The 55,272-nt window shown below is 69.0% G+C and carries 60 protein-coding genes (2 of these 60 running past the window's edge); 29 read left to right on the plus strand and 31 right to left on the minus strand.

Annotation, left to right across the window (positions count from 1 at the left end; translation table 11 throughout):
- Positions 1-263, plus strand: partial view of a helix-turn-helix domain-containing protein gene (locus tag VV02_RS25345; protein ID WP_083450625.1) — the 3' portion only. 67 nt of this gene lie to the left of the window's left edge; 263 of the gene's 330 nt are visible here — the last part of the coding sequence; the start codon falls outside the window, past its left edge; its stop codon occupies positions 261-263.
- Here VV02_RS25345 and VV02_RS25350 read toward each other — a convergent pair.
- From VV02_RS25350 to VV02_RS25360, 3 genes are all read right to left on the minus strand, one after another.
- Positions 239-853, minus strand: coding sequence for a copper resistance CopC family protein (locus VV02_RS25350; protein WP_052596209.1), 615 nt, complete (start codon positions 851-853; stop codon positions 239-241). The two genes, VV02_RS25345 and VV02_RS25350, sit on opposite strands and share 25 nt — an antisense overlap.
- Positions 850-1,554, minus strand: coding sequence for a YcnI family copper-binding membrane protein (locus VV02_RS25355; RefSeq protein ID WP_052596211.1), 705 nt, complete (start codon positions 1,552-1,554; stop codon positions 850-852). Before VV02_RS25355 ends, VV02_RS25350 begins: the two co-directional genes overlap by 4 nt.
- A gap of 83 nt (positions 1,555-1,637) precedes the next feature.
- On the minus strand, positions 1,638-2,219 hold the full coding sequence (locus VV02_RS25360; protein WP_052596213.1) for a hypothetical protein: 582 nt from the start codon (positions 2,217-2,219) through the stop codon (positions 1,638-1,640).
- A gap of 56 nt (positions 2,220-2,275) precedes the next feature.
- On the opposite strand from VV02_RS25360, the gene VV02_RS25365 reads away from it, so the two are divergent.
- The 6 genes from VV02_RS25365 (at position 2,276) to galK (ending at position 8,970) form a co-directional block, all read left to right on the plus strand.
- The gene (locus VV02_RS25365; RefSeq protein WP_052596215.1) at positions 2,276-3,148 is read left to right on the plus strand and encodes a M56 family metallopeptidase; all 873 of its coding nucleotides are present in this window, start codon (positions 2,276-2,278) and stop codon (positions 3,146-3,148) included.
- Positions 3,149-3,327: 179 nt separating this feature from the next.
- A complete protein-coding gene (locus VV02_RS25370) occupies positions 3,328-3,903 on the plus strand; it encodes a DUF4282 domain-containing protein (protein ID WP_052596217.1) in 576 nt (191 codons plus the stop codon).
- A 99-nt stretch (positions 3,904-4,002) separates the two neighbouring features.
- Positions 4,003-5,616, plus strand: coding sequence for an outer membrane protein assembly factor BamB family protein (locus VV02_RS25375; RefSeq protein ID WP_052596219.1), 1,614 nt, complete (start codon positions 4,003-4,005; stop codon positions 5,614-5,616).
- 204 nt (positions 5,617-5,820) lie between these two features.
- The gene (locus VV02_RS25380) at positions 5,821-6,633 is read left to right on the plus strand and encodes a GTP pyrophosphokinase (protein WP_083450428.1); all 813 of its coding nucleotides are present in this window, start codon (positions 5,821-5,823) and stop codon (positions 6,631-6,633) included.
- Between the two features lie 91 nt (positions 6,634-6,724).
- Positions 6,725-7,804 (plus strand): galactose-1-phosphate uridylyltransferase, encoded by a 1,080-nt coding sequence (gene galT / locus VV02_RS25385; RefSeq protein WP_169787774.1) that lies wholly within the window; start codon positions 6,725-6,727, stop codon positions 7,802-7,804.
- Complete coding sequence (gene galK / locus VV02_RS25390; RefSeq protein WP_052596221.1) at positions 7,801-8,970, plus strand: galactokinase; 1,170 nt, start codon at positions 7,801-7,803, stop codon at positions 8,968-8,970. The genes galT and galK overlap by 4 nt, the downstream gene beginning before the upstream one ends.
- Positions 8,971-9,083: 113 nt before the next feature.
- On the opposite strand, the gene pseI is transcribed toward galK, so the two are convergent.
- A complete protein-coding gene (gene pseI, locus VV02_RS25395) occupies positions 9,084-10,130 on the minus strand; it encodes a pseudaminic acid synthase (RefSeq protein ID WP_052596223.1) in 1,047 nt (348 codons plus the stop codon).
- A 137-nt stretch (positions 10,131-10,267) separates the two neighbouring features.
- Here pseI and VV02_RS25400 point away from each other — a divergent pair, with 137 nt between their 5' ends.
- The 6 genes from VV02_RS25400 (at position 10,268) to VV02_RS25425 (ending at position 14,717) form a co-directional block, all read left to right on the plus strand.
- Complete coding sequence (locus tag VV02_RS25400; RefSeq protein ID WP_052596225.1) at positions 10,268-11,140, plus strand: LysR family transcriptional regulator; 873 nt, start codon at positions 10,268-10,270, stop codon at positions 11,138-11,140.
- An 88-nt stretch (positions 11,141-11,228) separates the two neighbouring features.
- A complete protein-coding gene (locus VV02_RS25405) occupies positions 11,229-11,462 on the plus strand; it encodes a hypothetical protein (protein WP_052596227.1) in 234 nt (77 codons plus the stop codon).
- A gap of 121 nt (positions 11,463-11,583) precedes the next feature.
- A complete protein-coding gene (locus VV02_RS25410; RefSeq protein WP_052596229.1) occupies positions 11,584-12,078 on the plus strand; it encodes a low molecular weight protein-tyrosine-phosphatase in 495 nt (164 codons plus the stop codon).
- Between the two features lie 4 nt (positions 12,079-12,082).
- A complete protein-coding gene (locus VV02_RS25415) occupies positions 12,083-12,574 on the plus strand; it encodes an arsenate reductase/protein-tyrosine-phosphatase family protein (protein ID WP_052596231.1) in 492 nt (163 codons plus the stop codon).
- Positions 12,575-12,592: 18 nt separating this feature from the next.
- Positions 12,593-13,690, plus strand: coding sequence for a hypothetical protein (locus VV02_RS25420; RefSeq protein WP_052596233.1), 1,098 nt, complete (start codon positions 12,593-12,595; stop codon positions 13,688-13,690).
- A gap of 352 nt (positions 13,691-14,042) precedes the next feature.
- On the plus strand, positions 14,043-14,717 hold the full coding sequence (locus VV02_RS25425; protein WP_052596235.1) for an SPFH domain-containing protein: 675 nt from the start codon (positions 14,043-14,045) through the stop codon (positions 14,715-14,717).
- An 80-nt stretch (positions 14,718-14,797) separates the two neighbouring features.
- Here the strand turns inward: VV02_RS25425 and VV02_RS25430 are convergent, their stop codons facing one another.
- The 3 genes from VV02_RS25430 to VV02_RS25440 form a co-directional block, all read right to left on the minus strand.
- The gene (locus tag VV02_RS25430; RefSeq protein WP_052596237.1) at positions 14,798-15,439 is read right to left on the minus strand and encodes a response regulator; all 642 of its coding nucleotides are present in this window, start codon (positions 15,437-15,439) and stop codon (positions 14,798-14,800) included.
- Positions 15,436-16,608 carry a sensor histidine kinase gene (locus VV02_RS25435; protein ID WP_157063565.1) on the minus strand — a complete coding sequence of 391 codons (1,173 nt, stop codon included), beginning with the start codon at positions 16,606-16,608 and terminating at the stop codon, positions 15,436-15,438. The genes VV02_RS25430 and VV02_RS25435 overlap by 4 nt, the downstream gene beginning before the upstream one ends.
- Positions 16,609-16,690: 82 nt before the next feature.
- Positions 16,691-17,116: a hypothetical protein gene (locus tag VV02_RS25440; protein ID WP_052596240.1), complete on the minus strand. Its 426-nt coding sequence runs from the start codon at positions 17,114-17,116 to the stop codon at positions 16,691-16,693.
- 167 nt (positions 17,117-17,283) lie between these two features.
- On the opposite strand from VV02_RS25440, the gene VV02_RS25445 reads away from it, so the two are divergent.
- Both VV02_RS25445 and purB read left to right on the plus strand, forming a co-directional pair.
- Positions 17,284-18,054: a VOC family protein gene (locus VV02_RS25445; RefSeq protein ID WP_052596243.1), complete on the plus strand. Its 771-nt coding sequence runs from the start codon at positions 17,284-17,286 to the stop codon at positions 18,052-18,054.
- A gap of 52 nt (positions 18,055-18,106) precedes the next feature.
- Entirely contained in the window at positions 18,107-19,522 is a 1,416-nt protein-coding gene (gene purB, locus VV02_RS25450; RefSeq protein ID WP_052596245.1) for an adenylosuccinate lyase, read from the plus strand.
- Here purB and VV02_RS25455 read toward each other — a convergent pair.
- Positions 19,504-19,989, minus strand: coding sequence for a hypothetical protein (locus tag VV02_RS25455; RefSeq protein WP_052596247.1), 486 nt, complete (start codon positions 19,987-19,989; stop codon positions 19,504-19,506). The genes purB and VV02_RS25455 overlap by 19 nt on opposite strands.
- Positions 19,990-20,118: 129 nt before the next feature.
- Between VV02_RS25455 and VV02_RS25460 the strand changes: the two genes are divergently transcribed.
- Entirely contained in the window at positions 20,119-20,508 is a 390-nt protein-coding gene (locus VV02_RS25460; protein ID WP_052596249.1) for a guanyl-specific ribonuclease, read from the plus strand.
- 98 nt (positions 20,509-20,606) lie between these two features.
- Here the strand turns inward: VV02_RS25460 and VV02_RS25465 are convergent, their stop codons facing one another.
- The gene (locus tag VV02_RS25465; RefSeq protein ID WP_052596251.1) at positions 20,607-21,791 is read right to left on the minus strand and encodes a hypothetical protein; all 1,185 of its coding nucleotides are present in this window, start codon (positions 21,789-21,791) and stop codon (positions 20,607-20,609) included.
- Positions 21,788-22,333, minus strand: coding sequence for a SigE family RNA polymerase sigma factor (locus VV02_RS25470; RefSeq protein ID WP_245633237.1), 546 nt, complete (start codon positions 22,331-22,333; stop codon positions 21,788-21,790). Before VV02_RS25470 ends, VV02_RS25465 begins: the two co-directional genes overlap by 4 nt.
- Before the next feature lie 193 nt (positions 22,334-22,526).
- Here VV02_RS25470 and VV02_RS25475 point away from each other — a divergent pair, with 193 nt between their 5' ends.
- On the plus strand, positions 22,527-23,168 hold the full coding sequence (locus tag VV02_RS25475) for a class I SAM-dependent methyltransferase (protein ID WP_052596255.1): 642 nt from the start codon (positions 22,527-22,529) through the stop codon (positions 23,166-23,168).
- A gap of 137 nt (positions 23,169-23,305) precedes the next feature.
- On the opposite strand, the gene VV02_RS25480 is transcribed toward VV02_RS25475, so the two are convergent.
- Positions 23,306-23,959, minus strand: a complete 654-nt coding sequence (locus tag VV02_RS25480) for a VOC family protein (protein ID WP_052596257.1) — start codon at positions 23,957-23,959, stop codon at positions 23,306-23,308.
- A gap of 92 nt (positions 23,960-24,051) precedes the next feature.
- On the minus strand, positions 24,052-24,861 hold the full coding sequence (locus VV02_RS25485) for a TrmH family RNA methyltransferase (RefSeq protein ID WP_052596258.1): 810 nt from the start codon (positions 24,859-24,861) through the stop codon (positions 24,052-24,054).
- A 45-nt stretch (positions 24,862-24,906) separates the two neighbouring features.
- On the opposite strand from VV02_RS25485, the gene VV02_RS25490 reads away from it, so the two are divergent.
- Entirely contained in the window at positions 24,907-25,251 is a 345-nt protein-coding gene (locus VV02_RS25490) for a hypothetical protein (protein ID WP_052596260.1), read from the plus strand.
- A 7-nt stretch (positions 25,252-25,258) separates the two neighbouring features.
- Here VV02_RS25490 and VV02_RS25495 read toward each other — a convergent pair whose 3' ends face one another.
- From VV02_RS25495 to VV02_RS25525, 7 genes are all read right to left on the minus strand, one after another.
- Positions 25,259-26,041: an HAD family hydrolase gene (locus VV02_RS25495; RefSeq protein WP_052596262.1), complete on the minus strand. Its 783-nt coding sequence runs from the start codon at positions 26,039-26,041 to the stop codon at positions 25,259-25,261.
- Positions 26,042-26,190: 149 nt separating this feature from the next.
- Positions 26,191-27,108: a hypothetical protein gene (locus tag VV02_RS26860; RefSeq protein ID WP_052596264.1), complete on the minus strand. Its 918-nt coding sequence runs from the start codon at positions 27,106-27,108 to the stop codon at positions 26,191-26,193.
- Positions 27,109-27,200: 92 nt separating this feature from the next.
- Positions 27,201-28,430: an ABC transporter permease gene (locus tag VV02_RS25505; RefSeq protein WP_052596266.1), complete on the minus strand. Its 1,230-nt coding sequence runs from the start codon at positions 28,428-28,430 to the stop codon at positions 27,201-27,203.
- A 58-nt stretch (positions 28,431-28,488) separates the two neighbouring features.
- Entirely contained in the window at positions 28,489-29,367 is an 879-nt protein-coding gene (locus VV02_RS25510; protein ID WP_052596268.1) for an ABC transporter ATP-binding protein, read from the minus strand.
- A 90-nt stretch (positions 29,368-29,457) separates the two neighbouring features.
- Positions 29,458-30,147: a response regulator gene (locus VV02_RS25515; protein WP_052596269.1), complete on the minus strand. Its 690-nt coding sequence runs from the start codon at positions 30,145-30,147 to the stop codon at positions 29,458-29,460.
- Positions 30,144-31,442 carry a sensor histidine kinase gene (locus tag VV02_RS25520; RefSeq protein WP_083450429.1) on the minus strand — a complete coding sequence of 433 codons (1,299 nt, stop codon included), beginning with the start codon at positions 31,440-31,442 and terminating at the stop codon, positions 30,144-30,146. The genes VV02_RS25515 and VV02_RS25520 overlap by 4 nt, the downstream gene beginning before the upstream one ends.
- A gap of 132 nt (positions 31,443-31,574) precedes the next feature.
- Positions 31,575-34,016 (minus strand): tetratricopeptide repeat protein, encoded by a 2,442-nt coding sequence (locus tag VV02_RS25525; protein WP_169787756.1) that lies wholly within the window; start codon positions 34,014-34,016, stop codon positions 31,575-31,577.
- Positions 34,017-34,257: 241 nt separating this feature from the next.
- Between VV02_RS25525 and VV02_RS25530 the strand changes: the two genes are divergently transcribed.
- Positions 34,258-34,743 (plus strand): SAM-dependent methyltransferase, encoded by a 486-nt coding sequence (locus VV02_RS25530; protein ID WP_052596272.1) that lies wholly within the window; start codon positions 34,258-34,260, stop codon positions 34,741-34,743.
- Positions 34,744-34,866: 123 nt separating this feature from the next.
- On the opposite strand, the gene serS is transcribed toward VV02_RS25530, so the two are convergent.
- Entirely contained in the window at positions 34,867-36,171 is a 1,305-nt protein-coding gene (gene serS / locus VV02_RS25535; protein ID WP_052596274.1) for a serine--tRNA ligase, read from the minus strand.
- A gap of 89 nt (positions 36,172-36,260) precedes the next feature.
- Between serS and VV02_RS26610 the strand changes: the two genes are divergently transcribed.
- The 3 genes from VV02_RS26610 (at position 36,261) to VV02_RS26760 (ending at position 37,862) form a co-directional block, all read left to right on the plus strand.
- Positions 36,261-36,416 (plus strand): hypothetical protein, encoded by a 156-nt coding sequence (locus VV02_RS26610; RefSeq protein ID WP_157063567.1) that lies wholly within the window; start codon positions 36,261-36,263, stop codon positions 36,414-36,416.
- A 79-nt stretch (positions 36,417-36,495) separates the two neighbouring features.
- Complete coding sequence (locus VV02_RS25540) at positions 36,496-37,410, plus strand: diacylglycerol/lipid kinase family protein (protein WP_052596276.1); 915 nt, start codon at positions 36,496-36,498, stop codon at positions 37,408-37,410.
- Positions 37,407-37,862 carry an SRPBCC family protein gene (locus VV02_RS26760; RefSeq protein ID WP_052596278.1) on the plus strand — a complete coding sequence of 152 codons (456 nt, stop codon included), beginning with the start codon at positions 37,407-37,409 and terminating at the stop codon, positions 37,860-37,862. Before VV02_RS25540 ends, VV02_RS26760 begins: the two co-directional genes overlap by 4 nt.
- Before the next feature lie 71 nt (positions 37,863-37,933).
- On the opposite strand, the gene VV02_RS25550 is transcribed toward VV02_RS26760, so the two are convergent.
- From VV02_RS25550 to VV02_RS25575, 6 genes are all read right to left on the minus strand, one after another.
- Positions 37,934-38,539 carry an ATP-binding cassette domain-containing protein gene (locus tag VV02_RS25550; protein WP_052596279.1) on the minus strand — a complete coding sequence of 202 codons (606 nt, stop codon included), beginning with the start codon at positions 38,537-38,539 and terminating at the stop codon, positions 37,934-37,936.
- Positions 38,536-39,399 carry an ABC transporter ATP-binding protein gene (locus VV02_RS25555; RefSeq protein WP_052596281.1) on the minus strand — a complete coding sequence of 288 codons (864 nt, stop codon included), beginning with the start codon at positions 39,397-39,399 and terminating at the stop codon, positions 38,536-38,538. Before VV02_RS25555 ends, VV02_RS25550 begins: the two co-directional genes overlap by 4 nt.
- A complete protein-coding gene (locus tag VV02_RS25560) occupies positions 39,396-41,951 on the minus strand; it encodes an ABC transporter permease family protein (protein WP_157063569.1) in 2,556 nt (851 codons plus the stop codon). The genes VV02_RS25555 and VV02_RS25560 overlap by 4 nt, the downstream gene beginning before the upstream one ends.
- Before the next feature lie 365 nt (positions 41,952-42,316).
- A complete protein-coding gene (locus tag VV02_RS25565; protein WP_052596284.1) occupies positions 42,317-43,162 on the minus strand; it encodes a uracil-DNA glycosylase in 846 nt (281 codons plus the stop codon).
- A gap of 2 nt (positions 43,163-43,164) precedes the next feature.
- Entirely contained in the window at positions 43,165-45,063 is a 1,899-nt protein-coding gene (locus tag VV02_RS25570; RefSeq protein WP_052596286.1) for a S9 family peptidase, read from the minus strand.
- 41 nt (positions 45,064-45,104) lie between these two features.
- Positions 45,105-45,704: a class I SAM-dependent methyltransferase gene (locus VV02_RS25575; protein WP_052596288.1), complete on the minus strand. Its 600-nt coding sequence runs from the start codon at positions 45,702-45,704 to the stop codon at positions 45,105-45,107.
- Between the two features lie 64 nt (positions 45,705-45,768).
- On the opposite strand from VV02_RS25575, the gene VV02_RS25580 reads away from it, so the two are divergent.
- Positions 45,769-46,569 (plus strand): PIG-L family deacetylase, encoded by an 801-nt coding sequence (locus VV02_RS25580; RefSeq protein ID WP_179945373.1) that lies wholly within the window; start codon positions 45,769-45,771, stop codon positions 46,567-46,569.
- Positions 46,570-46,696: 127 nt separating this feature from the next.
- Here VV02_RS25580 and pucL read toward each other — a convergent pair whose 3' ends face one another.
- Genes pucL through VV02_RS25600 form a run of 4 tightly spaced genes read right to left on the minus strand, consistent with a single transcriptional unit; the run spans position 46,697 to position 49,002 of the window.
- Positions 46,697-47,581, minus strand: coding sequence for a factor-independent urate hydroxylase (pucL, locus tag VV02_RS25585; protein ID WP_052596292.1), 885 nt, complete (start codon positions 47,579-47,581; stop codon positions 46,697-46,699).
- 1 nt (position 47,582) lies between these two features.
- Entirely contained in the window at positions 47,583-47,912 is a 330-nt protein-coding gene (gene uraH / locus VV02_RS25590; RefSeq protein ID WP_052596294.1) for a hydroxyisourate hydrolase, read from the minus strand.
- Positions 47,909-48,415, minus strand: coding sequence for a 2-oxo-4-hydroxy-4-carboxy-5-ureidoimidazoline decarboxylase (gene uraD / locus VV02_RS25595; RefSeq protein WP_052596296.1), 507 nt, complete (start codon positions 48,413-48,415; stop codon positions 47,909-47,911). Before uraD ends, uraH begins: the two co-directional genes overlap by 4 nt.
- 26 nt (positions 48,416-48,441) lie before the next feature.
- On the minus strand, positions 48,442-49,002 hold the full coding sequence (locus tag VV02_RS25600; RefSeq protein WP_052596298.1) for a TetR/AcrR family transcriptional regulator: 561 nt from the start codon (positions 49,000-49,002) through the stop codon (positions 48,442-48,444).
- Between the two features lie 93 nt (positions 49,003-49,095).
- On the opposite strand from VV02_RS25600, the gene VV02_RS25605 reads away from it, so the two are divergent.
- Together VV02_RS25605 and VV02_RS25610 are read left to right on the plus strand one after the other, a co-directional pair.
- Positions 49,096-49,698 (plus strand): DUF2867 domain-containing protein, encoded by a 603-nt coding sequence (locus tag VV02_RS25605; protein WP_052596299.1) that lies wholly within the window; start codon positions 49,096-49,098, stop codon positions 49,696-49,698.
- Positions 49,699-49,752: 54 nt separating this feature from the next.
- Positions 49,753-51,003: a DUF6986 family protein gene (locus VV02_RS25610; RefSeq protein ID WP_052596301.1), complete on the plus strand. Its 1,251-nt coding sequence runs from the start codon at positions 49,753-49,755 to the stop codon at positions 51,001-51,003.
- A 244-nt stretch (positions 51,004-51,247) separates the two neighbouring features.
- Here VV02_RS25610 and VV02_RS25615 read toward each other — a convergent pair whose 3' ends face one another.
- Positions 51,248-51,931: a CatA-like O-acetyltransferase gene (locus VV02_RS25615; protein WP_052597561.1), complete on the minus strand. Its 684-nt coding sequence runs from the start codon at positions 51,929-51,931 to the stop codon at positions 51,248-51,250.
- Positions 51,932-51,995: 64 nt separating this feature from the next.
- On the opposite strand from VV02_RS25615, the gene VV02_RS25620 reads away from it, so the two are divergent.
- From VV02_RS25620 to allB, 4 genes are all read left to right on the plus strand, one after another.
- On the plus strand, positions 51,996-52,958 hold the full coding sequence (locus tag VV02_RS25620; protein ID WP_052597563.1) for an RNA polymerase subunit sigma-70: 963 nt from the start codon (positions 51,996-51,998) through the stop codon (positions 52,956-52,958).
- Positions 52,959-53,032: 74 nt separating this feature from the next.
- On the plus strand, positions 53,033-53,641 hold the full coding sequence (locus tag VV02_RS25625; protein ID WP_052596304.1) for a maleylpyruvate isomerase family mycothiol-dependent enzyme: 609 nt from the start codon (positions 53,033-53,035) through the stop codon (positions 53,639-53,641).
- Positions 53,642-53,739: 98 nt separating this feature from the next.
- Positions 53,740-54,282, plus strand: a complete 543-nt coding sequence (locus VV02_RS25630) for a dihydrofolate reductase family protein (protein WP_052596305.1) — start codon at positions 53,740-53,742, stop codon at positions 54,280-54,282.
- Positions 54,283-54,324: 42 nt separating this feature from the next.
- Positions 54,325-55,272, plus strand: partial view of an allantoinase AllB gene (gene allB / locus VV02_RS26620; RefSeq protein WP_218917474.1) — the 5' portion only. Its footprint extends 375 nt past the window's final position; only the first 948 of its 1,323 coding nucleotides appear in the window; the start codon lies at positions 54,325-54,327; its stop codon lies off the right edge, out of view.

A 55,272-nucleotide genomic window follows, 5' to 3' on the forward strand; every position in this document is an offset into this window, starting at 1 on the left:
TGCTGGCGCAGGATCAGACCGACGAAGCGATCGCGACGCGGCTCAAGCTGACGAGCAGGACCGTCCGGGCCGAGGTCGCACGGCTCTACGACACGTTCGAGGTCCGTAGCCGCTTCGGCCTGGGCATGGCCTACCTCAGGTGGCAAGGGCATCGCCGAGGGACAGCCCCGAATCTGGTGGTCGTACCGGGAGGCAGGTCTCCCGGCGCGACCACCAGATCACGTCGATCCGTGCCGCGTCAGTCGTCCTCGTCGTGGGTGTAGCTCTGACCTGATCTGCGCCGAGCGAGGCCCACCAGTGCTCCGACCACGCCGCCGGCGACCAGGACACCGACCAGGACGATCAACAGGTTCGGACCGGACTCACCGTCGTCCTTCGGCGCGGGCGCCGCGGCGGAAGACGTCGTGGTCGCCGTAGCGGAGCTCGTCCCGGCCGTCGGAGCGGCCGTCGGTGCTGCCGAGGACGGCGAGGGTGCCGTAGTTGACGCCGGGGGAACCGGGACGGCCCAGGTGGTGAACCTGAACGACCCGCTGATCGGGTGTCCGTCGACCGACGTCACGCGCCACTTCACGGTGTACGCGCCGGCCGGGCCGGGCTTCAGCGGCTGAGTGACCGTGTGGTCCACGAACGTCGGCTTGCCCTCATCGACCCGCCCGGACGGGCCGGTGACCTGGATGACCGAGCCCGTGGCCAGCGCCGGGTTGTTAAACGTGAGCACGACGTTCGCAGGGTTCTGAGCGACCGTCGCGCCGTCCTTCGGTGATGTCGAGATCAGGACGTCGTGCGCCGACGCGCTCGGCGCGAATCCGACCATCGTGACCAGGACCGCGAGCAGGAGCAGAAGCCTCTTCATACCGACCCATCCTGCCGCGGCCGGCGCCAGCCGAGCACACCCACGCCGATGCCGACCAGGCCGGCCGCCAGGCCACCGCCGCCGATCCAGCGCGCGGTCGAGTCCGTCTCGTCGGCCTTGGGTGCCGCCTGCGCGACCGGCGCTGCTGGGGCCGCCGCCGGCGCCGTCACCTCGAGGTCGGGCGCGGGGTGCTCAGGTTCCTTGCCGCCCTTCTCGACCTCACTCCAGTGCACGACCTCACCCGAGGAGTAGGTCTGGTCCGCGGGTAGCACCACGTGCGCGCCGGCCTTCGGGAGCTTGCCGACGTTCATCGAAAACTCTTGGAACTGTTCAGGTTTGATCGCACTGGCCGCGTCCGCGGTCCACGTGACGGTGCGTACGGCCTCGGTAATCGTGGTGCCTTCGTCGACGACCGGCTTGGGCAGCTTGGCTGTCGTCGTCGCCACCGTCCAGCCGGGCACCGGCTTCACACTGACTGACAGGAACGGGTCCGTCTGCGGGAGCGTGATGGCCACCTTGGTGGTGTTGGCGTCGTCGCGCTCGTTGGGGACCCGAAAGGTGAGCTGGGAGTACGCCCCGGCCTCGGTCGTACTCGGAGTGACCCGCACGTGGGCCTGCGCTGCGGCGGTGCCGAGAGCGAGCGTGATGCCGGCCAGAGTGGTCACGGCGAGCACGCGAGTGGTGGGCAGGTTGGATCGCATCGTTCGTCCTTCAGGAGTGTCGAGGGTGCGCGTACGACGGACGCCAGGTCGGGCGTACGCGCGGGGTGGGCAGGTGGAGACGCTCAGACGAGCGCGGCCTGCGGAGGTCCTCGACGTCGGGGAAGGCGGAGGAAGGCCGGCGGCGGTGCTGCGACGGCTGGAACGGGGTGTGCGAGGCGGCGCGACACCGGCAGGCGCCCGGACGTCGCAGGCAGTCGGAGGCCGAAGCACGCCGCGAGCGCCCACAGGATGTCCTCGCCACGCGCCAGCAGCAGAGCCAGCAGGACGGTGGCCGCAATGTGCGCGAGGACCATCAGCGGTCCGGTCGAGACGTGCTCGGCCGCGGCCCCGGAAGATCCGCAGGTCACGGTCTGGGCGTGGTGGTGACCGGACGGCGTACACGACTCGGCATGACCACCGAGACGCTCGAACGCCGTGTGCAGCCCCAGCTGGGCCAACCCGAGCATGACCAGCATCGTCGGTCGCCCGATGCGTCGACCTGCGAGAAGCGTTGCGGGACAAAGGATTCCGAAGGTCGTTGCAGCCACGACACCCACGCTGGGTGGCGACCCGCCTGCTGCCACGTGAGCGGTCAGCGACAGCGCCACGGCGACGAGAGCGAAGCTCCCGGCCCTGGCCAGTCGCCATGCGCCCTGGGTCAGCACGTCACAGACTCTAGGCGAGACGGGTCTACATCACGATCGTCAGGGAGGATGTCGACATGCTGGTCATCGCCGTCGTGCTCGTGGCGATCACGCTGGCCTGGCCCGTCCCGCGGCTGCTGCCACGGCTGACGTTCCTGCGGCACGTGCCCGGTCCGGCGCTGCTGCTGTGGCAGGCCGTCTCGCTCGCCGCCCTCATCGCCGGCCTGGCCGCCGCACCGCTCGCGATGCTGGACGCGGCTCGCACGGGCGACGACGTCCCCACGCCGACCGACCACGTCGGCACACTGGTGATCGGACTGTCCGTGACCGGCGTACTCGTGGTCCGTCTCCTGCTCCAGGCCCACCACACCGGCACCGCCCTCCGTCACGCTCGCCGCGAGCACCGCGACCTGGTCGACCTCCTGGGTGAGGGGGTTGCGGGACGCGCGCGAGACGTACGCGTGCTGCCGCACCCCACGCCGACGGCGTACTGCGTGCCCGGCCGGCGGGCGCGGGTGGTCCTGACCGACAGCACGCTGAGCTCGCTGCCACAGCTCGAGCTGGACGCCGTGCTCGCACATGAGCGTGCCCATCTGCGGTTCCGGCACGACCTGGTGCTGGAGTTCTTCACGGTGATGCACTCGGCCGTACCGCCCTGGCTGCGCAGCCCGGGAGGGCTGACCGAGGTCAGTCTGCTCATCGAGGTGCTGGCCGATCATGTCGCGCTCCGGACGGCGACGGCGAAGAGCTTAGGCGGCGCCCTGGTCACCCTCGCTGGTGGCGCCCACCCGAGCGCCACCATGGGCGCCGGCGGCCTCGCTCTGGTCCGCCTCCGGCTGCTCGGAGACCGTCGCCGCAGACCACTTTTGACAGCGCTGACACTCACCGCTGCCGTCCTCGTCCTGGCCCTACCTCTGACCTTGATAGCCCTGGTCATCGCTGGTCATTGAGTCTCTCGGGCCCCTGCGTTAGGGCCACCTCACCAAGCCGAGTCGCCGCGACGCCACATTCAGCCCCTCTGGGCGTGATATCACTGCACTGCTCGCCTGTTACCAGGCACGTCGGCTTGGCCACCTCGAGTCGAGGCGACAGGATGGGCCCTCAGCACATTCCCCCAGGGAGGACACGCATGTCATCGCCGACCAACGGCTCGTGGAACGACAACCCGGAGCAGGGTCCGGGCGCGGGCCCCAACCCGGGCCCCCAGTACCCCGGCTACAACCAGGGCGGCGGCTACGGACAGCCCCAGCCCCAGGGTCAGCCGCCTCAGCAGAGCATCGGTCAGGGCTACCAGCAGCCGCCGCAGGGCGGTCCGCAGGGTCCCGGTCCCCAGGGTCCGGGCAACTTCGGCCAGCAGGCCGTGGGCAGCGCAGGCCAGGTCGTCGGCGGCGCCGGTGACGGCCTCGGTGACCTTTTCAGCGACTTCGGCTTCAAGAAGAACCTGACCGAGAAGATCGCCTCCATCGCCTTCCTTCTGACGGTGGTCTGGGCCTTCCTGCGATTCGTGACCGCCATCTCACACGCCTTCGGCAAGCAGCCGGTCGACGGTGGTGGCCAGGGCGGCCTCAAGAACATGGGCACCTTCGAGGCCTTCATGACCTCGCTCGAGGCGCTTGCAGGTCTGGTGCTGACGGTTGCGATCGCGCGCATCATCTTGGAGCTCGCGGTCAACGTCGCGCGGATCGCGCAGCGCAACAAGAACTGACCCAGGCTCCATTCGTACGACGCGGGTCACGCCCGTGGACGGGCCGGCGAGGCATGACCTCGCCGGCCCGTCGTCGTCTCTGAGCACCCGAGGACATCCATGAGCCGTACGCCCCTCTCGCGACCGGCGCTCGCCCAACCCCTGGCTGCGGTGGGCCTGATCGCGTGCATCATCGGGCCGGTACTGCACGCGAGTCCGGTCGAGCCGTCGGGTGAGTCCCGTTGGCGCTGGCTCACACTCGCGGTCGCGGTGGTCTCGCTCGTCGGCTGCGCCGTGTGGGCGCGCTACAAAGGCACCGAGGCGCTGGCACGGACCGGCGGGGCCGAGCCGCTGGGCGCGCTCCTCCTGGCCATCGGCGTGGTCGGGGCCGCCTACTACCTGCTGCAGGCGATCGACCGCGGGTTCATCAGCACCGGCACGGCCATCAGCGGCCTCGGGGCCCTGCTGGTTGCCGCCGCGCTCGTGGTGCGCCCGTTCCCGTGGGACATCGCCGAGCTGCGACCGCACCTCCGCCTCGCCGCCGGAGTGGCTGCGGGCGCCAGCGTCGCTCTCGCGGCCACCGCGCTGGTCGGACGGATCAACGGCACCGGCGTGACGACGTACGCCGACCCGACGCCTCCCGCGCCTGTCCCGACCAGCGTGAGCAAGCAGGCGTGGTCCTGGACCGCACCCGCCAGGCTGGCCGCTCCTCCCGAGCCCGCGGGCAACGGCTTCGTGGCGGCGACCAAGAAGGCGGTCTACCTCGTCGACGGCGTCACGGGCAAGCCACGCTGGCGCTACCAGCGTGACCACGTCCAGGTCCGCGACATCGACGTCACGCCCGGCGGCAGGCTCGTCGTCGTCGACACCTACATCAACGACGGCGACCACGACGGTCCGCTGATCGTGCTCGACGCCCTGACCGGCAAGCAGCACGCGGCACTGCCACACGACGCGGCTGAGACCTTCACCGGGTCCGCAGCGGTCTCGGGCTCGAAGAACGACCTCACTGCGACCCCCCTGACCGACCGGGGACAGGCATGGTCGCATCGGGCGCCCAGCGGTTGCCGCTTTGGCGACACGGCTGCCTCCGAGTCGACCTTCACCGTCCGAACCCGTTGTGGCGTGGGCACATCGGTCACCACGCCCCGCGACGAGCTCATCGCGTACGACGACCGCAGCGGCTCGGTGCTCTGGCACCACCCGGTCGGTGACAAGGGTCGCGCAAAGACCGTTCTCTCGACCGGAACGGCCGGCGAGGGATGCAACCTGACCGAGCTCACGACGTACCTCCCGCCCAGCACGACGACTCAGTCACAGTCACGGCTGCTCGACGCGCGCACCGGGAAGACACGCATCACCGGCAAACCCGATGAGTCGTTCGGCGCCTGCCGGGACGGCTGGGTGCAGGTCTTCGGGCAGGCCTTCCGCACGACGGGCTGGATCAACCTCGCCACCGGCGCTCGCGGCGGCGCGCGGACTGCGGACGCGGGCCCCCTCGTCCTCCGCGACCAGAGCCTCGGCGTCACCCTCGGGCCGGACGCGTCGACGGCCTCCGTCACGCCGCATGACCTGACCAACCATGCGGGGACGGCGTTCACCGTCGAGACCGGACCGTCCCTCAAGGAGGGCGCACACACGCGCAACGTCGCGGTGCCCGGCGCGGTCGTGATCGTCACTGAAGGAAGCCCGGTGCAGCCCGGCACTCCACCCACGATCATCGGACTCCGCTGACTCCACTTCGCTGGTCGAGTCGGCGAGGCGGGTCTCGATACGGCTCGTTCCTCGCCTACTCGACCCAAGTAGCCGAGACGTATCGAGACCACCCGCGCGCGGTCACCAAGTCTCGATACGCCTCCGCTAACGCTCCGGCTACTCGACCAGCGATGGGTGGGAGGGTCACCGGCGGCGTACAGGATGGGCGTTTAGCATCGACGCATGGTCGACACGTCCGAGTCCGGCGCCGACCTGCTGGGGCTGTTGGGGGAGTTTCGCGAGCTGCGCGATGAGTTCACGCGCTTCATGCTCTGCTACCAGTTCGGGATCGATGAGGTCACCACCAAGATCAAGATCCTGCAGCAGGAGTTCACGCACATCCACGCCTATAACCCGATCGAGCACGTCTCGTCGCGGCTCAAGACGCCCGAGGGGGTGCTCGCCAAGGCGCAGCGCCGCGGTGTGAGCCCTGACCTGGACAGCGTGCGGTCGGAGATCACCGACATCGCCGGCGTACGCGTCACCTGCGCTTTCGTCAGCGATGTCTACCGGGTGTTCGACCTGCTCACCGGGCAGGAGGACGTCCGGCTGATGCTGACCAAGGACTACATCGCGCAGCCGAAGGCCAACGGCTATCGCAGCCTGCACGCCATCGTCGAGGTGCCGGTGTTCTTGTCCGACGGAGCGGTGCAGGTCCCGATCGAGGTGCAGTTCCGCACCATCGCGATGGACTTCTGGGCCAGCCTCGAGCACAAGATCTACTACAAGTACGAGAAGCAGGTGCCGGGCGAGCTGCTCGACAGCCTCAAGGAAGCCGCGACCACTGCGGCCCGGCTGGACACCGACATGGAGCGGCTGCACCACGAGGTGCGGGTCGCGCCCGGCGAGAATGCGCCGGCGGCCAAGGTGCCTTCGCTCGAGGTCTCCGACCGAGCGGTCGCGGCGCTGCGGGAGTTCATCGCGACCGATGGCCAGCTGCTCGCCTCGTCGCCGGAGCCGCCGCCGGAGAAGTGGACCGACGAGGTCGACATCTAGAGACGCGGCGGCCGCTCTTGCTGCCAACGTTGTAATTGGCGCGCCCCCGCGGGTGCGCGCCGCCACCGGTATCAGTAGCGTCATGGCCGTGATGCGAACAACCGGAGAGCTGGCCGACGGCCGCGAGATCATCTGGTACGACGTCGAGGGCTCCCCTCCCCGCGTCCCCGGCACCGATGAGCGCGACCTGCCACACACCGCCACGTCCTCCCAGATGCGCCAGGACGTGCTGACCGGCGAGTGGGTGGCGATCGCGTCGCACCGCCAGTCGCGCACGTTCATGCCGCCCGCCGATGAGTGCCCGCTGTGCCCGTCGCGCGAGGGTCGGCACACGGAGGTGCCGACCGCGGACTACCAGGTGGTGGCGTTCGAGAACCGCTTCCCGTCGTTCTCCAGCCACACCGACGGAGTCGTCCCGGTTGACGACGGTATTGAACACATGCGCGCGGGCGTCGGGCGCTGCGAGGTGGTCTGCTTCTCCTCCGACCACGACGGCTCGTTCGGCTCGCTCTCGCCCGAGCAGGCGCGGCTGGTCGTGGACACCTGGGCCGACCGGACGACCGACCTGTCGGCGGTCGAGGGCGTCGAGCAGGTCTTCCCCTTCGAGAACCGTGGCGCCGAGATGGGCGTGACGCTGCAGCATCCGCACGGTCAGATCTACGCCTACCCGTTCGTGCCGGCGCGGGCGCAGCGCGAGCTGGAGTCGGCTCGCGCCTATCGCGCCGAGACGGGGCGCTCGCTCTTCGGCGACATCGTCGAGCGTGAGGTGGCCGACGGCGTACGCGTCATCGCCTCGAACGACAGCTGGGTGGCCTTCGTGCCATACGCCGCCCGCTGGCCCATGGAGGTCCATTTCTTCCCGCGGGTGCAGCGACCGGATCTGCCGTCGCTCACCGACGCGGAGCGGGACGACTTCGCGCGGGTCTACCTCGACGTGCTCGCCCGGTTCGACCGGCTGTACTCGACGCCGATGCCCTACATCGCGGCGTGGCACCAGGCGCCGGTCCACGTCGACCGCGATCTGGCGTGGCTGCACCTGGAGCTCTACTCGACCCGTCGCGGCGAGGGCAAGCTCAAGTACCTTGCTGGCTCGGAGTCCGGCATGGGTGCATTCGTGGGCGACGTGCTGCCCGAGCAGCAGGCCGAGCAGCTGCGGGAGGCTGGGGCATGAAAGACGTTGCTGCGCTTGTGGACTCGACAGTCAGTGCGTTCGTCACGGAGTTCGGTAGCGACCCGGAGGGTGTCTGGTTCGCCCCTGGTCGGGTCAACCTGATCGGCGAGCACACCGACTACAACGACGGGTTCGTGCTCCCGATCGCGCTACCGCTGGGCACCGTCGTCGCCGTACGCCGCCGCCAGGGTGGCGAGCTGCGCGTCCACTCCGCGGAGGCCGGCGAGACGCGTTCGGCACGGCTCGCAGACGTGGCCCCTGAGCAGGAGCTCGGCTGGCTGGCCTATGTGGCCGGCGTCGGTTGGGCAGCGGCTCAACGCGGACTAGAGGCGCCCGGTCTCGACATCTCCCTGGCCGCCAATCTGCCTCAGGGCGCTGGCCTTTCGTCGTCCGCGTCGCTGTCGTGCGGCACCGCCACGGCGTGGTCGGACCTGGCCGGCTGGGAGCTTTCGGGCGACGACATCGCCGCGCTCGGGCGTACGGCAGAGAATGAGATCGCAGGCGCACCGACCGGAGTGATGGACCAGCTCGCGTCCGTGCACGGCCGCGTCGGGCACGCCATGCAGATCGACACGCGCTCGATCACGGTCGAGCAGATCCCCTTCGACCTTGCGGCACAAGGCCTTTCGCTCCTCGTCATCGACAGCCGTGCACCACACGCGCTGGTCGACGGCGAGTACGCCGAGCGTCCTACGTCATGTCGCGAGGCCGCTCTGATGCTCGGCGTGCCCGCGCTGCGCGACGTGCCTCTCGATGGGCTGGACGAGACACTCGGGCGGATGCGTTCGGAGCTGCTGCGCCGACGAGCCCGGCACGTCATCACCGACAGCGCCCGCGTGATCGAGGTCGGCGAGATCCTCCAAGACGGCGGCGATCCGCGCCGAATCGGCAAGCTGCTCAACGACTCTCACGCCTCGATGCGCGACGACTTCGAGATCACCGTGCCACCGGTGGACGTGCTGCAGGCGGCCGTCGTCGAAGCCGGGGCTCACGGTGCACGGATGACCGGCGGTGGCTTCGGCGGATGCGTGATCGCACTGGTCGAGACCGGAACCGAGGACGACGTCATCAAAGGCGCACAACGCGCAGCAGCCGACCACGGATTCGCCGAACCAGCCGGCTTCGTCGCCCAAGCCGCTGACGGCGCCCGCCGCCTCACTGGTTGAGCCGACCCTCTTCGACTACCCCGCCGAAACGCCCACTCCCCCGGGTCGGATGACTGGTCAGCTCACCCAGGGAAGTGGCCACATCAGCGGGGTAGTCGTCACTGGGCTTCGACTCAGATGAGGTCCCAGGTCAGGGCAGTGCCTCGTGGGACTCCACGGGTGAAGGCACGACCGTTGACCATCTCGAAAGCGTCGGGCGCGAGCCCCCCGGCCGGGCGGATCGACCGGACGTTGTCAGTGGTGACGGCATCGCCCTCCTGCACGTCCGCGACGACGTACAGAGACCGCCGGAAACGCAGACCCTCCTGCTCGGTCGCCACCGCTCCGACACGTGGCTGACCCAACGACTGCCACGCCACTCGCGACTCGCGCACGAGCGAGCGCAGCTCTTCGGGCTCCAGGGAGAAGGACGCGTCCACGCCGCCGCCCTCCCGAGCGAGCGTCACATGCTTCTCGATCAGCACCGCGCCGAGCGCCACCGAAGCCACTGCCGTGCCGATGCCAGGCGTGTGATCGGAGAGACCGATCTCAGCATCAAAGACGTTACGCATCAACGGTATTCCGCGCAGGTTCGACTCGGCGGGATCGGCCGGATAGCTGGCGGTGCAGGACAGCACGATGATCTGGTCGTTGCCCGTGGAGCGAGCGGCTTCGACGGCGGCATGGATCTCGCCGACGGATGCCATGCCCGTCGAGATGATGATCGGCTTGCCCGTCGATGCCGCTGCCCGGACGAGCGGCAGGTCAACGATCTCGGACGATGCGATCTTGTACGCCGGCGCCTCCAGGCCCTCCAGCAGCTCGATCGCCGTCGCGTCGAACGGCGAGGAGAAGCAGACCAGGTCCAGCTCACGAGCCAGCTCGAAGATCGGCTGGTGCCACTCCCACGGCGTGTGCGCCTCGGTATACAGGTCCCAGAGCGTGCGCCCGCCCCACAGCTCGTGCTTCTCGGACAGCCGGAAGTCGGGCGCGTCCGAGTCGATGGTGATCGTCTCGGGCTTGTACGTCTGCAGCTTCACCGCGTGCGCCCCGGCGTCGGCGACCATCCGCACGATGTCCAGCGCCTTGTCCAACGAGCCGTCGTGGTTGCCCGACACCTCCGCGATGATGAACGGCTCGTGGTCCGGGCCGATGTCGTGCTTGCCGATGCGCACACTCATGGGGCTGCCTCCTGATCCGTCGGCACGCGAGTCGCGCCGTCGTCCCCACGACCGTGCGTCCGCACCGTGCGCACTGTCCAAGACTCATCCCCGATAGCCTCATAGGCGAGACGAATAGCCGCAGGTCAGGAGGTCGCATGGACATCGACCCCGGTCTGCTCCGCACGTTCCTGGTCGTGGCTGACGAGGGCACCGTGACGGCTGCCGCGCGGCGCCTGTTCATCTCCCAGCCGGCCCTCTCCGGGCAGGTACGCCGACTCGAGCGGGCGGTCGGCCTCACCCTCTTCGAGAGGCGACCGACCGGCGTACACCTCACCGACGCGGGCCGTGCGTTCCTCCCGTACGCCGAGCAGTCCCTCGCCGCGCTCGAGCAGGGCGTGGCCGAGGCAGCGGCCGCCGCCGGTCAGGGCACGCTCCGGATCGACGTCCTGGACGCGGCCCTGACGACGCCGCAGCGCGTGATCGCGAGGCTGCGCGAGCGGCTGCCACAGGTCACGCTGGAGATCAGTGATCGAGGTGCGATCGAGCAGGTACGCCGGCTGCGGGCTGGGGCGCTCGACCTCGCCCTCGCGGGTGCGGGCCCTCCCGAGGCGGGGCTCGTCGACACGCCTCTCCTGGAGGAACCCCTCGGCATCGCCCTGCCGGTGACGCACCACCTGGCACGGCAGGACGACGTACGGCTGGCGCACCTGAGCAGGGAGATGCACTATCTGCCGCGGGCTGAGTTCGCGCCCGACTGGGTCGAGCTGGTGCTGCGGTTGTGTCGGGAGGCGGGTTTCGCGCCGCGCACCCTGCCCCTGCACTCGGAGTCGACGGATGCGCCGCTGCAGCTCGTGGCCGCTGGTGAGTGCGTGGCGGTCAGCCTCCTGAGCACGCCCGTGCCGGCCGGGGTCACGATGCTGCCGCTGACCGACACGGTGCCCTACCGGTGGACCTTGCGGTCGCGAGAGGCGGCCTTGCCGGGCGCGCTTGTCACCGGTGCGCTGTCCGCCCTGCGCACCCTCCGGTGAGCGCCGAAACGATGGCAGGTGGCCCGGGTCCACGGCTAGCGTCACGGGACCACGGCTGAGATCCAGCCTCCGACTGCAAGGAGCCACCATGCACCGTCGAACTGCTTCCCTCTCCATCGCTGCCGCCACCCTGGCCCTGGGCGGAGCCCTCGCGGGTGCGCCGTCCGCGAGCGCTGGCGTCTACACCTGGCATCACGAGGCGGACTACTCCAGCTCCGCCGAGTGCAACTCCGCAGGTCAGGCGGCCATCGGTGGCGACTATGTGAAGTACGAGTGCCGCGGCACCTCCGCAACCGAGCTCTGGCTCGCCGAGATCTGGTAGCCGGCGCTGGCCGATAGTGCGAGCCGCGTCGGTATTTCACTGTGAATGACGACGCGGCTTGCACGGTCGGCCAAGTGGGGGTGGGGGCGGCCGTCCGGGCGGGGTGAGGTTTCATGGGTGCATGGCTGCCGACCCGTACCGCATCTGCGTGGTCTGCACCGGCAACATCTGCCGCTCCCCCATGGGCGAGGTCATCCTGACCTCGATGCTCACCGACGCGGGCCTCGCCGATCGCGTCGCCGTGGACTCCGCGGGCACGGGCGACTGGCATGTGGGAGACCCGGCCGACCGGCGTACGGTCCGGGCACTGCACGACGGCGGGTACGACTGCTCGTCCCACCGGGCCAGCCACCTCACGCCTCCCGACCTCGGCTCGCGCGACCTCGTGCTGGTCGCCGACAGCGGACATCTGCACGATGTGCAGCGCATGGCCCGCCACATCGATGCCGACCCTGAGATCCGTCTCCTGCGCGAGTTCGACCCCGCCGCGGTCGCCGCCGGAACGCTCGAGGTCGACGACCCCTACTACGGCGACGCCGACGACTTCGCCCGCTGCTTCGCCGAGGTCCGCGACGCGTGCGCCGGAGTCGTCGAGCACGTACGCGACGTGGTCTGAGCCCATGCGAGGCGTACGCGTTCAGCTCGTCTGCGCGAGCAACACCTGCCGCTCGGCCATGGCTGCCGTCGTCCTGCGCGACCTGCTCGACCGCTCTCCGGTGGGCTCCCGCGCCGAGGTCGGGTCCGCCGGACTGCTCGTGATGCAGCCCGGCCAGCCTGCGGACCCTCACGCCCTCGCTGCCCTCAGCAAGGTCGGACTCGATGGATCCACCCACCAGACAACGCAATTCGAGATCGACGAGGTGGAGGATCACGACCTCGTGCTCTTCATGGAAGAACGCCACATCGGGCTCTTCGAGAGCGCTCGCCCCTCGGCTGAGGCCCGCGAGCGAGTCCGGTTGCTGCGCGCCTTCGACCCGGTCGCGGTCGCCCTGGGCACGCTCGATCTCGTCGACCCCTACGAGCACGGCCAGGCGGCCTACCACCGCTGCCTCAGGGACATCCGCTCCGCCGCGCCTCGCGTCGTGACCGAGCTCGAGCGCCTCGCGGGCTGACCGCACTACTCTCGGCTCGTGGACCGGGCAGCCCAGATCGCAGCGTACGAACGGCAGTTCCGACGCAGCGGCCTGCCGTTGTTCATCGAGGGCCACTCGCCCGCGACGGCGGTCTTCAACCGCGCCCTGCCGCTGCTCATCGTCGTCTTCGTCGCCGAGTGCTCTGCGGCCACCTCGCTGGACTGGTCCGTGCTGGCCAACGTCGGGGCAGCGCTCGGCGGACTGGCGATCCTGGTCGCCGCGTACGGCATCGCCAACCGCCTCCGCAGTCGTCGCTTCTTCGCCCGCCCGGATCGCGCCGGCGGCACCGAACTCGCCGTGTTCGTCCTCGTGCCTGCCCTGCTGCCGCTGCTCACTCAGGGCCAGTGGCACCAGGTGATCGGCATCGCGGCCGGCAACCTCGCGCTGCTCCTGGTCCTGTACGCCGTCATCGGACTCGGCCTCCTCCCCACCCTCTGGTGGAGCATCAGCCGGCTGGCCGGCGAGCTGAGTGCGTCGCTCACCCAGCTCGCTCGCGCGCTGCCGGTGCTGCTGGTTTTCTCGATCGTGCTGTTCGTGAATACCGAGATGTGGCAAGTCTTCTCGGGGCTCGGCTTCGCCAACTCCACCGTCATCGACGCGCTGTTCGTCCTCCTGATCCTCGGCTTCGTGCTGCTGCGGGTGCCGGCCGAGATTCGGGGGCTCGCCGAGAAGGCCGCCGGCCCTCCGCTGCGCCGACGCGAGAAGTTCAACCTCGGCGGCGTGCTCGTGATGTCGCAGCTCGTGCAGATCGCGATGGTCAGTCTGGGGATGCTGCTCTTCTTCGTCGCCTTCGGATCGCTGACGATCAGCGACACGATCTACGAGAGCTGGTCGATCAAGCCTGGCTCATTCCACGAGACCTGGCACCTGGGTGATGTCGACCTGCGCCTAACGAGTGCCCTCTTCAACGTCGCCGCCGCCATCGCCGAGATCACCGGCCTCTACTACGCACTCCAGGTCACGACGGACGCGACGTTCCGGGAGAACTTCGTCACCAGCACGTCGGACCACCTGGAGCGCGCGTTCGAGGCCCGCGCGGAGTACCGCGCGCTCGATCCCGGGCCTGAAGATCACCCGCCGGGCCGCCTGATCTGACCGACGCACCGTGAATTGACTGGAACCCGGAGCCGGTCTGCCCCATCCTTGTCTGCGGCGGGGAAGCAGCCGGAGGAGCGTGCTCCAGACCGGTTCTGCGCGTTGACCCGTCACCTCATCTGGTTCTCACCACCAGGCTGGCAAAGGCGCTCGCGCCCGAGGTTCGAATCCTCTAGCAGTGCTGTCGCCGGTCGGCGCAAGCGTCGGGTCGTCCTGCGGCCCACTCCTTGCCTCGGCTGGAGCCGTGCCCCACGTCTCGACGTGTCGGCCGGCGGCAGCACCCTGAGCCTGTCCGGTGCTGCAGGTCAGATGTGCCGCTCGATCCGTGTATGAGCCTTGAAGGAGGTCCGCCATGTCCCTGTTCCACATCATCGTCCCGACGCGTCACGCCCGACTGGTCTACAAGAACGGGGCGCTGCTGACCGTGCTCGAGAGCGGTCGGCACCGCAAGGTCCGGCAGGCGACGTACGTCGACGTCGACCTGCGCGAGCAGGTCCTGACCACGGCCATGCAGGAGGTCCCGACCTCCGACGGGCTGCTGGTCCGGGCGACCCTCGCGCTGCGATGGGCGGTCACCGACCCGGTGCGCTTCCACGAGGTCAGCGCCAAGCCGCTCGAGACCGTCTACCTCGCCGCCCAGATCGCCCTTCGCGACCTGATGGGTGACAACGCGCTTGAGGTTGTTATTCAGCGAGGTGGCCGTACGCCGACCGGTGACCTGACCGCGGCCGTCGCCTCGGTTGGTGAGCGAGTCGGCATCGACGTGCTGGAGCTCGTCCTCAAGGACGTGCTCATGCCGTCCGAGATCCGAGCTGCAGCAACGGATCTCGCGGCTGCCAAGCAGCGTGGGCAGGCACGGCTTGAGGAGGCGCGAGCCGAGACGGCGGCGCTGCGGTCCATGGCCAACGGCGCTCAGCTGCTCGACCGGCACCCGGCCCTGGCTCAGCTGCGGCTCGTCCAGTCGCTGCCGCCGGGCGCTCGGGTCTCGCTGCAGATCGGCGACGCCGACGCGCCGAGCGACGACTAGCTGGTTGAGCCACAAGGTCCTGGGAGGAGCGCGTTCCACCGCGCGCCTCCCAGGACCTGCTTTGCGGCTCAACCAACCGTTCAGACAAGGCCGTGGTCGAGGGCGTAGATCGCCGCCTGCGTCCGGTCTCGCACGTCGAGCTGGCTCAAGATGTTGGACACGTGGTTCTTCACGGTCCCCTCGCTGACGAACAGCGTGCGCGCGATCTCGCGGTTGGCGGCCCCGGTCGCGATCAGCCGCAGCACATCCAGCTCGCGACCGGTCAACGAGACCGATGGTGATGGCGACCGCCCGCGCAGCATGCCTGCGAGCCGGGTGGAGATCGCCGGTGCGTACTGATCGACTCCGGCGTGAGCCAGCCGTACGGCTTGGGCCAGCTCCGGCGCCGGCAGATCCTTGAGCAGGTAGCCGCACGCACCGGCACGCAGGGCCTGGATCACGTACTCGTCATCGTCGAAGGTCGTCAGCATGATCACGCGGGTGTCGTCGCGCAGCTCGGCGGCCGCTGTGACTCCGTCCATGCCGGGCATGCGGACGTCCATCAGCACCACGTCCGGACGCCGCTCGGTAGCGATCCGGACTGCCTCTGCTCCGTCCGCCGCCGTGCCGACGACCTCGATGCCCGGCTCCAGACTGACCAGGGAGGCGATTCCTTCGCGCACCAGTCGCTGGTCGTCGACGATCAGCAGCCTGGTCGCCGCCCGCTCCGGTGACCCGGTCACGACGGGTTCCGCGGCACGGTCGCCGTCACGGTCGTGCCGCCAGGTCCGGCGTTGATGGTGAGCACTCCGCCGACCGCGTCCAGGCGTTCGCGCATTCCCGTGAGCCCGTAGCCGTCAGGCGATCTGAGAATGTCGAATCCCCTTCCGTCGTCGGCGATTTCGACGCTGCCCTCGGACGGCCCGAACACCGCTCGAACCTGCACGGTCGCCGCCTGCGCATGTCGTCGCACGTTGGTCAGTCCCTCCTGCGCTGCGTGGTAGAGCGCGATCAGAGATCTTTCTCCGAGGTCTCCGGGCGAGCCAGTCACCGACACGGTCACCGCGAGGTCGTCATCCGCGACACCGTCGGCGAGACGTCGTAGCGCAGGTTCGAGCTGGAGTGACCATCCCTCAGAACGCAACGCCCGCACCGACCGTCGTACGTCGTCCAGTGCCTGAGCGGCCGACGTACGGGCATCCTCCAAGGCCCGCTCAGCGAGGGCCGGCTCGATGTCGCGGTAGCGCTGGGACTTCTCGAGCTGGATGGCGATCGCCGTGAGGTGGTGACCCAGACCGTCGTGGATGTCGCGCGCCAGCCGAGTCCGCTCGGCGACCGTGGCCAGGGCCGCGGCCTCCTCGGCGTACGACCGCAGCTGCGCGTGCGCCGAGGAGACCTCGGCGAGCAGCTGCTCCGCGGACGCCTGCCGCGCCTGCGCCCGTGCCGCCACGGTCGCCATCGCGACCGCGAAGGCGTTGCCGATCGTGAACATCAGCAGGTCAGACACGCTCTCGCTGTCGCGCCACCACTCCGGTCGGCGTACGACGAGCGCCACGACGACCACCGTCAGCGCGATCGCCAACGCGATCCCGGTCCGGCGACCGAGCGTCAAGAACGCGTAGAACGGCATGAGTACCAACAGGATTCGAGCGTTGTCCGAGCTGTCCAGCGGGACGGCGGCGGCGATCAGTCCGATCCGTGTCGCGAGGAGGGTCAGCGTGCCGGCGCGACCGATCGGCGTACCCCGCTCGATCGCCTCGAGCGCCACCAAGGTGACCAGTACGGCGACGAAGCCCGCCACCCGCAGGGGCGCCGCGTCGCGCAGACCGGCCGCGACCTCGTACACCCCGGCCGCCAGGACCGCTGCGTAGAGATAGGTCGCCACCCAGCTCATGACGCGTTGCCCATCCATGACCCGAGGCTACGGGCGAGTCTCTCCGTGGAAGGGCGCGTACGGAGGGTCTAGCCAAAGGTCATGGGCCGAGCAGGTGCGCTCAGTCGAGAGGCGGCAGCTGATCGCCCGCGACATGCGTCACCCAACGCACGATGGCCACGTCATCGACGTGGCCGTTGGGGCGTTTGTCGTGGATGGCGTCGTTCTCCGTGACGAGGTAGTGCAACGCCGAGATCACCAGCCGCAGTCGTGCGCTCGTGGTCGGCTCCAGGTCGCACAGCGGCGGCGCGGCCGGGATCTCCTCCAGCTCTTCGACTCGAGCCTCGACCACTGAGTAGGCGATGTCGACATCCAGGCGACCGTTGACGTCCTCGAGCTCACCGACGCCGAAGCGCTTGGTGTCGACCTGCAGGAGCAGCGAGCGCAGTCGGACCGCGTCGTCGGCAAGCTCCACCGCGACCTGACGTGATCGGGTGAAGGCGGCCGACGTCAGGAGACGCGTCAGCCCGGGTTCTTGGTGCGCCACAGCAAGAGAGTAGACACGGAACGGTTCAGAAAGGCACGTTGTCGACCTTTATGAAAATTCGCCGTACCAATGTGGGATAGCGGCTGTCGTACGACAATGGTTGGCTGTCCATGAATCATCCGCGCCGCTGCGGCTCGTCGTGAGCGGCGACTGACCTAGGAGACTTCATGGGCACTCGCGACACCGCGTGGCCGGCCGGCACACCGTGCTGGGTCGACTGCGGATTCGAGCACGTCGACAAGGCCCGGAAGTTCTACGGCCACCTGTTCGGCTGGGACATGGAGCCCGGGCCGGCCGAGACCGGCGGCTACACCATGTGCCTCAAGAACGGCCGCCCGGCCGCGGCGATCTCCGAGAGCCAGGACGAGGACGTACCCACGTTCTGGGCGACCTATCTGGCGACCGACGACGTCGATGCCACCACTACCGCGGTCCGTGAGGCAGGCGGTCAGGTCGTCGTGGAGACGCTGGACATCCCGGGCTCCGGCCGGATGGCGATCTACCAGGACCCGACGGGAGCCCAGTTCAGCGTCTGGCAGGCCGATGGCCACACCGGCATGCAGATCTACCACGAGCCGGGCACGGTCGCCTGGAACGACCTGATGACGCGCGACCTTCCGACGGCGATGGACTTCTACGCCAAGGTCTTCGGCTACACCTACGAGGACGCAGGCGATGGCTACCAGGTCGTGAAGCTCGGCGACGGCACGACGGTCGCTGGGATGCACCAGGCCGAGCATCTGCCCGATGACGCTCCGTCGACCTGGCTGGTGCACTTCGCGGTCGCTGATCGTGACTCGACGGTGTCGCTCGCCGAGATGGAGGACAACATCGACGTACTGCTGACCTTCGACACCCCCTTCGGCCCCGAGGCCACGCTGCGCGGTCCGGAAGGCGAGATCTTCAACGTGATCTCCTCGAACGACGACGACAACTGAGCTGGGTGGCGCCGATTCGCGGCGGGGCGGGGCTGACCGGGACAATGGGCCCATGCGTTCTCTTGCCGACGTCCAGCCGCAGATCGCCCTCGGGGCCCTCGACGGGCGCTACCGCCCAGTGGTGGCACCTCTGGTCGACCACCTTTCCGAGGCGGCGCTCAACCGCGAGCGGGTGCACGTCGAGGTCGAGTGGCTGATTCACCTGACCGACCAGGGCGTCGTCCCGGACGTGCGGCGTCTGACTGCGGACGAGCAGGCACAGCTGCGCGCCGTGGTCGAGGAGTTCGGGCCTGACGAGATCGCCGAGCTCGCTCAGATCGAGCGCGAGACGGTGCACGACGTCAAGGCGGTCGAGTACTTCCTGAAGCGTCGGCTGGAGCGCATCGTCGGCGCTGACGCTGCCGGCCTCGGCGAGCTGATCCACTTCGGCTGCACCAGCGAGGACATCAACAACACCTCGTACGCCCTCATGGTCAAGGGTGCGGTCGAGCAGGTCTGGCTGCCCAAGGCCCAGGCGCTGGTCGAGCAGGTGAGCGGTATGGCACGTGAGCTGCGCGACGTACCCATGCTCGCCCACACCCACGGTCAGCCGGCGACGCCCACCACCATGGGCAAGGAGCTCGCCGTGCTGACCTACCGGCTGCGGCGCCAGCTGCGGCGAATCGGCCAGCAGGACTACCTCGGCAAGCTCAACGGCGCGACCGGCACCTACGGCGCCCACAGTGCCGCGCTCCCCAGTGTCGAGTGGCCCGAGGTGTCGCGCGGCTTCATCGAGGGGCCGCTCGGCCTCACCTGGAACCCGCTGACCACCCAGATCGAGTCGCACGACTGGCAGGCCGAGCTGTACGCCGACATGGCGCGCTTCAACCGGATCCTGCACAACCTGTGCACCGACGTCTGGTCCTACATCTCGCTCGGCTACTTCGCGCAGGTGCGCGGTCAGGGCACCGTCGGCTCGTCGACGATGCCGCACAAGGTCAACCCGATCCGCTTCGAGAACGCCGAGGCCAACCTCGAGGTGTCGAACGCGCTGCTGGACGTGCTCGCCTCGACGCTGGTGACCAGCCGGCTGCAGCGCGATCTCACTGACTCCTCGATGCAGCGCAACATCGGTACGGCTTTCGGCCACTCGCTGCTCGCGCTCGACAACGCATCGCGCGGGCTGGCCGGTCTGGACGCGGTGCCGACCGCTATGGCCGCCGACCTCGAGTCCAACTGGGAGGTGCTCGGCGAGCCCATCCAGTCAGCGATGAGAGCGCTTGGCGCACAAGGGGTTTCGGGCATGGAGCAGCCTTACGAGCGCCTCAAGGAGCTCACCCGCGGGCGACGCATCACCGGCGACGACCTGCGCGAGTTCGTCCAGGGACTCGGCCTGCCCGCCGACGTCGAGAAGCGCTTCGTCGAGATGACGCCCCAGTCGTACGTCGGTCTCGCGCCCTCGCTGGTCGACTACCTCGACCGCGACTGACGCTTCCGGGCCGCAAAGACCAGCCCGGCGAGGGACGGCAGCCCCGCGAGGGTCCATGGCACAACCGCAAGGTAGGTCGGCACGAGGAGTATGACGTCCAGGCCGCAGAACGACTCTCGTCGATCCGCGCAGAAGACCCGCTCGTACGGCTCCAGGGCAAGGACGATGACGAGCGGGGTCGTGAGCACCAGGAGTCCAGCCGTGAGTACGACTGCGGTCATGGCGCGCACCTGCCGTGGCGAGGATCCGCCCAGCTCAGCAAGCGGCTGCCAGTTGAGATACAGGAGCCAGAGGCACGCCACAGGGCTCGCGAGCGCCGCTGCCTGAGCGGCCAACTCGCCGAGCAGCCCGATCTGGTACCCCACGAACGCGCCCCGCACACCGAGTCCGGCCAGGACGCCGGTCAGGCACAGAGCGGCTGTGGCACGCCACGTGACCGAGCTGAGCGAGCGAGGCGTCGTGGACATGCCTCGATGGTCCGGAACGGCGGGCCTTAGGGCATCCGTGGAACTACGTGGATCACCACGCGAATCGGTTGACGGTGTCATGACCGGGCGGCCACCCGTTGGTCGCTGAGAGTCGGCAGCCTCGAAGTCATGACCACACTGACTGGCCGAACCGGCCGCCTGCTGTCCGTCATCGCCCTTGCCGCCGGCCTCACCCTCGCCGGCGAGGCCTCTGCGCAGGCGGCGCTGCCCTCCTGCGCACTGTCGTCACTCCCAGCGGAGGCGACAACCACGGCCAACCTGATCAAGGCAGGCGGGCCGTTCCCCTACGACCAGGACGGGCAGGTCTTCCAGAACCGGGAAGGCATCCTGCCCGCGCAGCCCGCCAGCTACTACCACGAGTACACCGTCAAGACTCCCGGCTCCCCAGACCGCGGCGCCCGCCGCATCGTCACTGGTGGCACCCCGCTCACCAGCCCGCCGAACTGGTACTACACGGGCGACCACTACGCATCGTTCTGCAAGGTCACCGGCGTCTGAGCAATCCACCTTCGAAGGACCCCGGCACCGTATGGCTTACCGCGCGCTTGATCGCTCGGTAAGCCATACGGCGTGAACCGGTCTGGCGTAGCTGCGGCCTACTGCGGCTGGTCGACGCCGGAGACCCAGGTGGACTTGGTCGTACCGCTCACACTGGCCGAGACCTGCACCGAGACGGACGACGGCAGCGGCTCTCCCGAGGGCGCCGAGGCGCCGATCGAGGGCATCGTCACCGCGAACAGTCCGGTCCGGGCCCTGTTCGTCTTCAGGTCCGAGCTGACGTCCTGGCCGAAGACCTTGCCGGTCACGGTGAAGTTGTCCTTGGCGATACCCACGATCGGACTGAGCCCGACCGCGAGTCGACCGATACCGGCCTTCTGAGCCGACATGATCGTCACCGGATCTGTGACCGGCGTGCTCACCTGACCGGACACCGTGTCCAGCTGGACCGTTCGGGTGTCAGTGCTCAGCAGCGCCTGGCCTCCACTCGGCCGTTCGACCACGAGCATCCGTGGCGCGTCCGCCGTACGGTTCGTCGGGAGCGCAACTGCTGCGTCCTGCCCGGGGTCAGCACGCCAGAGCACACCGGCGGGCGTCCCTTGCGCCGAGCGCAGAGCCGCCTGATCCGGCCAGATGAAGGTGAATCCACCCGCCGTCACCTGCTGTGCCTTGACGCTGGGCTTCCCAGGTCCCAGGAAGATCTTGCCCTGCAGGTCCTGCCCGGGTCGGCCCGCGACGACGTAGAACGGCATGTCGCCGAAGCGCCCCGCGGACACCTTGCCCTCGCCCGCCGGCGCCGGCACGGTCGTACGGAGAGGTTGGTCGTCCGCGCGCTTGCCGACCGGGCTCAGCGTGAGCATCAGCTGCTCGGGTGAGGTCTCCAGGACCTTGGTGTCCAGATGTGCGGACCGGCCGTCGGCGAGCTTCAGCATCGCGCCGGCGATCAGTCCACCTCCAGGCATCCCTGTGCTTCCGGGCATCGTCGCTCCTCCTGACGCCTCGGGCGTCGACTGCGCACGTCCGCTGGCCGCGGTCGCGTCCGCACCCGCGACTGTCGTGTTGTCGGTGCCCGAGTCCGGGCGCAGGGCCAGTCCAACAGGTACCGCAACGGCGACGGCTGCCGCTGCCGCGACTGCCGCGCCAACCTGACGGAACCGCGTGCTGCGACGGCGTACGGTCCGCTCACCTTGGTAGATCACCTCGGCGGTGTCCACGGTCAGCTCCTTCGGAGGCTCCTCGTCATGCAGCGCCTCGCGCAACTGGTTCTCGAAGTCTGTGGTCATGCCTGCCTCCTTCGGCGGTCATCCAGATCGGTCACGGCAGCGGGTTCGCCCTCGGTCTCGGCCTCGACGACCGACCTGAGCCGCGCCAGGCCACGGGACGCGGCCGACTTCACGGCGCCCGTGCTGATGCCGAGCATGTCCGCGACGGCGGACTCGGGCAGATCGGCGTAGTAGCGGAGCACCACCACCGTGCGTTGCTGCGTGGGCAGCATGCTGAGCAGTCGAACCACTTCGTGCCGGTCCTCGACCGCCTTGAGCCCGGAGTCCGTGACGCGCGGCTCGGGGACCTCGTCCACCAGAGCCTCGCGACGCGTACGCCGCCACGTGTCCGTGCCGTGGTTGACCATGATGCGGCGGGCGTACGCCAGCGCCTCCGGCCTTCGCACCTTGGGCCAGACGACGTACGTCTTCACGAGCGCCGCCTGCACCAGCTCTCGCGATGCGTCGACCTGTCCGGTCAGCAACCACGCCGTGCGCAGCAACGACGGGCTCGCCTGTTCGACGAACTCCTCGAAGTCCGCGCGCTGGTCTCGTCCCATCACCTTCGGCAACGTTCCTCCTCCGACTTCCGACCCTGCTGGACGAGACTCCTCCTCCGGCCAAGGTCGCAGGCTCCCTCGGTCCGGCATTGTCGTCGCGTCAACCCGCTGTCACCGTGAACTACGCGGCTTTGACCCGAAAGGTTGCCACGACAACGCAGTCGATCGAGATGGGCAGTCGGACTACCTTCGGAGCATGACCGAGCCGCACGAGCAGGTCGAGCGCATTCGCGCGGGTTACAACGCGCTGTCTCGCGCCTACCGCGGCGATGTCGCCGACGGTCCGACCCAGAGTCAGTACGCCGGATGGCTGGGCTGGGTGCGCGACCACACGCCTGAGGGCGGGCATGTCGTCGACCTCGGCTGCGGCAACGGCATCCCGGCGTCGAAGTGGTTGGTGGACAACGGTTTTCGCGTGACCGGTGTGGACGTGTCCGACGAGATGATCGAGCGCGCTCACACGCTGGTGCCGGGCGCGACGTTCGTGCGCGCCGACCTGACCGATCCTGCCGAGTTCGACCTGGAGGACGCGTCGATCGATGCGGCCATCTCGCTGTACGCCCTCATCCACATCCCGTTGGAGTGCCAGCGCGGCGTCATCGGCCGGATCGCGCGATGGCTACGCCCGGGTGGCCTGCTGGTCGCCACGGTCGGCCACACCGCGTGGCAGGGTCGTGAGCAGGGCTGGCTGGGCGGCAGCGTCGAGATGTGGTGGAGCCATCCGGACGCCTCGACCTACCGCGACTGGCTCGAAGAGGCCGGCCTGGAGGTCGTGCACGAGGAGTTCGTCCCCGAGGGCAGCAGCGGGCACCAGCTGATGATCGCCCGCCGCGCCTGACACTGTCCGCCCTGCCCACGCATCGCGGCGGTTTGCGATCGCAACATGACCCGCAAAGTCGAAGGTGCCTCCCCTCGTGGGGAGGCACCTTCGAAGAAGCGAGTCACTTTGCGCGCGCAAAGCAGCGACCCAAAACGTCAGATGGTGACTTCGCCACCCAGGGTGGTGAAGGTGACGGACAGCAGACCAGGGGTGCCGTGCGGTGCGGCGAAGTCGAAGTCGACCTGCGGCTCCCACTCTTCACGGTCCACGCCGGGCTCGCCCGTCAGGCCCAGCCACTCGCGTACGCGGACCGGTGAACCGGCAATCTGCATGGCTACCAGGTCGACTGACGCGCGGCCGTCGTGCGAGGGGTGCTGCTCGTCGTCGTCCCACTGGATGAAGAACGGCACCTGCGGGTCCGACATCAAGCCCTTGACGCCCAGCTGCTTCCAGGTGACCTCGACGCCGTCAGGGCGGTGCCGGTTGCCGGGCACTGCCTCACGTCCGACCAGCCGCTCGGCGGCGGCGATGTCGAGGACCTCGACGACCCAGCCCAGCCAACCGCCACCGGACTCGGAGCAGGCCTTGACGGCCTGACCGAACGGGGCCTTGTCGGAGGCGGGGTGCTCCAGCGGCTCGACGATCTCGATGAAGCGGTGCCTGGAGAGCGGGATCAGGGAGTTACGTGTCCCGAAGCGGGGGTGTAGGCCCCCGTCGACCACGTCCACCCCGAGCTGCTCTCCCAGACGCTTGGAAGTAGCGACGAGGCCGTCCGGCTCAGCTGCGTACACGACATGGTCAATGCGCATGTCTGTCATCGTGCCACGCACCTGACCAGTTCCTGAAAACGGGTCGGTCGACTCGACTTCAGTGCACCGTTCGTGGTACTGAGCCGGCCGCGTCAGGGGCGGGAGCGCTGGCGGACGGCTTCGTAGAGCAGGATCGCGGCCGAGGTCGCGACGTTGAGCGAGTTGACCTGGCCCGCCATCGGGATGCGGACGCGGTGGGTCGCAGCGTCCAGGACGGCGTCGGTCAGGCCGTACTTCTCGGTGCCGACGGCGATCGCGACGGGGCCGGTCAGGTCGACGTCGGTGTGCAGGGTGTCGGTGTCGGGCGTGGCCGCAAGCAGGGGTACGCCGGAGCTCGCCAGCCAGGCCAGCGTCGCCTCGGTCGGTGCGCTGGCGACCGGGACGGAGAAGACCGTGCCCTTGCTGCTGCGGACCACGTTGGGGTTGCCCCAGTCGGTCACCGGGTCGGCCGCGATGACGGCGTCGACACCGGCCGCATCAGCCGTGCGCAGCATCGCGCCCAGGTTGCCCGGCTTCTCAACTCCCTCGGCCACCAGAAGGAGCGGATCCTTAGGCAGGTCAAGGTCATTCGGCCCTCGGTCGATGCCGGGTACGACCGCCAGGAAACCGTCGGGACCCTCGCGGTAGGCGACCTTCTCGAAGGCCGTCCGGGAGAGGCGTACGGTCTCTCCGCCGAGGCCGGCGACCCGGCGTACGACCTCGAGCTGGGTCGACGCGTCGAGCATCAGATCGGGGCACGTGAAGAGCGTGCGGGGCACGACGCCGGCATCGAGTGCGAGTGCGAGCTCCTCATAGCCCTCGAGCAGGGTGAGGCGCTGATCCTCGCGAGTCCGGCGACGGCGCAGCGCGACCAGAGCCTTCAGGCGCGGGTTGGACGGGGAGGTGATGACGAGCTCAGACATGGCGGTCACAGCATTCCCCAAGGGAGGCAAGGTCACAATGGCGGCATGGCTCGCAAGCGCACTCGTACAGTCGTCGCCCCCGTGGCGGCCGCGGCGGCGCACCAGGCAACCCTCGACGCCCTTGTGGAAGTCATGGGCAAGCCCGGATCGGTGCACGTCATGGGCGACACCATCACGGCACACAGCAAGGTGTCGTGGCGGTCCTGGGGAGAGGTCGTCACGGTGACGATCCGGCCCGACCACAGCGGTTCCCGGCTGGTCATCACCAGCACGTCGGTGCTCCCGACTCAGGTGGTCGACATGGGCAAGCACAACAAGAACTTGGACAGTCTGCTCACGGTCCTCGGTGGACGGCTCGGAGTGCCCGTCCACGAGGTCTCCCGCACCTGAAAATCGTTCAGGGGGCGATGGTCCGGAGCACCTGGGCGAGACCGTCGTCATCGACGGTGCCGGTGACCTCGTTGGCGATCTCCTGCACCTCGACCGGCGCCTGCCCCATCGCCACGCCACGGGCCGCCCACTGGAGCATCTCGACGTCGTTGCGCTGGTCACCGACCGCGACCGTGTCGCTCGGCTCCACACCCAGGCGACGGCGTACGAGCTCCAGGGCTGAGCCCTTCGACACACCTTCGGGGTTGATGTCGAGCCACGCCGTGAAGCCCACGGAGTAGTTGACCCCGTGCAGGCCGATCCGCTCGGTCAGCTCCATGAAGTCCTCGGCGCTGCTGTTGGGCGACCGGAACGTCACGCGCGTCGCCGGGTGCGCCGTCAGCTCATCCCACGACACGACTCGCTGGTCGCCCATGAGCTCGCCGTCCGGGAACGGCGCGCTGACCTTGAAGCCCACGCCGACCTCCTCGACCGCGACGACCGCGTCCGGCCAGGCGCCGCGCAGCAGGTCGAGTGCGGGCCTGGGGTCGAAGGTGACGGTCTCGAGGATCTCGTATCCGTCGGGCTTGCCGGGGTCTAGCTCGATGGTGATCGCGCCGTTGGAGCAGATCGCGAATCCCGTTGACAGTCCGAGCTTTTCAGCGATGGGGGTCGTGGCGATCACCGATCGTCCGGTGGCCAGGACAACGTGATGTCCCGCCGCCGCAACGGCCAGCACGCTGTCGCGCACCGCGTCCGTGAGGTGACCGTCGTGGTGCACGGTGGTGCCGTCGATGTCCAGGGCGATCATCAGAGCCACAGCAGCAGCCTAGGTGGGGTACGTCGTTGACGGGCCGGCGGCGTACGCGCGCACGACGAAGCGGGCGTACGCAGGCCGCCGCGCTGGGCAGCACGAAGGCCCACCGGCGGACCGGTGGGCCTTCGGACGAACGGACGTGCTCAGTCGCGCTTGGCGAGGGTGACTGCGGAGATGGCGATCATCGCCAGTCCGGCCACGATCACCAGCCACAGACCCCAGCCGGCCGACACCTCGACCGTGCTGCCCTGTGCCTGCGACTTGATGTCGTCGCCGTTGCTCTGCAGGTCGAAGTAGTCGTATATCCCGATACCGGTGACGATCAGACCGCCGAGGATCCCGACGATCGAGGCCGGCAGCTTGATCTTGCCGAGCGCCAGCAGTGCGCCGAAGACGCCGACGATCAGGGCGACGATGAGCGTGACCCAGCCGTCCTTGGTGTCGTCGTCGCCGGCGATCTGGTCGGTGCCCTGCTTGTCGATGTTGGCCTGGATCAGCGGGTTGTCGCTGTGCGCGCTGACCTTGCCGATACCGGTGACCGAGATGTCGACCGACTGGCCCTCACCGCTCACCGAGACCACGCCCCACTTGCCGATCGAGCCGATGATCGCCAGCACGGCGACCGCCAGCAGGACCCAACCGAGGATCTTGCCAATGCTGTTGGCCGCCTGGGCGACCGGTGCGGAGCCGTGTGCTCCGTAGCCCTGCGGCTGACCGTAACCAGGCTGCTGGCCGTACGCCGGCTGCTGGCCCTGGCCGTAGCCCGGCTGCTGCCCGTAGGGCGGCTGACCCTGGCCCGGCTGCTGTCCATAGGACGGCTGACCCTGACCTGGCTGTTGACCGTAGGACGGCTGACCCTGGCCCGGCTGCTGACCGTAGGACGGCTGACCCTGACCTGGCTGCTGTCCGTATGAAGGCTGTCCGTACGACGGCTGACCCTGGCCCGGCTGCTGACCGTAGGACGGCTGACCCTGGCCCGGCTGCTGGCCGCCGTGGCCCGGCTGGCCGTGACCCGGCTGCCCCTGGCCGTAAGGCGGCTGACCGCCCGGCGTGCTGCTCATGATTCCCTCCGCGATGGTGTGATATCTCCCCGCGGCAACGTACACGTCATGAGGGCACGAGAACAGGAAAGCCCCAGGGAATGACAGGGCTGTCAGTCCTCGACGTGCAGCGCCTGCCGCATGGTGAGCCGCTTCTGGGTCTGCATCAAGGAGCGACGGTAGATCCGCTCGGCGATCACGACCACGCCGTACGCGACCGCGGCCATCAGCGCGAGCGAGACCAACGGCTCCCACCAGCTGGCTGTCCCGGCCACGACCCGCCCCGGCATCGCGACGATCGACACGATCGGGACGTACGACGCGATCACCTGCGCGGTGCCACTGGCGAAGATCCCCGCGAACAGCACGATCATCAGCAGCATCGACAGCGGCGTCGACGTCGACTGGAGGTCCTCGCTGCGAGTCGCGAGGGACCCCGCGACGGCCCAAAGCGCTGCCAGCGCAAGGAATCCGACGACGAAGAACACCACGAACCAGCCGGCCGCCCCTGCGACCGCAGCGATGTCGTCACCTCGTCCCATCGCCGACATTCCGGCGAGCCCCGCACCGACGAACAAAGCCAGCTGGGAGAAGGCGAGCGTGGTGCTGCCGACGACCTTGCCGACCAGCAGCTGCCGCAACGGAATTGCGCTCGCAAGGATCTCAACGATGCGGTTCTGCTTCTCCTCGACCACGCTCTGCGCGATCGCCATCCCGAACAGGATCGAGGACAGGTAGAACAAGAACGCGAACACGAATCCGGAGACCTTGGCGGTGGCCTCGTCGGTGGCATTCGGTTGCAGCAGGTCGTAGGTCACGCTGCTGCCCCGCTGGAGCTCTTCGACCGTTGTGCCGGCCGCGGCAGCGTTGCGCTGCACCGCAATCTGGGCGGCCGAGGTCTGGACGTACGCCGCCACGTCCGTGTCCTTGTCGGTGTCACCGACGAGTCGCCAGCCCCCGGAGGTGGGCACCAGGCCGACATCGGCCTTGCCGTCACGGACCTGCTGCTCGACCGCCTGCTGGTCGGCGACCACGTGGGGCTTGAGCGTGACGTCGCTGTCCTGGGCGTCAGCGGCACGCTGTGCGCCCTGGAGCACCTGGGTCGAACCCTGCCCCGCGATCGCGATGTCGACCGTCGAGCCGCGGCTGCCGAGCCACCCGCTCACCAGCATCGAGGCGATGATCGCGAAGAGCGTCACACCGGTAGAGATGAGGAAGTTGCGGTCGCGCAGCTTTACCGCGATCTCGCGGCTGGCGACGATGCGCCAGGCGCCGGTGACCGGTCCGCGGGTGGAGGTCGTGGCGGCGGTCGTCGCGGTCGAGTCCTGCTGGGTGGTGCTCATGCGGGGTCCCCGCGAAGTATTCGGAGGAGCGAAGCGGGGGAGAAACTTCGTGGGGTGTTCATGCCGTCACCTTCCGGTAGACGTCGGCGATGGACGGCGTGACTTCGGCGAGCTCCCGGACGCTGCCGCGGCGTAGAGCCTCTGCGAGCACCTGGTCGGTCGTGACCGGCCCGAGCTCGAGCAGCGCGCTCGGTCCGTCGACGTCGACCACGGTGACGCCGGCGAGCCCCCTGACCCAGCCGGCGTCGTACGACAGCACGAGGCGGTGGCGGACGCTGCCGCCTGTCCTCAGCTCGGCAGCCGTGCCCCGCGCGACGACCTTGCCGCGGCTCAGGATCACCAGGCTGTCGGACAGCCGCTCGACGAGATCGAGCTGATGCGAGGAGAAGAGCACCGGCACACCGCGAAGGGTGTGCTCGCGCAGCATGTCCACCATCGAGTCGACCGCTGCCGGATCGAGCCCGGAGAACGGTTCGTCCAGGATCAGGACGTCGGGCTCACCGATGACCGCCGCCGCGATCTGCACGCGTTGCTGGTTGCCGAGCGACAGCGACTCGAGCTTGTCGCCGACACGGGAGCCGAGGTCGAAACGTTCGAGCAGTCCCGTTGCCGCCGAACGAGCCTGAGCGGCCGAACGCCCTTGCAGGCGTGCGAGATAGACGAGCTGGTCGAGGACCGGCTGCTTCGGGTAGAGACCGCGTTCCTCAGGCATGTAGCCGAATCCTCGGCGGTCCGTGGCGCTCACCTGATGGCCGCGCCAGCGGACCTCACCTCCGTGCGCGGCGAGGACGCCCATGATCATCCGCATCGTGGTGGTCTTGCCGGCACCGTTGCCGCCGACGAACCCCGTCAGCTGCCCGTCGGGCACCTCGAACGAGATGGCGTCGACGGCGACGTTGTCGCCGAATCGCCTGGTGAGCTGGTCGATCTCGAGCACGTGAGTGCACCTTCCGTGAGGGCTTGCCGCTCACGCTAGATGCGTCGTACGCCGACCGGATCCGTCACGCGGCGGACTGTGCCTCGGCGGTCACTCCCCCGGGAGGATGAGCCCGGTCTCATAGGCGAGCACGACGGCCTGCACCCGGTCACGGAGGTGCAGCTTGGACAGGCAGGCCGAGACGTGCGACTTCACCGTGGCTTCGCCGAGGTAAAGCTCGCCGGCGATCTCCGCGTTGGACAGCCCGCGACCAATCAGGAGCAGCACCTCGCGCTCACGCGCGGTGAGTCGCTCGAGCCGCGAGTCCTCTTGAGTAGCAGGGTGACTCGTGGCTCCACCGCTCATCTGCGAAATCACTCGTCGAGTCACTTCCGGCGCGAGCAGCGCGTGGCCGTGACCCACCGCGCGGATCGCATCTGCCAGGTCGTCGGGGTCGGTGTTCTTGAGCAGGTAGCCGCTCGCTCCCGCGCGCAGGCCGTCGAACAGGTAGTCGTCACGGTCGAACGTCGTCAGCATGATCACCTTGCCGAGGTCCTCCTCGACGATCTGGGCGGTCGCGGCGATGCCATCCATGACGGGCATCTGGACGTCCATGAGGATCACGTCGGGTCGGGTCGATCTGGCCAGCCGGACGGCCTCCTGCCCGTCCGCCGCCTCACCGACGACCTCGATGTCTTCCTCGACGCCCAGCATCATGGCGAACCCGCTGCGGACGAGCCGCTGGTCATCGACAATCAGCACCTTTAGACGCGAAAGTCCTTCTGCCGCAACGTGACTCATGACTTCGTGGCTCCCAGTGGCAGGCGGATCCGGACGCGGTAGCCGCCGTTGGCGCGTGGTCCGATCTCACCGACTCCGTTGTGTGCGCTGACCCGCTCGCGCATGCCGACGAGACCGAGCCCAGAACCGGTCGTGCCCTGACGCGGGCGGCCGTCGTCCAGGACCTCGACCTCGGCGTAGCAGCCGCTGTCGTGCTGGAGGCCGCGCAGCACCACGCTGGCCGAGTCGGCAGTCGAGTGGCGCCGCACATTGGACAGCGCCTCCTGCACGGCCCGATAGAGCGAGAGGCCGACACCCGGCGGCATCTCATCCAGGAGCCCCGGACGGTCCTCGACCACGTCGTAGGTGACCGCCAGTCCGCCTGCGCGGACCTCGTCGATGAGTGGTGCGATGTCCGCGGAGGTGGGCTCCGGCGTACGGCCGGTCTCGTCCTCGCGACGCAGCGTGCCGAGCAGTGACCGCATCTCGCTCACGGCTTCTCGTGCGGAGCTCTCGATCTGGAGCAGCATCCCGGCGGTCGCTTCGGGCTTACGGTCCAACGTCTTGCGGGCGGCGCCCGCCTGGACTCCCATCACCGCGACGTGATGCGCCACGACGTCGTGCAGCTCACGAGCGATCCGCAGCCGCTCGTCCAGGACCGCCTGCTGCCGCAGGTCCTGCGACTGGCCCTCGATCGTCTCGGCCTGGCGCTCCACCTCGGCCTGCTGTCGGGCGTCCCGCCAGGCCGTCTGGCCGGTGACAACGGCGCCTCCGAAGAAGACGATGTTGAGCATCACCGAGTAGATGATGGTCGCCAGCTCCGGACTCATCAGCCCTACGGGGTGGGGCGGGACCAGCTTGAGCGAGTCGCCCCAGATGAACTGCCAGGTGATCCAGCCGAACATGAACACCACCATGGCGCCCGTCACCTCGAGCGCTCGGGTGCGAGGTGCGCCCCAGGCCATCGCGGAGTAGAAGCCGAGCAGGTAGAGCACCTGAGGGATGAACAGCGACATGACCATCGGCATCGTGACACCGGTCGCAAACATCGCAGCCGCCGCGAGGACGACGGCGGTGAGCGGGAACCGGCGGCGCCAGATGATGACGAGCGCGGTCGACGCGAGCGCGAGGTACTGCCCCCAGACCGGCGCCTTAGTGGTCTCGAGCAGCGCCATGCTGCGCGCGGTCTCGAGCCCGATGACCGCGAGCGCCAGGAACGCGAGCGCGGCCAGCACGTCCTGCCTCAGCCAGCTCTCGGGCAGGGGGCGACGCCACGTGTCACCCAGCGCGAAGAAGCGCACCCACCGTTGTCGCACGTCGACCAGGGTAGATCGGTGCCGTCGCGGGGGCCTCCGCCACGCGACGGAGGTGCTGTACGCCGGAAGTCGGGCTCCGGCGTACAGCCTTGCCTGATCGCGACTCGGCGATCCGCAGAGGCTCGGGGACACTCAACTAAGACCGTCGAGCTCCCGCTGTGCTTGATCAGCCACAGGGCCGCCGTTCTCGGTCGCCCGCTGGAACGCCTGACGTGACGCTGCCACGTCCCCCGCCTCGAGCTCAAGGGCACCCAGCACAAGCCAGGTCCATCCCACGACATCCTCGTGGCCGGAGGCGATCACCATCCGGAACGTGGCTCGCGCTGTCTCCAGGTCCCCCGCCTTCATCGCAAGAGCACCCAGGCCAAACCGGCTCCATCCCGCCATCGTCTCGTGACCCGAGGCAATCGCTGCCTGGTAGGCCGCCTGCGCCGCCGCCACATTCCCCGCCTTCGCCTCCAGCCCGCCCAGGCTGTAGCCGGCCGGACCGACCGTTGCCTGGTTTCCGCCAGCAACCGCCGCCTGGTAGGCCGCCCGCGCCGCCGCCACATTCCCCGCTTCCGACTCAAGGTTGCCCAAACTGTGCCCCGCCAGACCTACCGCCGCCTCGTCGCCCGAGACGATCGCCCCCTGGTAGGCCGCCCGCGCCGCCGCCACCTCCCCCTCCTCAACCTCAAGGTCACCTAGCCGGTACCCCGCCAGGCCCACCGCACCCTCGTGGCCCGAGGCGATCGCCGCCTCGTACGCTGCCCGCGCCGCCGCCACCTCCCCCGCTTCAGTCTCAAGGTCGCCCAAAGAAGCCCACGCCAGTCCGACCACCTTCTCGTTGCCCGAGGCGATCGCCGCCCTGTACGCCGCCCGCGCCGCCGCCACCTCCCCCTCCTCAGCCTCAAGCACGCCCAGGCGACTTCCGGCCCACCCAGTCATTTCCTGGTGGCCCGAGGCGATCGCCGCCTGGTAGGCCGCTCGTGCCGCCGCGACATCCCCCGCCTCAACCTCAAGCACGCCCAGGCTGTAACCACCTAGGCCCACCGCCGCCTCATTGCCCGAGGCGATCGCCGCCTCGTACGCCGCCCGCGCCGCCACGACATCCCCCGCCTCAACCTCAAGCACGCCCAGCCTGTGCGCCGCTAGGCCCACCGCCGCCCCGTTGCCCGTGGTGATGGCCGCTCCGTAGGCCGCCCGCGCCGCTGCCACATCCCCCGCTTCAACCTCAAGGTCACCCAAAGATGACCACGCCAGTCCCATCGCCATCTCGTTGCCCGAGGCGATCGCCGCCTCGTAGGCCGCCCGCGCCGCCGCGACATCCCCCGCCTCAACTTCAAGCACTCCCAGGCGCGCCCACGCCACACCCGCCACCTCATGACCCGAGGCGATCGCCCGCTGAAAGGCGGTCCGCGCGGCGGACGGACGATGCGCCTCCTCTGCACGGAGCGCCACAGCGACCATCTGCAGTGGAGTGGCAGCCGCCTGCACCGCGTGGTCCCACACCTCTTCCGGTATGTCCGCTACGTCGGAGTCAACGTTGTCGAGCAGGTAGTCGGCGACACGGTACGTATCGTCCGTCGCCCGCTCCAGGAGTTGCACCACTCCGTGCACTCGATCGGTCGCCCAGCTAAGAGCTTCGCTTTCGGTCTCTCCCGGGTCCGACCGCCACTGATCATCGACGTACCTGGTCACGAGTCGCTCGATCTGATCGCCCGGGATGTCGTCCAGACCCGTACGACGCCAATCCATCGCCAGCCGCACCATGGCCGTCCCCAGCCGGTGGGTGTCCAGACCGTCCAAGTACCTCTCCCGAGCGAGATAACCCCCACCGATGAAGGCGCCCAAGCCGTATCGGGACACGCCCGCCGCCAGATCTGGTTGGGGCATTCGAGCCGCGATCTGCTCCCGCTCTCGAGGGCTGTCCGTCAGGCGAACCGCCTCGAACCGTCCGACGACGTCAGCCGCCGGGTTTCGGCTGTTCCCAGCCGGGTACAACGCCTCCCGTTCCTGCGAACGGATCGTCGCTAGAACCGCCGTCCCGGCCGCCCGCATCTGGTCGACCCACTTCGGCTCGAACGTCCCCGCAGTCAGGTACCGCTCCAGGTCGTCGAGCCAAACAAGTACCCCGCTCGGCACTCCCTGGCCCATCAACTTGGCCAGACCGTCCGGCGGCTGCGGCACAACCAACCGCCGGCGCCCAGCAACCTGGCGCGCGACCTCGACTCCGAGCCGAGATTTCCCTGCCATTGAGCCGCCGATCAACAACGTGGGCGTGCCCGCTAGAAGCAGACGAGCGAGATGGTCCTGCACCTCGCCTCGGTGCTGATACTCGATCTCGACCATCGCGCGATGAACCCGCCAGCGTGGGTCCGACGAGGGGATCTCGCCGACGACACCCATCTGCTCCGTCGCCGCCTCGACAGTCCGTCGAGACTCCTCACGATCGTTGAGATGCTCCTTCGCGAAGTCCAGCACCGGGGCCATGACGGCCACCAGCAGAGCCAGCGCCGAGGCCGACCATGCCGGTCCCGCCCACCGCTGCGAGATAACACCTGCCACGGCCAGCGCGCCGGCGATCAGCAGCAACCACCACCGCCACCTCACACGCAGGCTTCGCCTGAAGAACGTGTCCCCCATGGCCAGCACTATTTCGCACCGCGCCCTCGCTCATGGGCAACATGGTCCGGAGATAGCGAGGTTGGCACCGCAAGACCCGACGGTGGGGTACGCCGGAAGTCGGGCTCCGGCGTACGGGCCTCGTCGCGCACTGGCTAATGTCGCCATGAGTCAGGGCGGGGGCCCTGGCCCTTTCACCGAGGAGACGATCATGAGCGACAAGACGTGGAACTCCCCGATCGAGGTCACGCCCGTCGGCGTGGTCCACGGCGGCCGGACTACCGGCGAGGACGACTTCTGGGGCGACCACGTGTCGCACATCGAGCTGGACCCCGAACGCTTCACCGCAGATGCGCTCGCCTCGCTGGACTCGTTCTCGCACGTGCTCGTGGTGTTCCAGTTCCATCTGGTGGATCCGGGCACCGAGGAGGTCGGCGCTCGTCGACCGCGCGGACGGGAAGACTGGCCGCTGGTCGGCATCTTTGCCCAGCGCGCCAAGCGTCGCCCGAACCGGCTCGGCGTGACGACCTGCCGGGTGCTCGACGTCGACGGCCTCACCGTCACCGTCGAAGGGCTCGACGCGATGGAAGGCACGCCGGTGCTGGACCTGAAGCCGCACCTGCAGGAGTTCGAGCCGCGCGGTGAGCGAGACCAGCCGTCCTGGTCGAGCGAGCTCATGACCGACTACTTCGCCTGACCCTCAGTCACCGCTGGTCGAGTAGCCGGAGCGCCAGCGGAGGCGTATCGAGACCAAGGTGCGCGCGGTCACGGGGTCTCGATACGGCTCGGCTAGCGCCTCGCCTACTCGACCAGCGAGAGGTCAGAGGGGCTTGAGGACGTCGAGGCCGAGGAACGGCTGCAGCGCCTTGGGGACCACCACGGAGCCATCCGCCTGCTGGTGCGTCTCCAGGATCGCGACGAGCCAGCGAGTTGTGGCCAACGTGCCGTTGAGGGTGGCAACCATGTCGGTCTTGCCCTCGTCGTTGCGGTAGCGGATGTTGAGCCGCCGCGCCTGGTAGGTCGTGCAGTTCGACGTCGACGACAGCTCGCGGTAGCGCCCTTGCGTCGGAACCCACGCCTCACAGTCGAACTTGCGCGCCGCCGAGCCGCCCAGGTCGCCGGCCGCGGTGTCGATGATGCGGTACGACAGCTCCAGCTTGTCGAGCATCTCCCGCTCCCAGTTGAGCAGTCGCTGGTGCTCCGCCTCCGCGTCCTCGGGCTTGCAGTAGACGAACATCTCCACCTTCTGGAACTGGTGGACGCGGATGATGCCGCGGGTGTCCTTGCCGTGCGACCCGGCCTCGCGGCGGTAGCAGGTCGACCAGCCGGCGAGGCGCTGAGGCCCGTCGGAGAGGTCGATGATCTCGTCCTTGTGGTAGCCCGCCAGGGCGACCTCCGACGTACCGGTGAGGTAGAGGTCGTCTGCGGGGAGGTGGTAGACGTCCTCGTGCTCGTCGAGGTAGCCGGTGCCGTCCATGATCTCCGGACGGACGAGCGTCGGCGTGATCACCGGGGTGAAGCCGTACTCGACGGCCTGCGCGACGGCCAGGTTGAGCATGGCGAGCTCGAGCCGGGCGCCCACACCGGTGAGGAAGTAGAACCGGGCACCGCCGACCTTGGCGCCGCGCTCCATGTCGATGGCTCCCAGGCGCTCACCGAGAGCCAGATGGTCCAGCGGCTCGAAGTCGAACTCCCTTGGGGTGCCGACCTTTTCGAGCTCGACGAAGTCGTCCTCGCCACCCGGCGGGACACCGTCGAGCACGAGGTTGTCCAGCGCCTTGAGCTGCTTGTCGAACTCCCGACCCGACTCGGCCGCCGCGGTCTCCAGCTCCTTGACCCTGGCGCTCAGGTCGGTGGCGTCGTTGCGGGCCTGGTCTGCCGCGCGCTCCAGCTCCTCGGTCGGTTCGCCCTTCTTCTTGGCCGCGTTGAGCGCGCCCATGGCAGCACCGACGTTCTTGCTCACGGCCTTCTGCTGGCTGCGCAGCGCCTCGAACTCCTGCAGTCCGGAGCGGCGCTTCTCGTCCGCCGCGAGGATCGTGTCGACGAGCCCCTCGTCCGCCCCGCGGGAGCGCTGGCTGGCGCGTACCAGGTCGGGGTTATCTCGCAGCAGCTTGATGTCAATCACGAGCGCAAGGGTAACGACGACGGGGGCGACAGGCGTACTGCATTTGCACCCGGCTTCCCGGGCCGGTGGTGCATGGATAGGCTGCTGCCGTGATCGACCTGATCTGTGAGCTCTTCGTCTGCCTCGGGTTCGCCATCGTGATTCTCGCGGTGCCGGGCTTCTTGTCGTCCCTGCTCGTCGGCAAGGGCGCCAAGTCCGCCCCGCAGACGCTGGACGAGAAGTCATCCGAGCCGCACCTCTCCTGACCCTGTGAACGTCGGCCCCGCGCTCGGGTAGGTTGACCCGAGTTCCGGTGGACTGCAGCGACGAAGACGAGGTGGCCAGGTGAAGCGCGGTGCGGTCATCGTCAACCCCTCCAAGTCCAAGGACCTCACGCGGCTGCGCCGTGAGCTGTCCGCGGTCTTTCACGGCTACGGCTGGGCCGAGCCCCTGTGGTTCGAGACCACCATCGAGGAGCCCGGCACCAGTCAGGCACAAGCCGCGCTCGACGCGGGTGTCGACCTGGTCTGTCCTCTCGGCGGTGACGGCACGGTCAGGTGCGTCGCCACGGCCCTGCGCGGCTCCGGCGTACCCATGGGTCTGCTCGCCGCCGGCACCGGCAACCTGCTGGCCCGCAACCTCGGTCTGCCTTTCCGCCGCTACACCGACGGGCTGCGCGTCGCGCTCAGCGGCCAGGATCTCAAGATCGACGTCGGCAGGGTCCAGCTCGACCGTGACGGCACGGGCGCCGCGATCGAGGACCACTGCTTCCTGGTGATGGCGGGTATGGGTTTGGACGCCGACATGCTTGGTGGCACGCCGGAGACCCTGAAGGCGCGGATCGGCTGGATGGCCTACGTCGCCTCCGGGCTCAAGCATCTGCGTGCCGCCCCGGTGCCGGCCGAGGTGTTCGTCGACGGGAAGTCGCAGGGCGTCCGGCCGACCACCACTGTGCTGATCGGCAACTGCGGACAGGTGACCGGCGGGATTCGCCTCATGCCGCAGGCCCGCATCGACGACGGTCTGCTGGACGGCGTCATCATGTCGGCCGGCCGCCTGACCGAGTGGACCCGCCTGGTCGGCCATGTCCTGATGGGCAAGGAAGAGCCCACCCAGCAGGTGCAGCACTTCTCGGGCAGCTCGTTCCGGGTCCAGTCCGAGGCGCCGCGCCCCGTCGAGATGGACGGCGACCTGCTCGGCGAGACCCTCGCCATGACCGTCGGCATCGACCAGGGATCGTTGATCATCCGCGTGCCGTGACCGACGCGACCTTCCAGTTCGCCTCGGTCAGCCACCTCGACGCCGCGCCCGACCGGGTCTTCGACGCCCTGCGCGAACCCGAGCACTGGGACCGGTGGTGGCCGCAGATCCGCCACATCCAGCCGTACGACGACGAGTCCGGTCTCGTCGTCATCCGCAGTCTGCTGCCGGTGACCCTGCGCGTGGTCGTGACGCGTCAGGTGGTCGACCCCGACGGCGGCGTGCTGCGGGCAGGGCTGACCGGAGACCTGACCGGCTGGTCGCAGTTCGTGGTTCGTCGCGAGGGTCGCGGCACGCACCTCGACTACACGCAGGAGTGCGCCGTCACCAAGCGCCGCCTGGGCCGAGCAGCCCAGGCGCTGCGGCCCGTCCTCCTGGTCAACCACGCAGCGATGATGCGCGCGGGGATGCGCGGCCTCCAGTCGTACGCCTCGTCCTCGGGTACGACTTGACGGTCCGTGGGCTCCACACCGCACGGACCCTCATAGCGAGACCGGGCGCGATCCGCTACTTCGGCTCGTGACTAGAGGTCGTCGAGGTTGAGGACTTCGTTGGTGACGCCTGCGAGCGAGTCGGGATCGTTGGTGGTGACCACGACCGCGCTGCCACCCTCGGCTCGTTCCAGCAGCAGGTGCATCATCCGTCGCCGGTTGCCCGCGTCCAAGGCTGTCGTGGGTTCGTCGGCGAGCAGGTAGGTGCCGGGATGCGCGAGCGCGCGGGCGATGGCCACCCGTTGCTGTTGACCACCCGACAGCTCCTCGACGAGGTGACCGCTGGACTCGCCCAGACCGACCGAGGTGAGGACCTGTTCCGCCTGTGCCGTAGCGTCCGGACCGCTGACGCCGGCGGCGATGAGCGGGACGGCAACGTTCTCCAGAGCGGTCAACGCCATGCTCAGGTGGTTGTCCTGCGGGATCCACGCCAGGTCCGACGGCTCCGGGGTGCCTTCGACCGTGCCGTGGTCGGGGGCGAGCTCACCGGCGATGACCCGCAGCAGCTGCGTCTTGGCCACGTCCGAGACACCGGCGATCCCGACCAGGTGTCCCGGCTCGACGCGCAGTGTGACGGGCCGGTCGGTCAAGGACGTGTCGTCGTCGCGCCGGATCTCGATGTCGTTCAGTCGGATCATGCGCCCCTCCCCTCCTGGCCGTCCCAAGGCTCCACGACGAGGCGGAGGTGCTCCTGGTCCGGGTCGCGCTGAACGCGGAGCAGGGTGCCCGGCGGCAACTCGTCGAGGACGTCGTCCGGCAACGGCACCGAGCCGTCCGGTGAGACCACCGCGAGCTCGACCCCATCCTGTGCGTGGGCACCGACTCGCCCGTCGCGGATGGTGACCGTCCGCTGCATGGCGGAGGCGAGGGTGGGGTCGTGCGTCACGGTCAAGATCGTGGTGCCCAACGCGTCGTTGACACGTTGGAGCGCACTGATCACCTGCTCGGTCGCGTCCGTCGAGAGCGAGGCGGTCGGCTCGTCGGCGAGCAGCAGGCCCGGGGCGGCGGCTGCACCCACGCACAACGCCGCAAGCTGCGCCTGGGACTCCGTGAGCTGTGCCGGCCGGCAGTCGGCGACGTCGTCCTGGAGGCCGACCCATGAGATGAGGTCCTCGGCGTCGGGCGTGGCGTTGGTCGACCCCCACTGCGCCAGGCGGATGTTGTCGCGGACAGTGAGGTACGGAAGGAGGTTGCGATGCCCGCCCTGCAGCACCAGAGCCACCCGGTCACCGCGCCACGTGTCGATCTCGGCGTCGTCCAGCTGGTCGGTCCGCTGATCACCGATCGTGATCGTCCCGGCGGTGGGGCGCTCCATCCCGGCGATCAGCGACAGCAGCGTCGACTTGCCGGCACCCGACGGTCCAAGCAGGGCCAAGGTCCCTCCGGCCGACACGCTCAGGTCCACACCAGACAGGGCGGCCACGTCGTGGCCGTCGGCCCGGTAGATGTGCACCAGCCGCGCCACGCTGACGGACAGGCCCTCGAGCGTGGCAGTCATGCGTCTCTCCCGCGTCGTCCTGAGCCTGTCGAAGGTTCTCGTCGCAGCACGGCCGCAACGACCGTGACCAGGACCAGGCCGATCAGCAGCGCCACGAGGGCCGACGACCACGGCGGCTGATCACTCGCGATCGGATAGGGCGGATCGTCCGTGTACCAAGGGATGCTCGGTGCCGCGAGCCGTGCGCCGAGCATCCCGACCAGGCCCCCGAGGGCCATCGGCACGACCGTCAGGACGGTCTCGAGCCGCCGGGCACGTCCAAGAATGCTGCGGCCGACGCCGGCGCGGACCAGGGCTGACTGGTCGCGTCGGCGTACGCCCGCCTGCGTCGAGAGCACCGCGATCATGACCAGGGCGGCCACCAGGACCGAGCCTGCCGCGACCACGAGACCGAGCTGCAAGCCGTACGCCGACGCCGAGCGGTCCAGGTCCTTCCGGTGCGTGCTCTGCCGGTCGATGTTGATCTCTCCGAACCCAGCGTCGCGCAGCGCGGTCTGTGCGCGACTGATCAGTGCGGGGTCACGCCCGTCGGACCAGATCTCGGCCGTCACGCTGGTGGTCCGACTGGCCTGCTGAAGCATCGGCTGGATCGACGTCACGAACAGGTGCGGTTCTCCGCCGGGGATGACCGGGACCTGCCCAACCGTGACGTAGTCGGCGTCCTCGGCCGCGAGGCTCGGACCGCTGAAGCTGGACGTCGTGAACGGCGGCGACCAGGTGGCCGACACGGTGGCCAAGCCCTGAGCGGGTGGCGTCCGGGGCAGCAGCGCCCACGGATCGGGTTGGCCGGCTCGATAGGCGATCCGGCTCATCGCCGCCGGCTCGCCCGCGAGCATCACGGGGCCGTCGCTGCTGCCGGAGCGAGCCCGGACCACCGGTGCGAGGTGCTGGCGACCTGGGTCCAGCCGATTGACCACATCGATCACCCGACGAGCTTCGGTGAATCCGGAGAGGTCGTCGCCGATGATGCGCACCGGAGCACCGCTGACGGCGTCGGCGGCCTCCGCGCGATTCGTCCGTCCCAGGTCCATGGTGCTGGTCGTGAACGTCAGCAGCGCTCCCGCCGCGGTCATCGCGAGGATCAGGTTGCGGGTCGACGGTCGGCGGGCCAGGCCGGCCACCCCCAGCAGTGCCGCAACGCGTCCGCGGCGCAGCAGCCGCGACGTCACCCGGTTGCCGACCGGGACGAGCAGGCCACCGACGATCAGGCCGACGGCCAGTGCCATCACGATGGGCGTGACGAGCACCGGTGCCCCGCTGAGGGTCCCCGTGGCGACCGTGACGAGGAGCCCGACGGCCAGGGTGAGCACGATGGCCTCGGTAGCCGACAGCGACCACCGGTTCTGCCGTGGGGGCACGCTGCGCAGGAGTTCGCTGACCGGCCGTCGCACGAGACGCCCGACCATGAGGCGCAGCAGGACCGCGCAGGCGCCGGCGGCGAGGAGGGCGGCACCGGCAGCGGTCCAGCTCCACCCGCCCCAGGCCGTACCTTCCAGCCAGGTCGACCGGCCCAGAGCATCCAGTGCGTAGGCGAGCAGGAGCCCCAACGGCAGGGCGAGGATCACCGGCGAGGTCATCTCGCCCACCAGGAGTCGGCGCGCGCCAGGACGGCCCGGACTGCGCAGCCGCAGCAGCGCTACCTCGCTGCGCCGCTGAGTGAGCAAGGCGCGCAGCACGATCCAGACCAGGACGACCTGGAGCAGCACCAGTTGAGCGAGCAGGAGCGGTGCGATCGTCCGGATCTGGTCCACGTCGCCGCGCACCTGCCCGTCGACCGTCGACACCTGCTCGGTCAGCTGGACGTCCAGTCCGGCGATGGCGCCCAGATCCCGTCGGCTGGCCGAAACAGCGTCGCGCGCACGGTCGAGCTTTTCGTACGTGAGCATGCCCTGACGCAGCTGCCTGCCCACCGTGGTCTCCACGCCGGCCCAGCCCACACCGGCAGGCGACTCCTGTGTGGACCGCCTGGGTGCGGTCGAGTCCACGATGGGCGGGGGCGGCGGACCGCTGAACGTGGACGCTGCGGTGATCCATTCGTAATGCTGGATCTGGCCACCGCCGCGAGGCAACGTCTTCACGGTGACCTTGGTGATGTCCAGGCCCCGCCAGAAGTCATCGGCCCTCGGCTGGTCATACAGTCCGGTCACCAGCAGGGTGCGCCGGACGTTGTCTCGCGAGCTGTTCCGCTGGAGAACGGCGACGCGGCTACCCACGCTCACCTTCATGGCCCGGGCGCTCGCAGGAGACATGGCGAGCTCGTCGCGTGCCGTCGGGCACCGCCCGGACACGAATCGCAGGTGTGCGCACTGACTCTCGCGCGCAAGCAGGTTGGCCTCGTCGCCGGTCGCTGTGGGTTCTGGGTTGACGAGGATCCGGTACTGCGCCACCGCGGGCGTGGCAAGGCCATCCCACTGAGCACCGACCACCGGTGCGATCCGATTGGGAGCCACGAGCCCCTCCACGCCGATCGAGCGTGCCTCGATCGTGCGGCCGAGCGCACCCAGCGCCTGGACCCGGTTGTCCACCATGGCGCGCGCGATCGTGTTCGTCATCAGCGGGAGCAAGGCCGCACATGCGACCAGACCTGCTATGACAGCCATGAGGACGAGCTGCTGCCGACGCCTCGCAGCCGCAGCAAGCCGTGCATACGGGAAACGCCGGTCCCGCGGCGCCGAGGACGTCACCGGTGCCGCTTCGACCTCGAACTCCGTCGTACTTCGTGCCATCAGTGAGCGATCCCCTCGTCACCTGCCTTGGCCGGCTGTCCCTCACAGCCCGACCCGTGCCCTGTCCACGGATCGTCCACGTCCTCGCCAGCTCATAGGGACGCTAAACAGGCGGGTCCGCACGTGCCATCCCATGACATATCGCAGCGATATGGCACGCGGATCGGGCGAATGTCCCCGTTTTGTGACCTCTAGCGAGGCCGTTTCAGCTCGCGGAGGACGTCGTCGAGCATGTCCTCGGTGAGCCGGCCGGTGAACGTGTTGTGCGGGCTCACGTGGTAGCAGCCGAGCAGCCGGATCGTCGCACCTGACGCGGTGGTCAGCTCCGCGACGACACCGTGCCCGAACTTCGGCTTGGGCCGAGGCACCTCCCACCCGATCCGCCGCGCGGCCGCGATCACGGCGTCCCAACCAATCGCACCGAGCGTCATGATCGACGTGAGGTGTGGCGCGGCCAGCTGGAGGTCGCGGTCCAGCCACGTGCCGCACGTCGCTCGTTCGGCAGGTGTCGGCTTGTTGGCCGGGGGTGCACAGTGCACCGCAGGCACGATCCGTACGCCGGTGAGCGCCAGTCCATCGCCCGCGTGCTCGGACGTCGGCTGGTTCGCGAACCCCGTGCGGTACAGCGCCGCGTAGATCCAGTCGCCTGATCGGTCGCCGGTGAACATCCGCCCAGTTCGGTTGGTGCCATTGGCTGCTGGGGCTAGGCCGACGATCAGAGCGGGCGCGTCCGGGTCGCCGAAACCGGGACCGGGTCGGCCCCAGTAGGGCTGGTCGGCGAAGGACGCCCGCCGTCCGGTGCGCGCCACCTCCTCGCGCCACTCGACAAGTCGCGGGCAGGCCCGGCAGACCGAGACCCGAGCGTCGAGGGTGGCGACGTCGTCCGCCGAGGCGGCGAGGCGGCGTACGTCGTCGGCCGTGTTGGCGACCGGCGTGTCAGCAGTCGCGGGATCGCCGGGCCAGCCGGCGCCTGGCTCGACCGGCGATGGGAAGAACGCGCCGGTGATCGGGTGCGGGTCGAGCTCCTCGGGCGCCATGGCTAGAGGTTGTCGATGTCCAGCTTGGGCACGTCACCGGCTGGCGTGAAGCCGAAAACCTGTGCGTAGAAAGACAATTCGGCATCCAACGTGGCTTTGAGGGTCTCGCTGCGCCGGAAACCGTGTCCCTCGCCTTCGAAGATCTTGAGCGCGACCGGTTTGCCCTTGGCTCGTACGGCGTCGGCCATAGCGGTGGCCTGATTGGGTGGCACGACCTTGTCGTCCGCTCCCTGGAGGAGCAGCATCGCGCAGTCCAGCTGGTCGACATGGTTCACCGGAGAACGCTCGAGATAGACATCGCGCGCCTCGGGGTAGGGGCCAACCAGACCGTCCGGATAGCGCGACTCGAACTTGTGCGTGTCGCGGGCCAACGTCTCGAGGTCGCCGATGCCGAAGTGGCTGACGCCGACCGCGAAGGTGTCACGAAACGCCAGTGCTGCCAACGTCGTATAGCCACCAGCGCTGCCGCCTTCGATGGCCAGGCGCTTCGGGTCGACGATGCCGCGCGCGGCCAGGACCTCTGCGCCCGAGCAGCAGTCCTCCACATCGACGATGCCCCACTTGAGATGGAGTCGCTCGCGGTAGGCGCGACCGTATGAGGTGCTCCCGCCGTAGTTCACGTCGAGGATCACGAACCCTCGACTCGTCCAGTAGGCGTATCCAGGGCGATAGCCGCCGACCGCGTGTGAGGTCGGCCCGCCGTGCGAGCGGACCACGAGCGGCGGCCGATCACCTACTGGGCCAACGAATTCGGGGTTGCGAGGCAAGTAGAGGAAGCCGTGCACGTCCTGTCCGTCGGCGTTCTGCCAAGTGACCGCTTCAGGCTCAGGGAGGTACGCCGGGTCGATGGGTTCCGCGGCCTTCTTGATCGCCGTGGTCGCACCAGTGGCGATGTCGATACGAGCGACCTCGGGCGGCCGGTCGCGATACTCGATGACGGTCACCACATCGTTGGCGAGCCCCTCGAACCGGCCCAGACTGACGACGTCCACCGGTACGTCCTGCGCGCTGCCTTGCTCACCGATCACGACGAGATGTGCTGCGGCATCTCGCCATTCGCGGATCGCGATGCGACCATCGGGCAGCTCGACCCAGCCTCGTCCGCCCAACATGTACGCCGGGTCGGCGCAGTCGCGATCGACCTGATGCAGGGGTTCGCCATCAACCGTGAGGTTCCAGAAACCGGATCGGTCGGACGCGTACGCCAGCCGTCCGTCGCGCAGCCAGCCGATCTCACAGATGGACACGCCTTCGCCACCGTCGATCACCCTGGCGTGCGCACCGTCCGCGTCGCCGACCCACACCTGGGTGGCGTCCCACGGCATGCTCGGGTGCTCCCAGGTGACCCAGGCGAGCCGCTGCCCGTCCGGAGACATCCGGGGCGCGGCGACGAAGTCGTGTCCGCTCACCAGCACCCGGCCCTCGGACTCACCGTCCAGGTCCAGCGTCACGATCTCGTTGACGGCCTCGCCGTCGGCGCGATGGTCCTCACGCACGCACAGGATCCGCCGCCGACGCAGGTCTATCTGGAGATCGGCGTACCGCAGTGCCATGCCCTCGGTCGCCGGCGTGATCGGCCGTGGCTCGCGCCCTCCCTCGATGACGTAGACCCGGCCGTCGACCATGTGGGAGAAGGCGACCACACCGCCCCGGACGTCGTACGCGCCGCCGCCGTACTCGTGCACCATCGTGCGTACGTTCCACGCGCCGGGTGTGATCTCGTCCGCGGTGTCGCCGCGCCGTCGCATCAGGGTCAGCCGGCCACCCTCGTCCGGGCGGGTCTCCAGCCACCAGATGTCGTCACCGTCGACGCGCGGCTCGAAGAGTCCGGTCCAGCCGGCGGTGATGAGCTCAGTGGTCAAGAGCGAGGTCCAGGAGCCGTACGGCGCGGGCGTAGTCACCCGTACGTTCTACCTCAGCGGTCGTGTCGAGGGGAGCGCTCTCACCCGGGGCGATGCCACACGAACAGGTGACGGCCGAGGAGAAGGCGGCGAAAACGTACGCCTGGCAACGCTTCTCGCGCGATCTGACGGAGTTCGTGGTACGTATGAGGCGGCGGCCACTGGATCGGCGCCGTGTGCTCCCACTTGCCTCTCAGCCTGATCATGACACCCCGGTTGACGAAGGTGAACGCCTCCCAGGGCAACCCTCGAAGGCCGGGCCGCGCGAAGCCGACGACCGCGAGGACGCCGCCCGGACGTACGAGGGCGGCGAGGTTCGTGAGCGCCGCATGGGTGTCGGGCAGGTGGTGCAGGGCGGCATTGGACAGGACTGCGTCGAAGGAGCCGGGCACGAACGGCGGATCAGCCGCATCGCCGAGGATCCAGGACACTGGTGCGTCCGCGAACCGCGCACGCGCGCGGCCGAGGACGCCGGCATCGCGGTCGAACCCGACCACGTGTGGCGCCCGCTCGGTGACTGCGGCCGCCAGGAAGCCATCACCGCAGCCCACGTCGAGCACCGTCTGCGCGCCGGCAGGGACCAGATCGGCGAGCCGCCGGTCATAGTGGATGTTGACGTTCCACGGGTCGGAAGGGCGCACAGCTCCATGTGATCACAGGCCTCGACGGGATACCGAGAGGCGGTTGTCAGTGGCGTCGGGCAGGATGGATGAAGTGACAACGATCGTCTTCCTCCACGCTCACCCCGACGACGAGAGCTCCCAGACCTCTGGCTCGATGGCCCGCGCCGCCAAGGAGGGCCACCGCGTGGTGGTCGTCTACGGCACCAACGGTGACCACGGCGAGGTCCCGGACGATCTGGCGCCCGGCGAGACGCTGGTCGATCGCCGCCGCAAAGAGGCTGAGACCTCAGCTGCTGCGACCGGCACGCAGCGGGTCGGCTGGCTCGACTACCAGGACTCCGGCATGACCGGCTGGGAGCAGAACGCGCACCCCGCGTCCTTCCACCAGGCTGACCTCGACGAGGCCGCGGGACGGCTGGCACAGATCCTGGACGAGGAGGACGCCGAAATCCTGGTCGGCTACGACTGGCACGGGGGCTACGGCCACCCGGACCACATCAAGGTTCACCACGTCGCTCACCGCGCTGCTGAGCTCGCGAAGCGGCGGCCACGCCTGCTCGAGTCGACGATGAATCGCGACCGCATGCGGATGTGGGCGGACGCCCTCAAGTTTGACGGCGAGGAGGGCTTCGACCCCGACGGTCCCATGGACGACGGCAACCCGATGGGCACGCCCGAAGCCGAGATCCACTGGCAGGTCGACGTCTCGGACTTCATCGAGCAGCGGCGTGCGGCCATGCAGGCTCATGCGAGCCAGGTGACGGACATCGGCATGTTCATGGCGATGCCGCCCGAGGTCTTCGCGGGGGCGTTCGGCACCGAGTACTACATCGAGCCCGGCCGGCCCGATGGCATGGTCGAAGGCTGGTTCGTCGACGCCTGACGCCCCTCGTTGGTCGAGTAGCCGGAGCGCTAGCGGAGGCGTATCGAGACCCGGTGACCGCGCGCGGCTGGTCTCGATACGGCTCGGCTAGCGCCTCGCCTACTCGACCAACGATGGGTCGTGGTGGTCACCATCCCTGGCCGGGGTCGAAGGCGGCGCTGTTACCCGGGCCTTCGTTGCGCTGGATCGTCGCCTCGATCAGGCCGTAGGGACGGTCGTCGGCGTGGAAGACCTCGTTCGGGTTGTCCAGGCCGAACGGGCTCAGGTCGATCACGAAGTGGTGCTTGTTGGGGCACGAGAAGCGCACCTCGGCGACCGAGTCCGCAGCGTCGAGGACGGCCTGCCCCATCTCCCACAGCGTGTGCTGGAGAGCGTAGGAGTAAGCGTTCGCGAACGTCTCAGTGATCGCGTCCTTGACCGCGACGAACGAGGCGCCCCAGTCGTTTTCGGACGCCGAGTGCAACCACTGCGCCTTGATCTCCGTCGCCATCACGCGGTCGTTCGTCGGCTGCAGCGTCGTGTACTTGTCCTGATAGAACCCGTGGAACTCCGAGTCGGTGGTCTTCAGCACCGTCAATCCCGAGAGCCCGGACACCACGGTCTCGCCGTCATCGCTGACGGTGACCGTCGTCGTACGGACGTAGGAGCCGTTGCGGACGAAGCCGTGCGGCGTCTCGTGAGCCCGATCCCATTGGTACGCCTCGATGTTCACTCGCGCGACGCTCACCTGGGGGACATCGCCGACGAAGTGACGGGCCAGCGCAAGAGCGAACGACTCAGGCTGTCGCGCAGCGTCGCCGTGCTCCTTGGCCAAGGCATTGACGGTGTTCTTGCACGCGTCAGTCGTCAGCACCTTCGCCTGGTCGCCCGTCGTGTGCGCCTCGGTGAAGTCGCCCTGCAGAGCGACGCTGACGTTGTAGTCGACCAGCTCGTGGGGGTCGGCGTCGCGGTAGATGCGGACGACGCGTACCTCCGCCTTGCCGTACTGGTTGTGGCCCAGGACGTAGGTCATGTCAGCTCCCTCGGTAGGTGGAGTAGGCAAACGGACTCAGCAGCAGCGGCACGTGGTAGTGCCGCTCGTCCTCGATCACGAAGCTCACGACGACCTCCGGGTAGAACGCCTCGGTGCCCGCTCGCGCGAAGTAGTCACCCGTCGCGAACACCAGCCGATAGGTCCCCGACGCCAGGCCGTCGGCGAGCGACGCGACCCGACCGTCGCCATCTGTGGTGCCGGATCCCGTTGTCTGCCAACCGGATTCGTGCTGCGCATAGAGACTGACCTGTACGCCGACTGCGGGCGAGCCGCCCACGGCATCCAGCACGTGCGTCGAGAGGGAGCTCATGGCACCAACGCCTCCAGTCTCAGCCGGGTGATCTGTCGTAGCTGCTCGCGCACCTCGACCGCCTCGGTCTCGTCGTCATGACCGAGGCGACGGGTGAGCTCGTCCAGCATCTCTTGCGGGCTACGCCCGGCGGCTCGGATCAGGAACACCCGGTCGAACCGTCGCTCGTAGGCAACATTGCCCTCGCGCAGCCGGACTCGGACGTCGTCCCCGGCCGAGGCGACCGACGACTGCTCCTGGCGCGACCACTGGGCATCGCGGCCCTCGCCCTCGACCCGCGAACCGATCCGCGGGTGCCCAGCCAGCGCCGCGTCCACGTCGGCGGCGCCGAGCCCCGCGAAGACCGCGTCCGAGCCGTCCAGCAGAGCCGCGCGATCGGCGTACGGCCTGGCGGCGATGAGGGCCTCCGCCCACGCGGGGCTGGCGCAGCACGCCAGCAGGACCGGCTCGAGGTCGTCAGGTGGTGCGGCGTTGAAGTCGTCCATGGAGAGCGGGTCGGCCATGCGCCATCTTGACGCACCGTCTCGCCTCAGGGCGCGAGAAGCAGCCGCCTGGTCGCGGCCGCGACGCCCTCTGGGCCGCTCCCGCCATGGTCGGCGACCATGAACCGCTCCCCGATGTACGACGCGAAGACCAGTCGGCTGCGCGCCTCCGCCTCGTCCGGGTCGCCGCAGATGGCGCCGAACAGCTCACGCAGGTAGTCCATCCGCCTGTTGTCGACCCGACGGAGCAGCTCGGCGACGGCCGGATCGCGCCGGGCCCAGTCGCGGATGGCGAGGTCGGTGGTGACACCCATGGTCGGCGCCTCGCTGGACGAGACGAAGTCGTACAGGCGCCGCAGCCGGTCCCCGGCGTCGCCGCCGCCTTCGTCGATGCGCTCGATCAGGGTGTCGGTGATCTCGCTCTCCCAGTGGGCGAGCATCTCCTCGAGCAGCGCGTTGCGGTTGGCGAAGTAGCCGTAGAAGCCGCCCTTGCTGACGCCGAGCGCCTGGGCGAGGGGCTCGATCCGCACGGCGTCCGGACCTCCAGCGGCCAGGGCCCGCAGGCCCTCCTCGATCCAGCGGTGCCGCGGTGTGCGAGCCACAGCCATGGTCGGCGCTCCTTCTTCCTCAGCATGTATACGGCACCGTACAGCGGGTGATAGCGTCCCATCTATACGCCACCGTATAGATGGGATCGAGCCATGAGACTGGCACGCACCGAGCACACTGAGCGCCCCTGGCGCATCCACGAGATCGCACCGGAGTTCGACGTCGAGGACGTCTGGGCGCTGCCGACGCCGGGCGGCCCCGACGACTTCCACCGGCTCCTTCAGCAGTTCACCCAAGGCAACGGTTGGCCCCAGAACGCTCCGCTACCAGTGCGATTCGTGTGGGAGGCCCGCTGGAAGATCGGCCGGGTCCTGGGGCTGGACGTCGAAGGGTCCAAGGTCGGCGCACGGGTCGCCTCATTGCGTGACCGTCTGCCCGACGACATGGCCGAGGCGCCGCGCGGGCCCGACATGCAGGGTGTCCCGTTCAGGTCGATCTACGTGCTGCCCGACGAGTGGGCGTCCGAGATGGCCAACCGGACCGTCCACACGGTCATGCACGTCGGCTGGGTCGAGGACGGCGAGGGCGGCTACCGCGGCCAGATGACCGCTCTGGTGAAGCCGAACGGCCCGCTCGGCGCGGCGTACATGCAGCTCATCAAGCCGTTCCGCTACGCCCTCGTCTACCCGGCACTGATGCGCATGATCGGACGGGGCTGGGAGGCCGGCAGGGAGACGTCACTCACCGACGCCTGACGTCGTACGGGCAGATGCTGTACGCCCATGCCTGGCTCTTGCAACGATGAGGCCGTGCCTGAGTCCATCGAAGACCTGACCCGCTCGCTGACCGCCTCGCTCGACGCGCAGCTGTCCGACTGGGATCAGCGGCTCGCGCAGCTGTACCCGGGTGATCGCACGGACCGCCAGCCGGTGCACACGGTCTACGTGCCGGCGGATCGTTTCGACGCGGATGTCGTACGCCGTTGGGGCGCCTCAGCATTGGAGCTCCTGTCCTCGTACGCGCCGACTCCCGCCTCACTCGCTGCGGCCGTCAGTGAGCCGGTCGATGAGGTGGAGGCCGTTTACGAACGAGTGCGGGCCAAGCTCGGGCGCGAGCCGATCGAGGACCTGCGGGTGGACTTCGAGGACGGGTACGGGCGGCGTACGGACGCTGACGAGGACGCGGCCGTCTCGGCTGCCGTGCGCGAAATGCTCACGATGGGTGACGCGCGGCCGCCGTGGTTCGGGATCCGGTTCAAGGCGTTCGAGGAGTCGACGCGAGCGCGTGGCGTGCGGACCCTGGTGGCGTTCCTGGCGGGTGTCTGCCGCGAAGGTCGCGTGCCCGACGGGCTGGTCGTGACGCTGCCCAAGGTGACCTCACACGAGCAGGTGTCGGCGATGGCCGAGCTGTGCTCGCGCGTCGAGGAGGCGCTCGAAATCCGTTCCACCTCAATCACTTTCGAGATCCAGATCGAGACGCCGCAGGCGGTTCTCGGGCACGACGGTGTGGCATCGGTGGCGCGGATGCTGCATGCCTCCGGCTGCCGGTGCACCGGGCTGCACTACGGCACGTACGACTACAGCGCCGGTCTCGGCATCGCCGCCGCCTTCCAGTCACTGGAACACCCGGCGGCCGACCACGCGAAGGCCGTCATGCAGGTCGCGGCGGCACAGACCGGCGTACGCGTGTCGGACGGCTCGACCAATATCATCGCCTTCGGGACGCGAGACGAGGCGCACTCGACGTGGGCGCTACATCACCGGCTCGTCACCCGGTCTCTTGAGCGCGGCATCTATCAGGGCTGGGACCTGCATCCGGGACATCTGCCGACGCGCTACCTCGCCAACTACCTGTTCTACCGGCGGGCACTGCCGGACGCGGCGGCCCGGCTGCGGGCGTACGTCGCGCGCGAGGAGAGCGGCGTGATGGATGAACCCGCCACGGCCCGGATGTTGGCAGCCGCGCTGCTACGAGGCGTCCACTGCGGAGCGCTCGACGCCGCCGAGGTGACCGAGCTCGCCAACCTCGACGAGGGCGCCCTCCTCGCCCTCACCCGCTGACACCCGCTGGTCGAGTAGCCGGAGCGCCAGCGGAGGCGTATCGAGACCCGGTGCGCGCGGTCACCGGGTCTCGATACGGCTCGGCTAGCGCCTCGCCTACTCGACCAGCGGGGGGCTCGGCGTGTCGCGACTCGGCTGGTGTGGGTCTGTAGAGAAGGACAATGTTGTTGTACATCTCTACAACCAGGTTGTACTTCTCCACGGACCACATGCCCGCCCGCTGGTCGAGTAGGCGAGATGGCGGCTAGCGGGTCGCCGGCTCAACCGGCGGCTTGGTCAACCAGCGTTCGGGATGATCGAAGAGGGCCTGGACCTCGTTGACCAGGCGGGCGGCGTGCAAGCCGTCCGCAGCAGCGTGATTCAGCTGAACGGCGAGGGGCAGCAGCGTGCGGTCGCCGCGCTCGACGTACCGGCCAAGAGTGAGGATCGGCCGCAGGTGCCCCTCGCCGCCCTCGATGTTCAGGTTGAAGCCGGTGAACGATGTCCACGGGAGACTCGAGACGTCGAACGTGTTCTCCGGGAGACCGCCCTGCGGGAACAGCTCGATGGCGTCCCGGTAGCGCCCCGCGGTCTCGACCATCCGCGCGTGGAAGACCGCGAAGTCCGCGTCGTACTCCGCACAGACGCACGCGAACGTCTCCGTCGCCGCGTTGAAGGTCGTGAACGCCGGATGCAGCACGTCCCACACGGCCGGCGACCCGTCCGCCGTACGGTCCAGGCGCAGCTCGTCGTGCCGGTTGATGACGGTCGCAAGCGTCCAGACATGAGCCGGGTACGTCGTACGCCCGCTGCCGCGCAACGCGGACCGGAGCGCGGTCGCGTCGAGCTCGACCGTCATCGAGTACGTGCACGGGTTCCGCTTCGTGTAGTGCTCGAAGTGGCCCCGGCGTGGCCAGGTCTCCAGGTCGAGGGGTCGCAAGGTGTTCATCGGGCGAGTGTTCGCGCTGGCGGACCGCTCCCGCAACAGAATTGAGGGTGTGAGGATGGACGGGATGACCAGCACCGTGGATGGCGCGCTGACGGCCGAGCAGCTCGAGACGCTGCGCGGGCCGCTGACGGGGTACTGCTACCGGATGCTCGGCGCGGCGGCGGACACCGATGACGCAGTGCAGGAGTCGATCGTGCGGGCGTACCGGCATCGCGACCGGTTCGACCCGACGCGCGCCCGGCTGAGCACCTGGGTCCACGCCATCGCCACCAACGTCTGCCTCGACCTGCTGCGCGCCGCCCCGAGGCGAGCGCTGCTCAGCGGACTCGACCCTGCACAGCCGGGCGACCCGCTCGGCGTACCCCTGCCCCCGGACCGCTGGGTCGAGCCGATGCCGAGTACGCGCGTGCTGGCGTCGGATCCGGCCGACCGGGTGGCTCAGCGCGAGACCGTGCGCCTCGCGTTCATTGCCGCGCTGCAGCAGCTCGCGCCCCGCCAGCGTGCGGCGCTGCTGCTCCGTGACGTCCTCGCGTTCAGCGCAGCCGAGACGGCCACGATCCTCGAGACGACGGTGCCTGCGGTCAACAGCGCGCTGCAACGGGCGCGGGCCGTACTCGACGCCGAGCGACCGTCACCCGACGGCCTCACCGACCCGGACGATCCGCAGCACCGTGAGCTGCTTCAGCGGTACGTCATCGCGTTTGAGTCGCACGACATCCCGGCGCTCACCGCGCTCCTTCGTGAGGACGCCGCCTCGACGATGCCGCCGTTCGCGTGGTGGCTCCGTGGTCGAGACGCGGTCACGGCGGCGATGGGTGCCGCGGACGCGTGTGCCGGCGATCGCCTGCTGCTGGTCGAGCTCAACGGCGGCCTCGGTCTGGCGCAGTACCGCCCGGCCGACGACGGCGTACTCGAGCCCTTCGCCTTGATCGAGGTCGAGGTACGCGGCAGCCTCATCTCCCGTTGCACGACGTTCCTCGGGTCGGGTGCGCGATTCACGGAGTTCGGGCTGCCCGCACATCCGTGACCTGACGAGCGATGAGTTCGGTGGCCCCGCGGCGTACCAGGAGTGACAGCTCCCACGCCGACAGAAGGACCACCATGCCCGCCACTGATGAGACCACCGTGATCGACCAGACGCACGCCGAGAGGCGCCGCCTCGCTGACCTGCTCGCAGACCTGACCACTGACCAGTGGGCGGCCGACTCGCTGTGTGCCGGCTGGCGCGTACGAGAGGTCGTGGCTCACATGACCATGCCGTTCCGGGCCGGCCGGCTCAGCTTCGTCGGCGGACTCGTCCGAGCGGGCTTCAACTTCAATCGGTACGCCGACCGCGCGGCTCGTGCGGACACTGCGCGGCTCAGCGATCGCGAGCTGCTCGCCTCATTGCAGGACAACGTCGAGCACGGCTGGCGGCCACCCGGCGGCGGGGCGGCCGGTGCGCTGAGCCACGACGTGATCCACGGGCTCGACATCACCGAGGCCCTCGGGCTGCCTGCCGTGCCACCCGAGCGGATCGCCCTCGTCCTGGCCAGCGCCGGCCCGAAGGCGCTCGCCTACTTCGGCACCGACCTAACCGGGCGGACCCTGCGCGCCACGGATGCCGACATCACGCTCGGCGAGGGGCCGGAGGTGAGCGACCTGCCGGCGAAGGACCTGCTGTTGGCGGTCACCGGGCGGCGTCCGCTCCCCGACGTGGCGACGTCATGACCTTCTTCGCCTTAGAGCCGCACCCAGCGCCGGAGCGGCTCTATACGTTGAGCGAGACGTGACGGCTCGCGTCATCCATTCTTGAAGGGAAGCAACCCATGGCCTCACTGGTCCTCAAGATGTCCATCTCGCTCGACGGCTACGTCGCAGCAGCCGACGAGAGCGGCGACTGGATCGGCGCTGGGGGCTCCGACGACGCCATGGACTGGCTCGTCGAGACCCTGAGCGGCGCCAGCACACACCTCGTAGGGGCCACCAGCTATGGGCCGATGGCGGCCTTCTATCCCACCTCCACCGCGCCGTTCGCCAAGCCGATGAATGACATCCCCAAGGTGGTGTTCTCCAACTCGCTCACGACCGCCGACTGGGCTGAGACGACGATCGTCTCTGGAGATCTGGCCAAGAACATCACGCGGCTCAAGCAGGAGCACTCCGACGGATACCTCCTCGCCCACGGAGGGGCGAAGTTCGCCCAGTCACTGGTCGCGACCGGGCTGATCGACGAGTACCGCCTTGCTGTCCACCCGGTCGTCCTGGGCACGGGCGAGCCGCTCTTCCGCGCACCGCTGACCCTCGAGCCGACGAGCACCACCGTCTTCAGTGGAGGCATCGTCGCCCACACCTTCGCCGCGAAGCCGTAGCAGCGCACGCCCGCGGTGCGGCCGGGGTGTGAGGATGGCGGGGTGAACGAGCCGCTGGACTTGATCGTGCGCGCTGACCGCGCGGTGATCGATGGTGCCGAGCGGGCGGCGGCAGTCGGCGTACGGGACGGCGAGATCGTCGCGATCGGAGAGGTCGATGCGCCGTGGACCGCCCCATCCGACGAACGGCTGGGCGAGGACGAGGTGCTGCTGCCTGGCATGGTCGACACCCACGTGCACGTCAACGATCCCGGTCGCACCGAGTGGGAGGGCTTCGAGACGGCGACGCGGGCGGCTCTCCGCGGAGGCGCGACGACCATCATCGACATGCCCCTCAACAGCCTGCCGCCCACCACCACCGTCGAGGCGCTCGATGCGAAAAGGGCTGCGGCACAAGGCAACTGCTTCGTCGACGTTGGTTTCTGGGGTGGCGCGATCCCGGGCAACCTCGACGACTTGCTGCCGCTCTACGACGAGGGTGTCTTCGGGTTCAAGTGCTTCCTCATCGACTCCGGCGTACCCGAGTTCCCGCCCCTGAGCGCTGCCGAGCTCGACACCTATCTCCGCCGCACCGCCCTCCTCGGCGCGCTGCTGATCGTGCACGCCGAGGACGAGACGACGATCACTGAGGCTCACGGTCCGGCGTACGCCGACTTCGTCGCCTCCCGCCCTGATGCCTCCGAGGTGACCGCGATCGAGAGAGTCATCGATGCCGTACGCCGGTCGGGCGGCCGAGCGCACATCCTGCACCTCTCGAGCGCGCAGGCTCTCCCGGCCATCCGTGCGGCGAAAGCTGAGGGGCTGCCGATCACGGTCGAGACCTGCCCGCACTACCTGACGTTCGCTGCCGAGACGATTCGTGACGAGTCGACGGCACACAAGTGCTGCCCGCCAATTCGCAGTGAGGCCAACCGTTCTCAGCTCTGGGAAGCGCTCGCGGATGGCACGATCGACTGCATCGTCAGCGACCACTCGCCTTGCACGGTCGAC

This window comes from Luteipulveratus mongoliensis (assembly GCF_001190945.1).
GTDB classification, from domain to species: Bacteria; Actinomycetota; Actinomycetes; order Actinomycetales; family Dermatophilaceae; genus Luteipulveratus; species Luteipulveratus mongoliensis.

What these genes read in the sequence shown, in the direction of transcription:
- VV02_RS25350 (WP_052596209.1), bottom strand. Translation starts at nt 853, where the DNA reads ATGAAGAGGCTTCTGCTCCTGCTCGCGGTCCTGGTCACGATGGTCGGA.
- VV02_RS25355 (WP_052596211.1), bottom strand. Translation starts at nt 1,554, where the DNA reads ATGCGATCCAACCTGCCCACCACTCGCGTGCTCGCCGTGACCACTCTG.
- VV02_RS25365 (WP_052596215.1), top strand. Translation starts at nt 2,276, where the DNA reads ATGCTGGTCATCGCCGTCGTGCTCGTGGCGATCACGCTGGCCTGGCCC.
- VV02_RS25370 (WP_052596217.1), top strand. Translation starts at nt 3,328, where the DNA reads ATGTCATCGCCGACCAACGGCTCGTGGAACGACAACCCGGAGCAGGGT.
- VV02_RS25375 (WP_052596219.1), top strand. Translation starts at nt 4,003, where the DNA reads ATGAGCCGTACGCCCCTCTCGCGACCGGCGCTCGCCCAACCCCTGGCT.
- VV02_RS25380 (WP_083450428.1), top strand. Translation starts at nt 5,821, where the DNA reads ATGGTCGACACGTCCGAGTCCGGCGCCGACCTGCTGGGGCTGTTGGGG.
- galT (WP_169787774.1), top strand. Translation starts at nt 6,725, where the DNA reads ATGCGAACAACCGGAGAGCTGGCCGACGGCCGCGAGATCATCTGGTAC.
- galK (WP_052596221.1), top strand. Translation starts at nt 7,801, where the DNA reads ATGAAAGACGTTGCTGCGCTTGTGGACTCGACAGTCAGTGCGTTCGTC.
- pseI (WP_052596223.1), bottom strand. Translation starts at nt 10,130, where the DNA reads ATGAGTGTGCGCATCGGCAAGCACGACATCGGCCCGGACCACGAGCCG.
- VV02_RS25400 (WP_052596225.1), top strand. Translation starts at nt 10,268, where the DNA reads ATGGACATCGACCCCGGTCTGCTCCGCACGTTCCTGGTCGTGGCTGAC.
- VV02_RS25405 (WP_052596227.1), top strand. Translation starts at nt 11,229, where the DNA reads ATGCACCGTCGAACTGCTTCCCTCTCCATCGCTGCCGCCACCCTGGCC.
- VV02_RS25410 (WP_052596229.1), top strand. Translation starts at nt 11,584, where the DNA reads ATGGCTGCCGACCCGTACCGCATCTGCGTGGTCTGCACCGGCAACATC.
- VV02_RS25415 (WP_052596231.1), top strand. Translation starts at nt 12,083, where the DNA reads ATGCGAGGCGTACGCGTTCAGCTCGTCTGCGCGAGCAACACCTGCCGC.
- VV02_RS25425 (WP_052596235.1), top strand. Translation starts at nt 14,043, where the DNA reads ATGTCCCTGTTCCACATCATCGTCCCGACGCGTCACGCCCGACTGGTC.
- VV02_RS25435 (WP_157063565.1), bottom strand. Translation starts at nt 16,608, where the DNA reads ATGGATGGGCAACGCGTCATGAGCTGGGTGGCGACCTATCTCTACGCA.
- VV02_RS25445 (WP_052596243.1), top strand. Translation starts at nt 17,284, where the DNA reads ATGGGCACTCGCGACACCGCGTGGCCGGCCGGCACACCGTGCTGGGTC.
- purB (WP_052596245.1), top strand. Translation starts at nt 18,107, where the DNA reads ATGCGTTCTCTTGCCGACGTCCAGCCGCAGATCGCCCTCGGGGCCCTC.
- VV02_RS25455 (WP_052596247.1), bottom strand. Translation starts at nt 19,989, where the DNA reads ATGTCCACGACGCCTCGCTCGCTCAGCTCGGTCACGTGGCGTGCCACA.
- VV02_RS25460 (WP_052596249.1), top strand. Translation starts at nt 20,119, where the DNA reads ATGACCACACTGACTGGCCGAACCGGCCGCCTGCTGTCCGTCATCGCC.
- VV02_RS25465 (WP_052596251.1), bottom strand. Translation starts at nt 21,791, where the DNA reads ATGACCACAGACTTCGAGAACCAGTTGCGCGAGGCGCTGCATGACGAG.
- VV02_RS25475 (WP_052596255.1), top strand. Translation starts at nt 22,527, where the DNA reads ATGACCGAGCCGCACGAGCAGGTCGAGCGCATTCGCGCGGGTTACAAC.
- VV02_RS25480 (WP_052596257.1), bottom strand. Translation starts at nt 23,959, where the DNA reads ATGCGCATTGACCATGTCGTGTACGCAGCTGAGCCGGACGGCCTCGTC.
- VV02_RS25485 (WP_052596258.1), bottom strand. Translation starts at nt 24,861, where the DNA reads ATGTCTGAGCTCGTCATCACCTCCCCGTCCAACCCGCGCCTGAAGGCT.
- VV02_RS25490 (WP_052596260.1), top strand. Translation starts at nt 24,907, where the DNA reads ATGGCTCGCAAGCGCACTCGTACAGTCGTCGCCCCCGTGGCGGCCGCG.
- VV02_RS25495 (WP_052596262.1), bottom strand. Translation starts at nt 26,041, where the DNA reads ATGATCGCCCTGGACATCGACGGCACCACCGTGCACCACGACGGTCAC.
- VV02_RS26860 (WP_052596264.1), bottom strand. Translation starts at nt 27,108, where the DNA reads ATGAGCAGCACGCCGGGCGGTCAGCCGCCTTACGGCCAGGGGCAGCCG.
- VV02_RS25505 (WP_052596266.1), bottom strand. Translation starts at nt 28,430, where the DNA reads ATGAGCACCACCCAGCAGGACTCGACCGCGACGACCGCCGCCACGACC.
- VV02_RS25515 (WP_052596269.1), bottom strand. Translation starts at nt 30,147, where the DNA reads ATGAGTCACGTTGCGGCAGAAGGACTTTCGCGTCTAAAGGTGCTGATT.
- VV02_RS25530 (WP_052596272.1), top strand. Translation starts at nt 34,258, where the DNA reads ATGAGCGACAAGACGTGGAACTCCCCGATCGAGGTCACGCCCGTCGGC.
- VV02_RS25550 (WP_052596279.1), bottom strand. Translation starts at nt 38,539, where the DNA reads ATGATCCGACTGAACGACATCGAGATCCGGCGCGACGACGACACGTCC.
- VV02_RS25555 (WP_052596281.1), bottom strand. Translation starts at nt 39,399, where the DNA reads ATGACTGCCACGCTCGAGGGCCTGTCCGTCAGCGTGGCGCGGCTGGTG.
- VV02_RS25560 (WP_157063569.1), bottom strand. Translation starts at nt 41,951, where the DNA reads ATGACGAACACGATCGCGCGCGCCATGGTGGACAACCGGGTCCAGGCG.
- VV02_RS25565 (WP_052596284.1), bottom strand. Translation starts at nt 43,162, where the DNA reads ATGGCGCCCGAGGAGCTCGACCCGCACCCGATCACCGGCGCGTTCTTC.
- VV02_RS25580 (WP_179945373.1), top strand. Translation starts at nt 45,769, where the DNA reads ATGGATGAAGTGACAACGATCGTCTTCCTCCACGCTCACCCCGACGAC.
- pucL (WP_052596292.1), bottom strand. Translation starts at nt 47,581, where the DNA reads ATGACCTACGTCCTGGGCCACAACCAGTACGGCAAGGCGGAGGTACGC.
- uraH (WP_052596294.1), bottom strand. Translation starts at nt 47,912, where the DNA reads ATGAGCTCCCTCTCGACGCACGTGCTGGATGCCGTGGGCGGCTCGCCC.
- uraD (WP_052596296.1), bottom strand. Translation starts at nt 48,415, where the DNA reads ATGGCCGACCCGCTCTCCATGGACGACTTCAACGCCGCACCACCTGAC.
- VV02_RS25600 (WP_052596298.1), bottom strand. Translation starts at nt 49,002, where the DNA reads ATGGCTGTGGCTCGCACACCGCGGCACCGCTGGATCGAGGAGGGCCTG.
- VV02_RS25605 (WP_052596299.1), top strand. Translation starts at nt 49,096, where the DNA reads ATGAGACTGGCACGCACCGAGCACACTGAGCGCCCCTGGCGCATCCAC.
- VV02_RS25615 (WP_052597561.1), bottom strand. Translation starts at nt 51,931, where the DNA reads ATGAACACCTTGCGACCCCTCGACCTGGAGACCTGGCCACGCCGGGGC.
- VV02_RS25620 (WP_052597563.1), top strand. Translation starts at nt 51,996, where the DNA reads ATGACCAGCACCGTGGATGGCGCGCTGACGGCCGAGCAGCTCGAGACG.
- VV02_RS25625 (WP_052596304.1), top strand. Translation starts at nt 53,033, where the DNA reads ATGCCCGCCACTGATGAGACCACCGTGATCGACCAGACGCACGCCGAG.
- VV02_RS25630 (WP_052596305.1), top strand. Translation starts at nt 53,740, where the DNA reads ATGGCCTCACTGGTCCTCAAGATGTCCATCTCGCTCGACGGCTACGTC.